Annotated in this window: 55 protein-coding genes and 1 pseudogene (1 of these 56 cut by a window edge); 15 read left to right on the forward strand and 41 right to left on the reverse strand. The window is 66.8% G+C overall.

Going from position 1 to position 56,035, the window contains the following annotated elements:
- Positions 1-547 precede the first annotated feature (547 nt).
- Positions 548-1,420 carry an SDR family oxidoreductase gene (locus tag NV1_RS34630; RefSeq protein WP_067901447.1) on the reverse strand — a complete coding sequence of 291 codons (873 nt, stop codon included), beginning with the start codon at positions 1,418-1,420 and terminating at the stop codon, positions 548-550.
- Positions 1,421-1,525: 105 nt separating this feature from the next.
- Here NV1_RS34630 and NV1_RS34635 point away from each other — a divergent pair, with 105 nt between their 5' ends.
- On the forward strand, positions 1,526-1,960 hold the full coding sequence (locus NV1_RS34635) for a MarR family winged helix-turn-helix transcriptional regulator (protein WP_067901449.1): 435 nt from the start codon (positions 1,526-1,528) through the stop codon (positions 1,958-1,960).
- 52 nt (positions 1,961-2,012) lie between these two features.
- On the opposite strand, the gene NV1_RS34640 is transcribed toward NV1_RS34635, so the two are convergent.
- The 5 genes and pseudogenes from NV1_RS34640 to NV1_RS34660 form a co-directional block, all read right to left on the reverse strand.
- Positions 2,013-2,660 (reverse strand): HD domain-containing protein, encoded by a 648-nt coding sequence (locus tag NV1_RS34640; RefSeq protein ID WP_067901450.1) that lies wholly within the window; start codon positions 2,658-2,660, stop codon positions 2,013-2,015.
- A 28-nt stretch (positions 2,661-2,688) separates the two neighbouring features.
- Positions 2,689-4,145, reverse strand: a pseudogene (locus NV1_RS34645) (catalase).
- 215 nt (positions 4,146-4,360) lie between these two features.
- Positions 4,361-4,792 (reverse strand): cupin domain-containing protein, encoded by a 432-nt coding sequence (locus tag NV1_RS34650; RefSeq protein ID WP_218027297.1) that lies wholly within the window; start codon positions 4,790-4,792, stop codon positions 4,361-4,363.
- Positions 4,793-4,904: 112 nt separating this feature from the next.
- A complete protein-coding gene (locus tag NV1_RS34655; RefSeq protein ID WP_067901453.1) occupies positions 4,905-5,498 on the reverse strand; it encodes a TetR/AcrR family transcriptional regulator in 594 nt (197 codons plus the stop codon).
- Positions 5,495-6,394, reverse strand: a complete 900-nt coding sequence (locus NV1_RS34660) for an NAD(P)-dependent oxidoreductase (protein ID WP_067901456.1) — start codon at positions 6,392-6,394, stop codon at positions 5,495-5,497. The genes NV1_RS34655 and NV1_RS34660 overlap by 4 nt, the downstream gene beginning before the upstream one ends.
- A 309-nt stretch (positions 6,395-6,703) precedes the next feature.
- On the opposite strand from NV1_RS34660, the gene NV1_RS34665 reads away from it, so the two are divergent.
- Positions 6,704-7,438, forward strand: coding sequence for an aquaporin (locus tag NV1_RS34665; RefSeq protein ID WP_245714083.1), 735 nt, complete (start codon positions 6,704-6,706; stop codon positions 7,436-7,438).
- Here the strand turns inward: NV1_RS34665 and NV1_RS34670 are convergent.
- On the reverse strand, positions 7,381-8,364 hold the full coding sequence (locus NV1_RS34670; protein ID WP_067901459.1) for a GlxA family transcriptional regulator: 984 nt from the start codon (positions 8,362-8,364) through the stop codon (positions 7,381-7,383). The genes NV1_RS34665 and NV1_RS34670 overlap by 58 nt on opposite strands.
- A gap of 202 nt (positions 8,365-8,566) precedes the next feature.
- Here NV1_RS34670 and NV1_RS34675 point away from each other — a divergent pair, with 202 nt between their 5' ends.
- Together NV1_RS34675 and NV1_RS34680 are read left to right on the forward strand one after the other, a co-directional pair.
- Positions 8,567-9,481 carry an alpha/beta fold hydrolase gene (locus tag NV1_RS34675; protein WP_067901462.1) on the forward strand — a complete coding sequence of 305 codons (915 nt, stop codon included), beginning with the start codon at positions 8,567-8,569 and terminating at the stop codon, positions 9,479-9,481.
- Between the two features lie 39 nt (positions 9,482-9,520).
- On the forward strand, positions 9,521-10,258 hold the full coding sequence (locus tag NV1_RS34680) for a MerR family transcriptional regulator (protein ID WP_067901631.1): 738 nt from the start codon (positions 9,521-9,523) through the stop codon (positions 10,256-10,258).
- A 43-nt stretch (positions 10,259-10,301) separates the two neighbouring features.
- Here NV1_RS34680 and NV1_RS34685 read toward each other — a convergent pair whose 3' ends face one another.
- Positions 10,302-11,177, reverse strand: coding sequence for a hypothetical protein (locus tag NV1_RS34685; RefSeq protein ID WP_157117558.1), 876 nt, complete (start codon positions 11,175-11,177; stop codon positions 10,302-10,304).
- A 112-nt stretch (positions 11,178-11,289) separates the two neighbouring features.
- On the opposite strand from NV1_RS34685, the gene NV1_RS34690 reads away from it, so the two are divergent.
- Positions 11,290-12,213, forward strand: a complete 924-nt coding sequence (locus NV1_RS34690; protein ID WP_067901467.1) for a sigma-70 family RNA polymerase sigma factor — start codon at positions 11,290-11,292, stop codon at positions 12,211-12,213.
- 142 nt (positions 12,214-12,355) lie between these two features.
- Here NV1_RS34690 and NV1_RS34695 read toward each other — a convergent pair whose 3' ends face one another.
- Complete coding sequence (locus tag NV1_RS34695; RefSeq protein ID WP_067901470.1) at positions 12,356-13,729, reverse strand: FAD-dependent monooxygenase; 1,374 nt, start codon at positions 13,727-13,729, stop codon at positions 12,356-12,358.
- A gap of 34 nt (positions 13,730-13,763) precedes the next feature.
- On the opposite strand from NV1_RS34695, the gene NV1_RS34700 reads away from it, so the two are divergent.
- From NV1_RS34700 to NV1_RS34715, 4 genes are all read left to right on the forward strand, one after another.
- On the forward strand, positions 13,764-14,450 hold the full coding sequence (locus tag NV1_RS34700; RefSeq protein WP_067901472.1) for a TetR/AcrR family transcriptional regulator: 687 nt from the start codon (positions 13,764-13,766) through the stop codon (positions 14,448-14,450).
- A gap of 147 nt (positions 14,451-14,597) precedes the next feature.
- Positions 14,598-15,017, forward strand: a complete 420-nt coding sequence (locus NV1_RS34705) for a hypothetical protein (protein WP_067901475.1) — start codon at positions 14,598-14,600, stop codon at positions 15,015-15,017.
- Positions 15,018-15,235: 218 nt separating this feature from the next.
- Complete coding sequence (locus NV1_RS34710) at positions 15,236-15,748, forward strand: winged helix-turn-helix domain-containing protein (protein ID WP_218027298.1); 513 nt, start codon at positions 15,236-15,238, stop codon at positions 15,746-15,748.
- Between the two features lie 22 nt (positions 15,749-15,770).
- A complete protein-coding gene (locus NV1_RS34715; RefSeq protein WP_067901482.1) occupies positions 15,771-17,216 on the forward strand; it encodes an alpha/beta hydrolase family protein in 1,446 nt (481 codons plus the stop codon).
- Positions 17,217-17,384: 168 nt separating this feature from the next.
- Here the strand turns inward: NV1_RS34715 and NV1_RS34720 are convergent, their stop codons facing one another.
- The 21 genes from NV1_RS34720 to NV1_RS34815 all read right to left on the reverse strand — a co-directional run bounded on the left by NV1_RS34720 (position 17,385) and on the right by NV1_RS34815 (position 38,159).
- Complete coding sequence (locus tag NV1_RS34720) at positions 17,385-18,557, reverse strand: phosphotransferase (protein ID WP_245714084.1); 1,173 nt, start codon at positions 18,555-18,557, stop codon at positions 17,385-17,387.
- A gap of 40 nt (positions 18,558-18,597) precedes the next feature.
- On the reverse strand, positions 18,598-19,035 hold the full coding sequence (locus NV1_RS34725; RefSeq protein ID WP_067901485.1) for a hypothetical protein: 438 nt from the start codon (positions 19,033-19,035) through the stop codon (positions 18,598-18,600).
- A gap of 48 nt (positions 19,036-19,083) precedes the next feature.
- Positions 19,084-19,797 carry a hypothetical protein gene (locus NV1_RS34730; RefSeq protein WP_067901488.1) on the reverse strand — a complete coding sequence of 238 codons (714 nt, stop codon included), beginning with the start codon at positions 19,795-19,797 and terminating at the stop codon, positions 19,084-19,086.
- A 144-nt stretch (positions 19,798-19,941) separates the two neighbouring features.
- Positions 19,942-20,739, reverse strand: a complete 798-nt coding sequence (locus tag NV1_RS34735; RefSeq protein ID WP_067901491.1) for a CbbQ/NirQ/NorQ/GpvN family protein — start codon at positions 20,737-20,739, stop codon at positions 19,942-19,944.
- Positions 20,736-22,268: a nitric oxide reductase activation protein NorD gene (locus NV1_RS34740; protein ID WP_067901637.1), complete on the reverse strand. Its 1,533-nt coding sequence runs from the start codon at positions 22,266-22,268 to the stop codon at positions 20,736-20,738. Before NV1_RS34740 ends, NV1_RS34735 begins: the two co-directional genes overlap by 4 nt.
- A 50-nt stretch (positions 22,269-22,318) precedes the next feature.
- Positions 22,319-22,456 (reverse strand): hypothetical protein, encoded by a 138-nt coding sequence (locus NV1_RS44105; protein WP_157117559.1) that lies wholly within the window; start codon positions 22,454-22,456, stop codon positions 22,319-22,321.
- Entirely contained in the window at positions 22,453-23,061 is a 609-nt protein-coding gene (locus NV1_RS34745; RefSeq protein ID WP_067901494.1) for a TetR family transcriptional regulator, read from the reverse strand. Before NV1_RS34745 ends, NV1_RS44105 begins: the two co-directional genes overlap by 4 nt.
- A gap of 287 nt (positions 23,062-23,348) precedes the next feature.
- Entirely contained in the window at positions 23,349-23,864 is a 516-nt protein-coding gene (locus tag NV1_RS34750; protein ID WP_067901497.1) for a hypothetical protein, read from the reverse strand.
- Entirely contained in the window at positions 23,861-24,598 is a 738-nt protein-coding gene (locus NV1_RS34755; RefSeq protein WP_157117560.1) for an Rv1363c family protein, read from the reverse strand. The genes NV1_RS34750 and NV1_RS34755 overlap by 4 nt, the downstream gene beginning before the upstream one ends.
- Positions 24,565-25,986 carry an MCE family protein gene (locus NV1_RS34760; RefSeq protein ID WP_067901504.1) on the reverse strand — a complete coding sequence of 474 codons (1,422 nt, stop codon included), beginning with the start codon at positions 25,984-25,986 and terminating at the stop codon, positions 24,565-24,567. Before NV1_RS34760 ends, NV1_RS34755 begins: the two co-directional genes overlap by 34 nt.
- On the reverse strand, positions 25,983-27,047 hold the full coding sequence (locus NV1_RS34765; RefSeq protein ID WP_067901507.1) for an MCE family protein: 1,065 nt from the start codon (positions 27,045-27,047) through the stop codon (positions 25,983-25,985). Before NV1_RS34765 ends, NV1_RS34760 begins: the two co-directional genes overlap by 4 nt.
- A complete protein-coding gene (locus NV1_RS34770; RefSeq protein ID WP_067901510.1) occupies positions 27,044-28,273 on the reverse strand; it encodes an MCE family protein in 1,230 nt (409 codons plus the stop codon). Before NV1_RS34770 ends, NV1_RS34765 begins: the two co-directional genes overlap by 4 nt.
- Positions 28,270-29,295: an MCE family protein gene (locus NV1_RS34775; protein WP_067901640.1), complete on the reverse strand. Its 1,026-nt coding sequence runs from the start codon at positions 29,293-29,295 to the stop codon at positions 28,270-28,272. The genes NV1_RS34770 and NV1_RS34775 overlap by 4 nt, the downstream gene beginning before the upstream one ends.
- Positions 29,292-30,311 carry an MCE family protein gene (locus tag NV1_RS34780; RefSeq protein WP_067901513.1) on the reverse strand — a complete coding sequence of 340 codons (1,020 nt, stop codon included), beginning with the start codon at positions 30,309-30,311 and terminating at the stop codon, positions 29,292-29,294. The genes NV1_RS34775 and NV1_RS34780 overlap by 4 nt, the downstream gene beginning before the upstream one ends.
- Positions 30,308-31,495 (reverse strand): MCE family protein, encoded by a 1,188-nt coding sequence (locus NV1_RS34785; protein WP_067901516.1) that lies wholly within the window; start codon positions 31,493-31,495, stop codon positions 30,308-30,310. Before NV1_RS34785 ends, NV1_RS34780 begins: the two co-directional genes overlap by 4 nt.
- Positions 31,496-31,502: 7 nt before the next feature.
- Complete coding sequence (locus NV1_RS34790; RefSeq protein ID WP_067901518.1) at positions 31,503-32,354, reverse strand: ABC transporter permease; 852 nt, start codon at positions 32,352-32,354, stop codon at positions 31,503-31,505.
- 10 nt (positions 32,355-32,364) lie between these two features.
- Positions 32,365-33,132: an MlaE family ABC transporter permease gene (locus tag NV1_RS34795; RefSeq protein ID WP_067901520.1), complete on the reverse strand. Its 768-nt coding sequence runs from the start codon at positions 33,130-33,132 to the stop codon at positions 32,365-32,367.
- A 140-nt stretch (positions 33,133-33,272) separates the two neighbouring features.
- Complete coding sequence (locus tag NV1_RS34800) at positions 33,273-34,847, reverse strand: class I adenylate-forming enzyme family protein (protein ID WP_067901522.1); 1,575 nt, start codon at positions 34,845-34,847, stop codon at positions 33,273-33,275.
- Positions 34,840-36,456 carry a class I adenylate-forming enzyme family protein gene (locus tag NV1_RS34805; protein ID WP_067901525.1) on the reverse strand — a complete coding sequence of 539 codons (1,617 nt, stop codon included), beginning with the start codon at positions 36,454-36,456 and terminating at the stop codon, positions 34,840-34,842. The genes NV1_RS34800 and NV1_RS34805 overlap by 8 nt, the downstream gene beginning before the upstream one ends.
- On the reverse strand, positions 36,456-37,280 hold the full coding sequence (locus NV1_RS34810; RefSeq protein ID WP_067901528.1) for an enoyl-CoA hydratase/isomerase family protein: 825 nt from the start codon (positions 37,278-37,280) through the stop codon (positions 36,456-36,458). The genes NV1_RS34805 and NV1_RS34810 overlap by 1 nt, the downstream gene beginning before the upstream one ends.
- Before the next feature lie 60 nt (positions 37,281-37,340).
- On the reverse strand, positions 37,341-38,159 hold the full coding sequence (locus NV1_RS34815) for an enoyl-CoA hydratase/isomerase family protein (RefSeq protein WP_084526216.1): 819 nt from the start codon (positions 38,157-38,159) through the stop codon (positions 37,341-37,343).
- 104 nt (positions 38,160-38,263) lie between these two features.
- On the opposite strand from NV1_RS34815, the gene NV1_RS34820 reads away from it, so the two are divergent.
- Positions 38,264-38,938, forward strand: a complete 675-nt coding sequence (locus tag NV1_RS34820) for a hotdog family protein (protein ID WP_067901533.1) — start codon at positions 38,264-38,266, stop codon at positions 38,936-38,938.
- Positions 38,939-38,983: 45 nt separating this feature from the next.
- On the opposite strand, the gene NV1_RS34825 is transcribed toward NV1_RS34820, so the two are convergent.
- The 4 genes from NV1_RS34825 to fabG all read right to left on the reverse strand — a co-directional run bounded on the left by NV1_RS34825 (position 38,984) and on the right by fabG (position 43,323).
- The gene (locus tag NV1_RS34825) at positions 38,984-39,862 is read right to left on the reverse strand and encodes a TetR/AcrR family transcriptional regulator (RefSeq protein WP_084526226.1); all 879 of its coding nucleotides are present in this window, start codon (positions 39,860-39,862) and stop codon (positions 38,984-38,986) included.
- Between the two features lie 209 nt (positions 39,863-40,071).
- Positions 40,072-41,262 carry an acyl-CoA dehydrogenase family protein gene (locus NV1_RS34830; RefSeq protein ID WP_067901538.1) on the reverse strand — a complete coding sequence of 397 codons (1,191 nt, stop codon included), beginning with the start codon at positions 41,260-41,262 and terminating at the stop codon, positions 40,072-40,074.
- Between the two features lie 40 nt (positions 41,263-41,302).
- Positions 41,303-42,514, reverse strand: coding sequence for an acetyl-CoA C-acetyltransferase (locus NV1_RS34835; protein ID WP_067901540.1), 1,212 nt, complete (start codon positions 42,512-42,514; stop codon positions 41,303-41,305).
- 80 nt (positions 42,515-42,594) lie between these two features.
- Complete coding sequence (fabG, locus tag NV1_RS34840; protein ID WP_067901543.1) at positions 42,595-43,323, reverse strand: 3-oxoacyl-ACP reductase FabG; 729 nt, start codon at positions 43,321-43,323, stop codon at positions 42,595-42,597.
- 280 nt (positions 43,324-43,603) lie between these two features.
- Between fabG and NV1_RS34845 the strand changes: the two genes are divergently transcribed.
- The 3 genes from NV1_RS34845 to NV1_RS34855 all read left to right on the forward strand — a co-directional run bounded on the left by NV1_RS34845 (position 43,604) and on the right by NV1_RS34855 (position 47,355).
- Entirely contained in the window at positions 43,604-44,065 is a 462-nt protein-coding gene (locus NV1_RS34845) for an NAD-binding protein (protein WP_084526218.1), read from the forward strand.
- Between the two features lie 85 nt (positions 44,066-44,150).
- Complete coding sequence (locus NV1_RS34850) at positions 44,151-45,575, forward strand: aldehyde dehydrogenase family protein (RefSeq protein WP_067901642.1); 1,425 nt, start codon at positions 44,151-44,153, stop codon at positions 45,573-45,575.
- Between the two features lie 106 nt (positions 45,576-45,681).
- Positions 45,682-47,355: an acyl-CoA synthetase gene (locus NV1_RS34855; protein ID WP_245714085.1), complete on the forward strand. Its 1,674-nt coding sequence runs from the start codon at positions 45,682-45,684 to the stop codon at positions 47,353-47,355.
- Here the strand turns inward: NV1_RS34855 and NV1_RS34860 are convergent, their stop codons facing one another.
- From NV1_RS34860 to NV1_RS34870, 3 genes are read right to left on the reverse strand one after another with little or no spacing between them, the layout of a single operon-like run.
- On the reverse strand, positions 47,356-48,540 hold the full coding sequence (locus NV1_RS34860) for an acyl-CoA dehydrogenase family protein (protein WP_067901550.1): 1,185 nt from the start codon (positions 48,538-48,540) through the stop codon (positions 47,356-47,358).
- Positions 48,537-50,057 (reverse strand): class I adenylate-forming enzyme family protein, encoded by a 1,521-nt coding sequence (locus NV1_RS34865; RefSeq protein WP_245714086.1) that lies wholly within the window; start codon positions 50,055-50,057, stop codon positions 48,537-48,539. Before NV1_RS34865 ends, NV1_RS34860 begins: the two co-directional genes overlap by 4 nt.
- Positions 50,042-50,845 carry an enoyl-CoA hydratase/isomerase family protein gene (locus tag NV1_RS34870; protein WP_067901553.1) on the reverse strand — a complete coding sequence of 268 codons (804 nt, stop codon included), beginning with the start codon at positions 50,843-50,845 and terminating at the stop codon, positions 50,042-50,044. Before NV1_RS34870 ends, NV1_RS34865 begins: the two co-directional genes overlap by 16 nt.
- A 182-nt stretch (positions 50,846-51,027) precedes the next feature.
- On the opposite strand from NV1_RS34870, the gene NV1_RS34875 reads away from it, so the two are divergent.
- Positions 51,028-51,921, forward strand: a complete 894-nt coding sequence (locus NV1_RS34875) for an enoyl-CoA hydratase/isomerase family protein (RefSeq protein WP_067901557.1) — start codon at positions 51,028-51,030, stop codon at positions 51,919-51,921.
- A 30-nt stretch (positions 51,922-51,951) separates the two neighbouring features.
- On the opposite strand, the gene NV1_RS34880 is transcribed toward NV1_RS34875, so the two are convergent.
- From NV1_RS34880 to NV1_RS34895, 4 genes are all read right to left on the reverse strand, one after another.
- A complete protein-coding gene (locus tag NV1_RS34880; protein WP_067901561.1) occupies positions 51,952-52,719 on the reverse strand; it encodes a TetR/AcrR family transcriptional regulator in 768 nt (255 codons plus the stop codon).
- Positions 52,716-53,525 (reverse strand): enoyl-CoA hydratase/isomerase family protein, encoded by an 810-nt coding sequence (locus tag NV1_RS34885; RefSeq protein ID WP_245714087.1) that lies wholly within the window; start codon positions 53,523-53,525, stop codon positions 52,716-52,718. Before NV1_RS34885 ends, NV1_RS34880 begins: the two co-directional genes overlap by 4 nt.
- Before the next feature lie 204 nt (positions 53,526-53,729).
- Entirely contained in the window at positions 53,730-54,911 is a 1,182-nt protein-coding gene (locus NV1_RS34890) for a cytochrome P450 (RefSeq protein WP_084526230.1), read from the reverse strand.
- Positions 54,912-55,070: 159 nt separating this feature from the next.
- A complete protein-coding gene (locus NV1_RS34895; RefSeq protein ID WP_067901569.1) occupies positions 55,071-55,856 on the reverse strand; it encodes a coniferyl-alcohol dehydrogenase in 786 nt (261 codons plus the stop codon).
- Positions 55,857-56,004: 148 nt separating this feature from the next.
- Between NV1_RS34895 and NV1_RS34900 the strand changes: the two genes are divergently transcribed.
- Positions 56,005-56,035, forward strand: the beginning of a protein-coding gene (locus NV1_RS34900; protein WP_067901572.1) for a cytochrome P450. Its footprint extends 1,205 nt past the window's final position; only the first 31 of its 1,236 coding nucleotides appear in the window; its start codon is at positions 56,005-56,007; the stop codon falls past the right edge of the window.

A 56,035-nucleotide genomic window follows, 5' to 3' on the forward strand; every position in this document is an offset into this window, starting at 1 on the left:
ATTAGGCGCACTGGGTCATCATCGACTGGGTCATCATCGACTCGTCTCGACCGCCCCCGCGCTGCGTGCAACGGCGCGGGGGCTTCGAGTCGGCCGGTGGCAGGATATCGAATCCCATCTGTCCTGTCGCCGTCTGCTGCACAGTAGGTCGTGCCGCCACCGGCCGCGGCGAGGAGCGATCCGCACGCCTTCCACACCGAGATCATGTATCCGATCACGCCGGAGACCGAGCGGAGCATCCACGGCTTCTGTTCCATCGCAAGGGGTTTCGTGCTCGGAAGTGGCGGTCACCGAGCTTCGGACACGATCGCACCGTGGTGTCGCCGGATGCCACCGCTGTGGACCTTCTCCCGCGGGCACTCGCCGCCGAGCCGGCCCGTTGTCGGACGCTGTCGATCGGTATCGACGCCGGTGGTCTCGGCGTGCGGCGGCTACTTCGGCTCGGCCGAACGTCCTGCGCTGCCGCCGGGAGCGCGGTCGGTGCCGCGAGATCGGTTGCGGCACTGCGAGTCCGGTACTCGGATGACAAGGCGATGCCTGGCGAGCATCATGCGTCGCGGGCGGCCCGATCCGTGCGGAATGCGTCGATGTTGCGCGTGCACCAGTCGGTGAAGGTTCGAGGTCGGCGACCGAGCAGGCGTTCGATGGTATCGGTGCGAAATCCGGTGGTGTCCTGGCGCATGAGGGTGAAGCCTTCGAGGATCGCGGCGGCCAGGGCCGGGGGTGCGCCGTTGGGGTATCGGGACGCGACGGCCTGCTCAGGGGTGGCGGCCTCGCGCACTTCGATGTCGCGGCCGATCACCGCCGCGATGACGGCGATCTGTTCGGCGATGGTGAACGTCTCGTCCCCGGTGAGGTAGTACTCCTTGCCGTCATGGCTGTCCTCGGTGAGGGCCATGGCGGCGACCGCGGCGATATCGTGCGGATCGACCGGCGCGTATCGGCCGGGACCGGTGGGGTCGTCCACAACACCGCCGGCGCGGATGGCGGGCGCCCATTCCAGGGCGTTGGTCATCAAGCCGCCCGGTCGCAGGATCGTGTAGGGGATGCCCGCGGCTTTCACGATGGTCTCGCGTTCGTGGTGCCAGCGCCCCATCCCGGGTATCGGATCGCCCATCACGTTGTAGGACGACAGCAGCACGATCCGGCCGACCCGGGCCGCCCGCGCCGCGGCGACCATGTCGCGGGTGTGGTCGATGCCGACCCCCGGAACGAGCAGAAACAGGCGATCCACACCGTCCAGCGCCGGTGCGTAGGTGCTCGGGTCGTCCAGGTCGCCGACCACGCGGTGAGCGAGCTCGGGCAAGCCGTCGGCACGTCGTGGATCGCGGACGAAGATGCGGAACTCGACGTCCTCGGCGGCAAGGGCGGGCACGAGTTCGCGACCGATGTTTCCGGTTGCTCCGGTGAGAAGTATCATCACAACTCCATTCGTTAGCCGTCTATCGAAAAAAACGATAGACGGCTAACGATATGATGGCAAGCGTACTGCCGCCGGCGGTGTCGTCCCAGCTCAGGAGGTTTGATGCCCGCGTTTCTCGACCTGCACAGCCGGACCTCGAAGCTGTTGCGTGCACTGGTGGAACGCAGCGTGCGCCCATACGGGCTCTATCCGGGTCAGGATTTGGTGCTCGGTGTGCTCTGGGACCGCGACGGCCGCACCCCCGGCGAGGTCGCTGCCGCGCTGAACGTCACCACGCCGACGATCGTGAAGATGGCCAACCGCATGACCGAGACCGGATTACTGACCCGGCGTGGTGACACCGCCGACAACCGGCTCGTCCGGCTGTGGCTCACCGACAAAGGACATGAGCTTCGCGAGCACGTCGAATCCAGCCGGACATCGCTGGAGAATCTGATCACCGCGGATCTCACCGAAACCGAACGCCGATGCCTGCTTGCCGCCCTCGAGAAGGTCCATCATTCCGCAACCAGGTTGCTGGAACAGCCGCACACCTGAACGCGAAGGCCGGTGGCTCGGAAGGCAGTGTGTCGGGCCGTCGCTCCTTCGGTCAGTCGGGCCAGGGCGAGTTCTGGATGATGTCGACGAAGTCGATGTGCTGGTGACCGGGGACGAAGTGGGTCAGGACGTCGTCGTTGACGGTGCCGAAGGCCGATTCCGGTTTGGGTGCGATGCCGTCGGTGAACGCGTGGAGAATGTCGTGTTTGAAGTGGGGGCGGGGGTGCAGCGCGGTGACCGCGAGGCGGTCGGCCTCGTCGACGTCGTGGTAACCGATGCCCAGGACGTCGTATTCGACACCCGCGGTCACCAGCGCCACCTCGGGTTCCAGATGCTCGGGGATGCCCGGGGTGGTGTGCAGGGCGATGGCTGTCCAGACCCGCCGGATGCTGTCCTCGGGGACGTCGTGGCCGCGCAGAAAACGGCGGGCCTCGTCGGCGCTGTCGACCTCGAAGCGGTGGCCGCTGTGGTGGAACCGCTCGCCCAGTCCGATGTCATGGAACATGGCGCCGACATAGAGCAGTTCGGGGTCGAAGCTCAGGTCGCGATTGCGTCCCTGCAAACTCCCGAACCAGTACACGCGACGGGAATGGTGATAGATCAGATCACTGGTGCTCTCGCGGACGAGCTCGGTGGTCTCGCGGGCGAGTCTCGTGTCCGGGATCGTGATTCCGGCAACGGAATCGGTTGTGAGAGTCATTGTTACGCCTTCGGTGTCGAAATTCGGCTCAGCTGTGGAGGTTTCGAACGCTTTTCTCGATTCGGCCGCCAACTTCCGCATCGATATTGCGCCAGTACCGGAACGCGCGAGCGAGTACGGGCTCGCTGACTCCAGCCGCGAGATGGCCGGAGACGTTGTCCACCAACCGGTTTCGTTGCGCATCGTCCATCACGCGGCGCACCAGTTCGCGGGCCGGGCCGTAGTCGTCGTCGGCGGGGTGCAGGGTGTTCGCCGCGCGTACCATCTCGCCGTCGACGTGCCAGCCGTTGTCCACCGGGCCGGTGGTGGCCGCGCTCGGTCCGCCCTTGGAATTGGGTGCGTATACCGGATCGGTGGCGTAGCGGTAACGCATCTGCCCGGCAGTGCTGTAGCTGTGCGGCGGGGTGAGTGTGGTGTTGACCGGGAGCTGGTTGTAGTTGACGCCGATGCGGGCGCGGTGCGCATCGGGATAGGCGAACATGCGCCCCAGCAGCATCTTGTCCGGGCTCGGGCCGATGCCGGGCACCATATTGCTCGGTTCGACGGCCAACTGCTCGATCTGCGAGTGGTAGTCCTGCGGGTTCCGGTCCAGAATCATTCGCCCGACCTCGTGTAGCGGGTAGTCCGCGTGCGGCCACACCTTGGTCAGATCGAAGGGGTTGAACCGGTATCCCGCTGCGTCCGCGTAGGGCATGATCTGCACCTTCAGCGTCCAAGCCGGATAGTCGCCCCGGTCGATCGCGGTCCACAGGTCCCGGGTGTGGAAATCGGAATCCGACCCGGCGAGGGCGTCCGCCTCGGCCTGGGTCAGGCATTCGATACCTTGATCACTGATGAAGTGGTACTTCACCCAGAACCGCTCACCCCTCGCGCTGACCCACATGTACGTGTGGCTGGAGTAGCCGTTCATATGTCGCCAGCTGCGCGGGATGCCACGGTCACCGAACAGCCACGCGACCTGGTGAGCCGATTCGGGCGATAGCGTCCAGAAGTCCCACTGCATGTCGTGATCGCGCAGGTTGTTGTCGGCCCGGCGCTTCTGTGACCGGATGAAGTGCTGAAACTTCATCGGGTCGCGGATGAAGAACACCGGGGTGTTGTTGCCGACCATGTCGTAGTTGCCCTCGGATGTGTAGAACTTCAACGCGAACCCGCGTGGATCACGCCACGTGTCGGGACTGCCGTGCTCCCCGGCCACGGTGGAGAATCGGGCCACCAGGCCGGTCTCCGCGCCGGGCTGGAACAGCGCAGCCTTGGTGTATCCGCTGACGTCGCCGGTGATTTCGAACCGGCCGAAGGCGCCGCCCCCTTCGCATGTGGCTGCCGTTCGGGTACGCGCTCGCGGTTGAAGTTGGCCATCTGCTCGATCACGTAGTGGTCGTGCAGCAGAATCGGGCCGTCGGGGCCGACGGTGAGCGAATGTTCGTCGGAGGCGACCGGGATACCCGCCTCGGTAGTGGTCCGGTGCGTATGCTCGGATGTCATCTCATCATCTCCTCGATCGGTGTGGATGGATACCGTGCATGCAGCTTCTCGCGCCGCTCGGCTTGCCCGCCCCGCGATCTGGGCCAGGCATCCCACAGATCGAGACCTGTTGCGCGAACCCGGCCATCCACCCGGTGAGCAGGTCCGCACATCGCAGTGAGCAGGTCTGCACACCGCACCGGAAATTCGCGCGTCCGGCGGCGTTTTCTGCTGCCCTACAGGTTGTTTCGCGCCATGAAACTCCGTGCGTCGCCGGCTTCGGGATCGACGAACACGATGTCATCGGGGCGTCGCCGGGGCACATCGACGGACAATACGACGAAGGGATGAGTGGTGATCCTCGGGAATCCGTGGATCTGCGTGCGTGCGAAGCGTAGGAACATACCCGGCCGGGCCTGGCTGTCCCTGCCGTCGAGATGGAACACCCCTTCGCCGCTGACCACGTACAGGTGCTCATCGCAATCATTGTGGTAGTGCAGCGGAAGGGTGCGGTAGATCCGGAAAATCCGGCTGCTGGCCGCGGGAAAGTCGCTGAAATAAATGTCGGTCAGCATCGACTCCGAAGATTCGGGCAGCTTGCCGATTTCGGCGAATACATCGAAGATCTGCCGAGAATTGTTCGATTGAGGTACGAAATCAGCGCTCACTGCGCCTCCTTTTTTTCCTGCCTCGCCCGGGATGGCGTTGCGCCGCCGTGGACCTCGCGCGAGGTGGCCGGTGCTCCCTGGTTCGTGCCGGAGTCGGTGCCCACGGCACCGCTCAGGAGCGGATGCCGTCCAGGACGATATCGACGATGTCCTCGACGAAGGTGCGGTCGAGTGGGGCGTGGCCGTGCATCAGGCGGTGGTAGATGGGGCCGTAGAGCAGGTCCAGGACGGTTTCGGTGTGTGTGCGGGCGGGGATTTCACCTCGGGCGATGGCTTGCTGCAGGATCAAGCGTCCGTGGTCACGGCGCTGGTCCAGGAAGCGGGCGCGGTAGGTGAGTGCGAAGTCGGGGTCGGTGCGTACCTGGACGAGCAGGCCGGCGATCACGCGCCCGTAGGGTCGTTGGGTGATCAGTTCGGTCCACGGCCACAGCAGGTTTCGCAGATCATCACGCAGTGATCCGGTATCGGGCGGCGAGGGAACCGACTCCCATTCCCGATACAGGGCGTCCATCGCGAGGGTTTCCTTACCGGGCCACCAGCGGTAGATGGTGGCCTTGCTGACCCCGGCCGCCGCAGCTACGAGGTCCATGTTCATCGCGGCGACCCCGTGGTCGAGCAGCGAATCCATCGCCGCGTCCAGGATCGCCTCGCGGGCTCTCTCGTTGCGAGGCCGGCCGCGGCGCGCGGTTGTGGGGGCATCGGTCACGGCCGGCTCCCGATGGGGTTGCCGGTCGCCGGCATTCGGCCGTGCAGGGCTGCGTACAGCCCGGCCAGGTCCCGGTTCGCGTAGCCGTGGTCCACGGCGAGGTCGACGGCGTCGCGGGCGACTGTGGCGGTGGCCATGCGCATTCCGAGACCGGCCGCGGTGTCGGCGGCGAGATGCAGGTCCTTGCGCATGGCCCGCATTTCGAACCACGCATGTTCGGGTAGGTGCAGAGCCATCGGCGCGCGTACCTGCAACGCGGGTGATCCGATGGCGCTGTCGGTCATGACCGACGCGGCCTGTGCGGGGTCGATCCCTGCCTTCTCGGCCAGCAGCAGTGCTTCACTGAAGGCGAGGATCTGACTGGCGAGGCTGACGTTGATCGCCAATTTGAGTGTCAGGGCCTGGGTTCGGGTGCCGACATAAGCGACCTGCCGGCCCAGCCGGTACAACAGCGGTTCTATCGCGCTGACCACGCCGAACGGCCCGCCCGCCATGATGACGAGGCTGCCCTCGGCGGCAGCGGGCACACTGCCGGATACCGGCGCGCTGACCATGTGAGCTCCCCGGGACTCGACCTTGTCGGCGAGTACCGAAACTGTGCCGGGCCCGACCGTGCTCATGTCGACCACGACCTGCCCCGGGCGCACTCCGGCGAGGATCCCCTCGGGGCCCTCGTGGACCGCCCGCAATGCCGCGTCATCGGACACCATGGTGAAAACGACGTCCACCGAACGGGTGACCTGGCGAGGGGTATCTCGCCAAATCATGCCGCGCGCAACGAGATCGGCGGCTTTCGCGGGTGTGCGGTTGGTGCCGCACACGGTGTTGCCATCGAGCAGACGGCGCGCGAAGCGACTCCCCATAGCTCCCAGGCCGACGAAACCTATTGTCGCCATGCGTATTCCCTTCCCATCCTGGATGCCGGCGCGATCCTGCGCGGACGTGGTGATCGCTGTGCTGTGGCCCCGGCCGGACGATTGCGGTTGCTCGGATCGGCCCCGGCACTTCTGCGCACCGTTCGGCCTCTCTGTCAATTACGGTACTGCGAGTTGTGTATATCGCCAGGAGTGATACGCGAACGTAACTATGCGGTCGTCGTTGTAACTGTGCTGCAACGCGAGCCACAGGTTGCTCTGAGTATGAGCAGGTCCGGCCCGCCTACCGTCGCTTATACGACTCTCTGAGTTTCGGAAAGGTGGGGTCCCATGCCCGATATGACGAACCTGGCCACGATCGGCGCCGACGTCCCGCGCGCGGACCCGGTACCCGATGTCGCCCGCAGACTCGCGGTCGAGGCGATCGGCACGTTCTTCCTGGTCTTCGCCGTCGGCGCCACCGCGCGCAGCGGAACAGTGCTGGCACCGCCGGCCGCCGGGGTCGTGCTGATGGTGATGGTGTTCGCGGGCGAGCGAGTATCCGGCGGCCATTACAACCCCGCGGTCACCTTCGCGGTGCTCGTGCGGGGCAGGATCCGGTCCGGCGCGGCCTGCGGCTACTGGCTCACACAGCTGATGGCCGGACTGGTCGCCGCGCTGGTCGTTCCGATGATGGTCGGCTCGCGTACGCCACATCACATCGACCCCACCGGCCGAGGGCTGGCCGACTCCCTCGCGGCGGAACTACTGTTCACCTTCGCACTGGCCTTCGTGGTGCTCAATGTCACCGCCGGTGGGTCACGTTTTCCCAACCCGTGCCAGGGCCTGGCGATCGGATCCACCGTCGCCGCGGGGGCGGTCGTCGTCGGCGGGATATCCGGTGGCGCCTTCAATCCGGCCGTCGTCCTGGGCGCCATCACGATGAACCTGTTCGCGCCCACCACGCTGCTGTACCTCCCCGCCCAGCTCGCGGGTGCGGGAGCAGCGGGTCTCACGTGCCGGTGGCTCTACCCCAGCGACAAGCCGGATCGGTCGCGCAGTGCGCTGTGGAAGCGGTGCCGATAGGCGCGTGGTGATACGCCGAAGTGTTGCAGGAACGCCCTGCGGAGTGTTTCCGAGCTGCCGAACCCGCTGTGTTGGGCAGCGACGGTCACCGATTCCCCGGCGTCGAGTAGGTCTTTGGCGGTGTTGAGCCGAATCAGCTCGACGTATTTCGCAGGGGTGGTGTCCAGTTCGTCGCGGAACATCCGGGTGAGGTGGCGAGGGCTGAGGTGGACGAGCGCGGCCAGGGCGGCGACCGAGTAGTCGCCGTCGGGTCGGGCTGCGATGGTGGCGCACAGTTCGTGCAATTGCGCGGTGCGCGGTGCGGGGGCTCGCATCGCGGGGGAGAACTGGGATTGGCCGCCCGGGCGTTGCAGGAACACCACGAGCGAGCGCGCGACCTCGCGGGCCAACTCCGGACCATGGTCACGTTCCACCAGAGCCAGCGACAGGTCTATGCCGGCGGTCACGCCCGCGCAGGTCAGGACAGGGCCGTCGGTCACATAGATCGCATCGGGCTCCACTCGGACGGACGGGTAGGCACGGGCGAGAGTGCGGGCGTACTTCCAGTGGGTGGTGACCCGGCGGCCGTCGAGCAGACCCGCGGCTGCCAGGATGAACGCGCCGGTACAGATGGAGGCCGTCTGCCGGGCGTGTCGGTGCAATGCTGTGGCCGCGGCGGTGAGCTGCGGATCGATCGGGTGGGTGGGGAGCGCGTCGCCGCCGGCCACCATCGCCACGTCCAGGTGTGCGGCGCCGGCTGCGGGCGTGTCGACGCTGATCCGCAGGCCGGTCGAGGTGGAAACGTCGCGGCCGTCGGGCGAGCACATCACCAGCCGGTAGTGCGCGCCGAATCGGTTGGCCTCCTGGAAGACCTCGCTGGGACCGGCGACGTCGAGCAACTTCACGCCGTCGAACGCGAGGATGCCGATACGCCGCTCGGTGTCCACCGATGTCTCCTCACGTCCGGATTCGCGCGATGCCCGGCGCGGATCACCGGTCGCGGGGCCCGCACCGCGCGAGATGCTGCAATCACCGTAATCGACGCCGTTGAGGCTGGAGCCGGGTAGCTGACCATCGTGGTGTTGCGCCCGAACCGGAACGGCGACGGCGCTTGACCCTGACGCTGCGTCGGGGTTGCAGCCTTGCGTCATGACGAAGAACATCGCTTCCGCAGCTCGGCCCGTTCCGCCGATCGGAGGATTTCAGGAGGTCGAGGGCCGCCGGGTTTTCGTGCATCGGCTGGGTAGTGGCGGGCCGGCCGTCGTGTTCCTGCCGGGTTCGGGCGCGGTCGGCCTGGACTATTTCGCTGTCCAGCAAGGGGTTTCGCAGTTCTGCACCGCGGTGGTGTACGACCGTGGCGGCAGCGGGTACAGCGATCCGGTTCCGCTGCCGCGCAGCGCCGCGGCGGTCGCGACCGAACTGCGCGAGTTGCTGCACACCCTGGACCTCGCCGCACCGTACGTGCTGGTCGCGCACTCCCTCGGCGGCGCCTACGCGCACCGGTTCACGCAGTTGTACCCGCACGAGGTGGCCGGGCTGGTCTGGGTGGATGGCTTTCACCGCGACTGGGCGAACTTCATGCCCGCCGCGGCGGCACCGGAGGCTGTCCAGCAGACAGCACCCGGTCCCGAGCAGATCCGGCGGATGCGCTCGGCGCTGCGCGAGATGTTCGCCGAACTGGTCGCGGACTACCCGCGGCATATGCGGCAGCCGCTGATCGAAGCCCATGCCGGCGACGACTGGCTCCGGGTCGGCGTCGCCGAGCGCGGCACTCTGCGTGCCCTCGCCGACGAATTGCGCACCGGGCCCGACATTCCCGACGTCCAGGTGGTCGCGCTCACCGCGCAGAGCATCGACCCCGGCCCACAGGTGCCGATGCCGGAGCAGACGATCCGTGCGATGCACGAGGGTATGAGCAGGATGGCCGCGGCGATGGTGAGCACGGTGTCGTTCGGGGAACATCGCATCGTGTCCGGCGTCGGACACAACCAGCTGTGCTTCACACGTCCCGACGCCGTGGTCCAGGCGATCCGCGACGTCCTCGACCGGGTGGTCCGCGCCTAGACTCGGGTGGCCACGTTTCCCGAAGACCGGAGGCACACGGTGCTCACGATCGGCCAGCTCGCGGCGACCGCGGGCGTGACTGTGCGCACCGTGCGCCACTACCACCAGGTCGGCCTCTTGCCAGAGCCCGAGCGTGACGCCTCCGGCTACCGCCGTTACACCGCGCAGGCGGCGGTGGATCTGGTCCGGATCAGGACTCTTGCCGATGCCGGAGTGCCCCTGGCCCGGATCGATGCGCTGCTGCACGCGCAACCAGCCGAATTCGCGACCGCCATTGCCGACATCGACGCCGCATTGCGGGCCAAGATCGATCAGCTCACCGAGCATCGCCGCCGCATCGCCGAATTGGCAAGCGGCGAAGAGCTTGTCCTGCCGCCGGAAATGGTCGACATTCTGAACCGGCTGCGCGGTCTCGGAGTCAGCGAGCGCACCGTACGGCTCGAGCGCGACTGGTCGATCCTGTTGCAGGCATCGGACCCGCACGCGATGCCGCAGTGGATACGGGACAAGAACGCCGGTTTCGAGGAGCCCGAGAAGATGCGCCTGTATCTCGCGTGTGATCGGTGCGTCGGCTGGGATCCGCACGATCCGCGCGTGGATCGGCTGATCGATGACCTGGAGACATGGGAAATCGAACACGAAGGCCGCAGCAGCCAGCCGGAGCAGCCGACGCCGCTGTTTTCCCTGGTACTCGGGCAATCACCGGCCTGGCATCGAATCCTCGCCACGCTCGCGCGCCGTGCCGAGCGGCGCCGAACCGCGATGACCGACAACTGACCGTCACACTCCGGACAGCAATCCGCTGTCGCGGTGTCTGTGGTCAGTTCTTCCTGGTCAGGGAGCCCGAGGTCATCATGAACGGGGTGCTGTGATCCTGTCCTGCGAGGATGGCGGTTTGGTGTCGCGCGTCGCTCGCGATCGACCAGAACGTCAGCGACGTCGCGCCGCAGAGCTGCGTGGCCGGGGAGAGCTCCGCGGTATTCCCGTGGGCCTGGAAGGTCCAATCGCAGCCGTCAGCGGTATGCGCGGTGACGGCGCTGCCCGCCGATGGTGTGAAGGTGACCGGCCCGGACAAGGGGGCGGGCGTGAACGGAAGGGGAATGAAGTAGGAATTGGTGGCGGCGTTGGTGGGGAACGGCCCGCGGTCGAAGGTCCAGGTCCCGCTGAAGCGCCGCGCGGTGTCGGTCCGGGTACTTGCGGCGGCGTTGGTGCGCCGGCCGTCGACCAGATCGAATCCGAAGGTACCGGGGCCGAGATAACTGTTGGCGTGCAGGGTTTCTCGCTCGACGTCGCCATGGACGGTGACCCGCCAGCGGTCGATGTTGTAGCCGGATCCGATCACGTGGTTGAAGCAGTACTGGGTGGCGGAGGTCAATTCCAGCGCATCCTGCACCGGCCGGAAATGCCAGGTGCAGCCCTGATCGGTGTGGCCGAGGACCTCCCTGTCGGCGCCGCGAGTGAAGGTAACGGTGCCGATCTGTGGAATGTCGGGCCGGTATCCGAACAGGTCCATGGTGGCGATGTTGGTTCTGCCGGCGCGGTCCGGCTGATCGTAATTCCATGTGCCCAGGTAGTTTTCGATGGATCCGGTCGTCTGCGCGGACGCGGTGGAATGCGCGTCGGCCGGTACCGGAGTGGTCACGAGGGTCAATGCCAGGGCCGCGGTGGCGGTGAGCCGGCTCCAACTGCGGGACATGAGGTCTCCTGGAATGATTCCGAGTGTTTCGAGCGTCGACACCATGACGAGGCGGGCGGCGAAAAAGTTACCGTGCGGGACCGGTAACTTTTCGCCCCGCCGTTTCGTCGTAATGGGTGTGGAGACTCAGGGCGACCGGTTCGCCGCGTTGTGGGATACGCATCGTGCCTACGTAGTGGACCTTGCGTTCCGAATGCTCGGTGACATCGCGGAGGCGGAAGATGTCGCGCAGGAGGCGTTCCTGCGCCTCTCACGCGCTCGCACCGGCGAACTGGACAACGTCCGCGGTTGGCTGACCGTGGTGACCGGACGCCTGTGTCTGGACATGATGAACAGCGCCCGGACCCGGCACGAGCGCCCCGGCGCCGCAGAGCTGCTGAATTCGGCGGTCTCGCCGGACCTCGACCCGGCCGACCGGGTCACGCTGGACGATCACGTTCAGTCGGCGCTGGCGATGGTACTGCAGCGACTGAATCCGCCCGAACGGGTGGCGTTCATCCTGCACGACGTGTTCGCGCTGCCCTTCGAGGAGATCGCGGCGATCCTGGGCCGTCCTGTCGGTACGTGCAGGCAGCTGGCGCGGCGGGCGCGGACGAAGATCACCCGAGCGGCGGCAGGTCCCCCGGCCGGAACGGCGGATCGCGCAGCCATCGGAGCCGACCTCGGAATCGACGCGGTCGACCGAGCCGCGGCCTCGACGCAGCGGGTCGTCCTGGACCGGTTCATCGCGGCCTGCTCCGGCGGCGGCCTCGACGCTCTGCTGACCGTGCTGGCCCCCGACGCCTGGGGTTCGGCGACCTTTGTCGGGGGGTCACTGCCGACACCGCAGGATACCCACAGCGCGACGGCCGTGGCGTCGAACCTGCTGCGCTACTTCGGATCCGGCACGACGCTGGTATCGCACCCGGCGCCCGCGACCGTGGCAGTCCTGGCATACCGCGACCGCCTGCTGTACGGCATGCTCGTGCTCACGGTGCGCGGCGACCGGGTGGCAGGCATCGAGGCGATCGTCGACCCGACGATCGCCATCGCATGAGACCGACCTACCGGCGCCCGCCTGTTCGCGCGCCGAGACGCACCGATCGCTCTCGCGGTAGTGCGGCTGCCGGCCACGTCGATCTTCGAGACACTTCCGCTGCCGGTTCGAACCGCGGCGGGCTGCGACAGCGCCGGGCGCGCTAGCGATACGAGCCGCTGACGAAGCCGTCGGGGCGGACCAGTACCGTCCCGTACGGCCAGCCATCCACGAGGTGCACCGGAACGTCGGCTTGCACGCCGGGATCGGCCGTGAGTACGCACCACTGCGATCCGACGAGATCCAGCGTGGACACCCCGTCGGTCACCCACATGTGCGGCAGGCGGGATCCCGGCGAGCCGTCGAGGTCGAGGGCGACGTCCTCGGTGGAGGGGAGCTCCGCGCCGCCGTACCGGTAGCCCATGTGCACCACCGGCGCGTTGATCGCTCCCGCCGCTTTGCGCGCCTCTGCCATGTCCTTTCCCCAGTGCAGGGAGGGATCGTCGAACCGCAGGCGCGCCTGCTCCATCGTCATGAGGGCCACCGGATGACGTTCGGTGTGATAGGTCTCCAGCAACTCGGGTCCGGCCGCACCGCGCAGTACGTGCGCGAGCTTCCAGGCCAGATTGTGCGCGTCGGCGATGCCGGCGTTCAATCCGAACGCGCCCAGTGGCGGGATCGCGTGCGCGGCGTCACCCACCAGGAAGACCCTCCCGGTGCAGAGCCGGTCGGCCACCTGGCCGCGACCCCGGAACCTCAGCACACTGCGGATCTCCACCTCGATCGACGGGTCGCCCAGCGCGGTGCGGATGAGGTCGGGAGTCGGCTCGGAGTCGGTGCGGGTGAGGAACACCCACTCGCGTTCGCCGTCGACGGTCACCAGCAGGCCGGTCGCGTCCGGATGCTCGATATTGCACATTGCGAATGGCTTGCGCGGACGCAGATCAGCAGTGAACAGGACGCTCGTGGTCTCGTGTCCGATCACACCGGGACCGGTGAGGCCGGTGCCGAGGATCTGCCGAACCCGGCTGCGCACACCGTCGGCCGCCACCAGATAACGCGCCCGCACGACACGCCCGTCGGACAGGGTCGCCGTGACGCCGCCGGAATCTTGCTCGAACGAGTCGAGCGCCACGCCGAATTCCACGTCGCCGGCCTTGGTGAACAGCACGCGGTCGAGCCGGTTCTGTGCGCAGGTGCCACGGATCCGGGCCGGTGTGTAGGTGAGCTCGGCCGCGATTCTCGTCTTCCACTCCGCGCCTTCGGTGAAGTCGGCCTCGGCGAGCGTGCGCCCCCTGATCTTCCCCGCCCGCAAATCGACCGCGGCCTCGTTGACCGCGTGATCCAGGCCGACCTCGCGCAGGATCTCCACCGACCGCGACCCGATGCCGGTGGCCCGGGGATGGGGCGACAGCTCCGGCTTCTCCTCGACGACGAGGGGCTTGACGCCGTGGTGGCGTAACAGCACCGCGAGCATCAGCCCGACCGATCCGCCGCCGGCGATCAAAATATCAGTGGGTACAGTGTGCCCGTTCATGGGCACACTGTACCCACACCGGTAAACTCTGTCCATGTCGCTTATCTGGGAGCGTGATCCGTACCGGTCGACAAGGCGGGCCCTGAGCCTGGAGCGCATCGTGGACGCGTCCGTCGCCATCGCCGACGCCGAGGGGCTCGACGCGCTGTCGATGCGCCGCGTCGCTGCCGAGCTGTCGACCGGCACAACCTCGCTCTACCGCTACGTGGACAGCCGCGACGACCTGCTCGACCTCATGGCCGATGCGGTACAGGACGACCGCGTGCCGCTGACGGGAGACTGGCGCGCCGACCTCGAGGCCTACGCCCACCACGAGCGCGAGCTGTGGTTGCGCCACCCCTGGCTCGCCCCGCTGCTGGCCACCAAACCATCGCTCGGTCCCAACTGGCTGCGCGCCCTGGAACACGCCCTCACCGCGGCCGTACCGCTGACCTCCGACATCGCCGACGCAGCCTCGGCCGTCGGACTGATCAGGGACTATGTGCGCGGCGCGGTCATGCGCGAGCTCGCCGAGAAGCAAACTCAGCGGCGAACCGGTCGGACCGAGGAACAGTGGCGCGCCGCCGTCGCCCCCTATATGCGCAAGGTCATCGAGAGCGGCGCATACCCCTTGGTTTCGCGCATGACCAAATCCGTCGACCTGAGCCCGGCGGAACAGTTCTCTTACGGCTTGCGCCGCATCCTCGCCGGGATCGCGGACTCACAGCAGACAGCAGACTGATCACCACACTGCTGAACAGGCCGACCTGAGCGGCATGATCGCGCGTTCGGTCGAGTCATCTTGCCATTGACAATCCATATCCCACTATGGAATATGGTGGAGTCGGTAGACGGTCCGCCGTCGCCCTCTCGAGCGAAAGAGCGAGCTATGCCCACGCTTCCGTGGATGACAGTCGGCACACCCACTACGCACGAGGTTCAATGCATGGCCTCGCGCCTCGAGGTCAAGTCGCTGCGCAACGCACCCGGCTTCCTGATCGCTTCACTGGCGCTGTGGTGGCAGGCCCGCCGCTCCCCGGGGGTGCTCGGTGTGGCCTTGAAGGCGGAGATGCTGGAGTGCACATTCTGGACCTGTTCGGCTTGGGACAACAAGGCGGCCATCTACGCCTACGCAGGCTCCGAGCCGCATAAGTCGACTGTCGAGCGCAAGCGAAAAGTCATGCGAGACGCGACCTTCGTGTTCTTCAACGCTCCGGTGGACGAGTTGCCCTTGTCGTGGGGCGAGATCCGCCGACGGATTGCAGCGCAACGCGATTCGGCACAATCGGGCCACGAGCCTGGGCAGTGACCAGGTCCGACGTAACACTGTCGGCGCGCGACTCGACTCGGCTGCGTGACCTCGGGGGCTGCGGAACCGAAAATGGTCAGTGGCCTGCTCGGCGGTAGTCGCGAACAAGCTCGGCGGGTCAGATTTGCAAAGAGTCTTTGCAAACTTGCTTGGCATGCGTTACGGTCTGAGTCATGGCCGGTCAGCCTCCTTCTCGGACTATCACGGACGTCGCTGTCTTGCGTTTGCTCGCGCATCCGCTGCGGCGCCGGATCGAGGAACAGTTGCGCCGTGGGCCGGTGAACGCGACCTCACTGGCGCAGGCGCTGGGCGAGAGCACCGGACTTACCAGCTACCACCTGCGTCAGTTGGCCAAATACGGTTTCATCGAAGAGGTTCCGGAACTGGCCAACGGCAAGGAACGGTGGTGGCGTGCGGTGCCCGGCGACCGCCGCTATCCGGCCTATACCGAGCAGACCGACGAGATGCGTGCGGCCACTGCGGAAATGACCCGGCACAACCTCGCCGAGTTGGTCGAACTGTACGACACCTACGAACGGGAGGCTCCCGGGCTCGGCGCGTGGGCCGATGCATTCCTGTTCTCCCGTGCCACGATTCGCGTCGACACGGCGCGGCTGCGGGAGTTCTTCGAGGAGTACATCCAGCTCGTCCAACGGTACGGTACGACCGACGACACCGGTGGCGACCGGAAAGCGGTGCTGCTGCGCCTGTTCGGGTTTCCCGAAATCTGAATCCCGAGGCGAGAGACCATCCATGTACCACACCTGTTCGCGGTCGTGCGGCCGGTTCGCCGTCGCCTGCCTGCTTCTGCTGGCCCTGTCGATCCTGCCGACCGGACGCGCCACTGCCGCAACCGCTTTCGACTGCACCGGCTTCACCTGCACCGACGTCAGCTTCACCGGCGGCGGCGGGCTCATCCTGCACGGCACCGTAATCGGCTCGACCACAACGCAAACCCGGACGCCCGGGATCGTCCTGGTGGCCGGCGCTGGTGCGGGACCGCGCACGGAATACCAGTCCGAAGCCCGCGCCTTCGCCGCGGCGGGCATCACGACGCTGGTCTACGACAAGCGCACGACCGGTTACTCGTTCGCTCATCGCGACATCGCAGTGCTCGCCGACGATGCCCTGGGCGCGGTCGAGACCCTGCGCCACACCGCGGGGGTGCGCGCGGATCAGGTCGGGCTGTGGGGATTCAGCGAGGGCGCCTGGGCCGCACCGCTCGCGGCATCCCGCAGTAGCAGCGTCGCATTCCTGGTCACGCTCGGCGCGTCCGGCTTCAGCCCGTTGCGCTCGCAAACCTGGAGCCTGGCCACGGCACTGCGTCACCGTGGAATCACCGGGTCGCTCGCCGAGACGATCGCTGGTCCCACGGCCCGTCTGCTCGGTGAGACGGGTGCGTTTCCCGAGGCGGACTTCGATCCGTTGCCCGCCCTGCGCGCCCTGCGCATTCCGGTACTGGCCATCTGGGGACAGCATGACGTGCAGGTTCCGCCCGCGGAAAGCGCTGCGGTACTGCGGAACACACTGACGGCCTCGCCCTCGGTCACCATCCGCTTCCTGCGCGGTGGCGCACATAACGGCCGCTCGACCAGCGACGGATTCGACCGTCTCGGAGCGCCGCCGTATGCGGGCGCGCCGCGTGGAGCCTTCGCCTCCGGCTATTTCGACACCATGACCGGCTGGGTGCGGCAGATAGCGGCCGGCAGCCCGCCGATCTCGTCCGCCGATGTCCCGCCACGGCAGACGATGGTCAGCGTCGATCCCGGGCGCGGCTGGTGGACCTCGGCGCGGATGCAGCTGGCTGTGCCGGCCGCCCTGATCCTCGGCTTCGCCGGTTGTCTGCGCTGGTCATTCACCGATCGCCGTTTCCGCGCCACCCGGACCACGAGCCGACTCGCACGCTCGCTGGCCTGCTCCGGTGTGTCAACGGTGTTCGCGACGGTCTTGTACGTGGTGTCGATCCTTGCCTTCGATGCGCGGACCGTCGGCCCGATCGTCGCGGCCCGGGCGCTGGCATGGCTGGGCCTGCAATTGCTCGCCCTGCTCACCACCGTGCTGCTGGCCGGCACCGCAATCGCCACGGCTCGCACCTATGCCGGCCCGCTCGTGCGGCGCCGGATCACGCTGGGCATCCTGCTGCTCTTCGGATGCCTCTGGCTCGCATGGGCAACCACTTGGGGTTTGCTCTCCGTCTGAAAGTCGCCGAACGACCATGCGCGCACTCGGTCTTCGACTGGTTGGCCTTCGCCGTTCTGCCCTTTGCCATTTCATCCCCTGGAACTGGGAGAGGATGCTCCGGCGACACTGGCCGGCAGTATGTTGCGCATTGGGGCATTCTTTCGATCACGGTGTCGTCGAAGATCTTTACCGCCTCGGTGGTCGCCGGGGCCCGATGAGTTCGTCGAGGAGTGTGAAGCTGTCGTGCGCTGTCACAGCCGCGACCGCGCGCTGGACGCCGACGCGCATCACCTCCCGGGGCTGCATGCGCTCACCCGCCTCGGCCGTGCAGACCGCCGCGAGGAAGAGTTCGGTGACCGCGGCGCGATACAGCGTCCAGGTATGGTCCGCGTCGAGATTCACGTCGGCCTCGGCGAGCCGGGTCACGTAGCGGCGCACCATATCCCGTTCGATTTCGCGAAGCAGGGCCGGTTCCACCGAGGCGGTGGCGAAGTAGGCGATATCGCGGATACCGGCCCCGGCCGCGGCGACCTGCCAGTCCAGAAATCCGGGTGTGCCGGATTCGAAGAAGAGATTGCCCAGATGTGGATCGCCGTGCAGCAGCGTCTGCGGCTGCGCCGCCCAGAACGCGTCGATATCGCCACCGCGTTCGAAGAAGACGCGGCATTGGCGCTTCATCCGCTCCGGGATGATATCGCCGGCGGGGCCGTGGATATTGCCGAGGAACCGGCGTCGGACGATGTCGCCGATGCGGATCTCTGCGGCCGTTCGCTGCGCGAGTGGGCGCAGATCGCCGGTGAAGCGGTCCGTATTCCAGAAGTGAGCGTGCAGCCCGGCCAAGGCGTCGACGACAGCTTCGGCCTCGGCGCGCGTCACCGAATCGACGACGGTGCGGAACTGGGCGGTACCGGTGAGGTCTTCGAGCAGTAGCACGCAGCGTCCGCGCAACCGGTCGGCCCGGGCGAGGTAGCAGCGGGGCACGCGCAGCGGCGGCGCGTCGCCCAGAGCCCGATAGGCGAGGATCTCGCGCGTGCCGAGCCGGAAGACGTTCATCAGAACGTGCTGTAAGTAGTTGCGCGGCACGGTTTTCAGGAACAGGTGGGTGGGTGCGCCCGGAAACGCGGAATCCACTGCGATCCGGGCTCGTCCGGCCGTCCCGGAATGCTGATCGAGGATGCGCAGCGAGGTCACCGAACCGGTGGGAAGGTCGAGCGCGGCCGCGAGCCAGCTCGCTGTCGCCTCGCCGGCCCGGAGCGGGATGCCATCCCCGGACGGCATCGTCCGGTCGGCGGCCGCTCGCACCGCCTCCTTGGCCACCGACGCGATACCGCGGGCGGTCGCCAGTACCTGCGTGTTCACGAAGCGTCCTTTCGCCGAGAGGGGCCTCACCGAGTGCCGATCAGGGGTGTGCGCCGTGTTCGGCCTGCTCGCGCGCGATGCGCTCGTCGTGGTGGCGAACCAGCTCCCGGAAGCCGATGCGGTGGTACTTCGGCTTCGGCTGTACGCCCCATTCGTCCCGTGCGGTGTTCTGGTCGGCGGCCTCCGGTTTGCCGCCGAAGGGCGGTCCGCCGATGGGGTAGGGGTAGCGGCATTCGAGACTGTCGTCGGAGTAGCGCACCTTCATCATCTCGCTGCAGATCTGCGTGAGTGAGAGCGTCGGCCAGCCGTACCAGACGGCGAGTGCGGGAATGGTGAACGCGCCCTCGACGACGAGTGCGAACAGGCAGACGAAGATGCCCCGTTTGAGCCATTTGTGCATGCCGGCGAAGGCGGGGGTGGTGCCGAGCGGAAGCTGCTCACCCGAGGGTTTCTCGGCCGCGGCAGAGGAGGTGGACATGATGGCGCTCTCCTGAAAAGTGTTGCGGAACAGTCGGATCGGATCTGCTCAGTCGGAGAAGATCTCCCGGTTCACCGTGTGCAGGTACGGGATGGCCAGGAATGGGGTGATGTAGAAGATGTCGTAGAGCCACCAGCCGAACACCGGCAGGACGGTGCCGTCGAACCGGATGTCGGCGTACATGGTCATATTGGCGATATAACCGACCCAGATGACGACCCCGAACCAGCAGGTGACGGTGAGCCATTGGTGACCCCAGCGCTTCATCTGCAGAAAACCGATGGCCGCGGCTACCCGCATCGGGAAGACCACACAGATCAGGGCGATTTCCCAGCCTTTTTCACCGGGCGCGCTGGAGCCGCCGATCCACAATTGGTTGTAGTGCCAGAAATATCCGTTGTCGACGAAATTGCCCCAGGCGGTGAAGAATACGCGTGTGATGAGTGTGTGGCTGGCGAACAGGTCCAGCACCCATCCGATGCTGTTGAGGAAGGCGTCGAGGACGACGAGGTAGCCGATCAGGGTCGCGATGATCGGCCGGACCGACAGCCCGTCGCGCTGGGCCCGGCGCTGCAGCCAGACGCCGCGCAAGAAGACCGGCAACCCGATGAATCCGAAGATGAACGTGCCCATGAGCGCGGTACCGACGGTGAGCCAGTGGTCGGCTCGCCGCTGAGCCGCACGGCTTCGTTCCTCGTGTTCGTCGTAGCCGGCAGAGGCGGCCGTCGCGGTGCGGCGCTTGGTGAATGCCGGGAGGTTCATGATCGCTCCTACCAGTCCCGAGACATGTACATGGACACCTGAATGAGAAACATCGCCAGTAGATATCCGTAGATGACGATCTGGAAGACGATCAGCGCGCGCCGCCGTTTCCGGTCCTGTTCGTTCATGACAGACCTCCTGAGGTCACGGTGTGGGAGTGGCGGGCGCGAGTAGATGCGCGGCGGCGATTTCCGCTAAACCGTCTCCGATGGCGCCGTCACTGCTCAGCGGTGCGAGTACGCAGACCCGCGCCGCCTCGAGTTCGTTCGCCCCGGCGGCGATGAGCCGCGCCGCGGCGACCAGCACCCGGGTGGACGGCGGTTCGAAGTGCAGGATCTCGTCGGCTTGCCGAATGCTGTTGGCGCAGTTGACCAGTCGCCGCGCGACGGCCGTATCGACACTCGATTCCGCGACGAGCACCTCGATTTCGCGCTCCGGCGCCGGATAATCCATCGCCACGGTGACGAAGCGCTGCCGGAAGGACGGTTTGAGTTCTTTGAGCGAGCTGCGGTAGGCCGGGTTGTAGGAGCAGACCAGCATGAACGACTCGGGTGCGGTGACGGTCTGGCCGGCGCGGTCGAGATAGAGGGTTCGGCGGTGGTCGATGAGCGAATGCAGGATGGCCAGTGAATCGTGGCGGGCCTCGACCACTTCGTCGAGATAGCAGATGGCCCCGGATTTCACGGCCCGGGTCAGCGGTCCGTCGGTCCAGACGACATCGCCGCCGGTCACCATGAATCGTCCAACCAGGTCGGAGCTGGTGAGGTCGTCGTGGCGGCTGATGGTGATCACCTCCCGCCCGAGTAGCCGGCCCATATGTTCGATGAATCGGGTCTTGCCGCAACCGGTCGGGCCGGTCAGCATGACCGGCATTCGTTGCCGGGCAGCCCATTCCACGATGCGGACCTCGCTGCCCGAGGCGTAGTACAGATCTGCTGTCATTCGGACACCAACTCTCGGTGGATGTGGGCCAGGACCGCCGGCAGTTCTTCGGCCCGCCGGATGCGGCGCGATCTGCGGGGTCCGAAGACCTCGGGGAGCGGGTCGACGCGGGTCGGTCCGATGCCGAGGTAGTACAGGCGGACACCGGCTTCTTCGGCCTCGTCGACGGCGTGGGCGACATCGGCCCACGCGTAGCGGCCCTCGTAGCCCTCGTCGGACATCAGCCCGTCGCCGATGACGATGATCAGCCTGCGTTCACCGGGCTGGTCGAGCAGTCGGCGGGTGAGGTGGCGCAGCGGCGCGCCGAGCCGGGTATAGCCGCCGGTCGTAAGGCTCGAGTCACTCGGGTCGGCGAAATGGCGGTCGTGGAAATCCCTGAGACAGCGCACCTCCACCCGGTGGCGGGTGTTTCCGGTGAATACGAAAATGCCGTGGCGTTCGCGTGCCAGGGTCAGGGCGCGCGACAGCGCGTCGGCGCATTCGAGTTCCAGCCGGAAGGTGCGGCCGCCGTGCACACTCAGCGAGGCGCTGCCGTCCAGCAGCAGTGCGGTGGTCACGTCGCGGGAGTCCGGCAGCAGTTCGCGGAAGATCCGGGGTTGGCCGGCCTGGCCGGTGCGCAGGTCGAGATAGTGGCCGACGTAGCGGTCGACATCGATATCGGAACCGTCTTCGAGTCCGGTGTGCATCGTCCGACGGGTGTGTTGTTCGAACCATCGGCGCACCGCGGGCGAAGCCGCGGTGACCGGAGTGTCCGTGGTCGGATGCCTGCGTTCGAGTACGGCGACATGATCGGGCAGGAATCGCTCGGTCCACAGATTCCACTCGGGGTACGGAATTCCCGCGCGCTGATCGGCGCGGATCTCGATGTCCTCGTTCTCGGGCCGGCTCGGCGGCGGCGGATTCGAATTGCGGTCTCCGCCGTCGCCACCGACCGGAACGGATATGAGCCGACAGGTATCGCTGCGACGGGAGGTCCACGGCATCCGGCCGTGGACCCGCCGTGCCGTGGCGGCCAGAACACCGCGCGCCGGTGCGGCCAGCGGCAGATTTCCCAGCAGCGGGTGGCCGGTCAATCTCTGTTGTGAGCGGGCGAGATACATTGCGCGGTCCAAGATCTCGCTGCCGTCGAGTTCGTGGTCGATGATCTCGAGTTGCGGCAGTATCCGGCGCAGTTCCGGCAACAGACCGGGCATGCGTTCGGCGATCCAGCCCGCGGCCACCCCGCCCTCCACGACCGACACCGCGTTGCGCTGACGTGGTGACAATTCGTGCAGCGCGTAATCGGCCACGCGGTCCTTGGACGGGGCGCATTGCAGTGCCACGCCACAGGTCAGGGTCGCTCGGTTCCAGTCGATGCCGAGCGCCGGGTAGGGGACGTGGACCACAGTGCGCCTCCGGTCGAGCCCGAATTCGCGCCGCGGGCCGGTGACCAGGCGCACGCCCTGTCTTCGCTGTCCGGAGAATGCCGCCGCGGTGACCGCGCAGCTGCGCTCCAATGCCGCGGCGTGCCGGCTTGTGTCAGCGGTCATGGCCGTCCCGGAAGATCGCTTCGCGCAGTCGGTTTCGCCCATCGGGGTGCTCAGAAGGTGCCGATATTCTTCATGACCCAGTACCAGAAGACGGTGATCGACAGCACCCCGCCCCAGGCCGCGGCGAGCCGCACTATTTCCTGCCACATGGTCTCTTCTCTCTGTCGTGCGATGATCGTCGTGCTCATCGCGGTTCGAGGCTGCGTACCGTCGTGGTGAGATAGCTGTCCAGCACGGACTCGCGCAGCTGTTCGGCATTGGTGGTCGTGGTGAGCAAGCCGTAGAGGCCGAGCAGGAAGAACACGGCGCTGTGGTACGGGTCTACCGCGATCTGGGCCTGACCGGCATCGCGCGCGCTCTCGATCATGCCGGCGACCAATCCGATGACCGGATGCTCGCGCCACTGTTCGGTCAATGGCCTTGTCGGTGAGAAGTGCACCGCCAGAAGGTCTTTGAACAGCGGTGTGCCCAGCCGTCGTTCCAGGGCGGTGACCAGCCGGACGGTCTCGGACAGGGTCGAGGCGAGGTCGCGTGGGGTCGCGAGATAGCGGGTGAGCGCGCGGGCGATCCTGGCTTCCTCGCGCTCCTCGAGCGCGAACAGCACATGTTCTTTGGTGGGGAAGTGAAAATAGAACGTACCGCGCGCCACACCCGCCGACGTGGCTATCGCACCCACGTCGGCATCTGCCATGCCGGTCGCGGCGAATTCCGCGATGGCCGCGTCGAGGACGCGCCGGCGAGTTTCCAGGCGCCGGGCCTCGCGTCCGCGGGGCCTTTCCCGAATCTCACTCATGGGTCCGCATCTCGATATGCGCCGGTGGCAGCGGTCGGCGAGGAAGTGGCGAAGTTGCGCTCGCAAACGAGCGAGAGCTGTTGTGGCAGTGGCGAATAGCGAATGAACCAGCTCGCCTGCGCATCACTACTTTGACAGATGTCACTGAATGATGTCAATAGATCCGGGCGGATCTGCGCGATGTTTCAGGAAGCTCCGAATATGGGATCGAACAGGGAAGATGTGGTAACTGGAAGATGTCCGGTAACTGTTCCAGTAGTCGGTTCCCGGTGCCGCGCCGGCCGGTGTCACAACGGAGTCATATCGCTGACGAGCCACCGATCTCCGTGCTTTTCGGCGGTGACGGTCACCCGGCTCGAGCTGGTGGTCGGGGCGGGTACGGCCGTACTGATGGTTATCTGGTCGATGTACATCAGCAACGTCACGCGGTCCGGCGCGGCGGCGAGTACGCCGGTGGCGACGATGTGCGCGCGGGTCGTGACACCCTTCTGCTTCGCCACGGGAGCGATCGTCTTGGTCACCAGGCTGCGGTAGTCGTCCTGGAACGAACCGGTGAGTCCGGTGACCGAGGTGAGCTGTTCGTCGACGTTGTCGGCGGTGTAGCTGAGCATCTTCGAGATGGTTTCGACGGCGGCGGACGGTGCTTCCCGGCGTGCCGCGGCGGTGTCGGCGGCGTGGCGGTTGTCGCGGACCAGCAGAACCGCGGCGACGGTGGCGGCCACGATCACGGCGGAGACGAGGGGAATGATGCTGAGCAGCAGTGTTTTCCGGATGCGCAGGAAACGTACGGATCGGCCGGTCACGGTACGAACTCCACATCTGTGACTTTGAGGGCGCCGCCCACGTCTTTCACCGTGACGCTGAATCGGTAGGCGCGGTGTTCCTGCTGGTGGTTCTCGCTATCGGTGACCTGTGCGTCGGCGGCGACGATCACCGTGGTGGCGCCCTCGTCGGGAACCGCGGTACCGATGTCGTCGCCGGCGGCGGCGATGCCGGCGGCGACGACCTGTCCGGTCGACAGCACGTTCGCATCGCGCACCGCCTGTAGGTAGTTCTTCGACCGATCGTGCAGTTCGTCGGCGAACGGCGGGGCGGTGACGTTGCTGAGGCGAGCGAAGTCCGCGTCGGCTTTGTCGCCGCGGATGTTGATCAGTGCGGTGACCCCTTGTCGGGCGATGTCGACGATGGCCGCCTCATGTTCGGCATTGTCGTCGGAACGCCGGTGATCGTGCCATGCGAGGGCGGCGACGGTGCCGGAGGCGACCAACGCGATCACCGCGAGTGCCGCAGCCGGTTTCCGAAGGCCATTGCGCCCGGGGCGAATACGGCGCATCGCTCGCACGGACCGGAGTCGGCGCTCCGGCGCCGCGTCCGGTTTCATCTCGACCGAGACCGAACCGGTTTCAGGGCCACGGGCATCGGAGACCGGGCTCGATCCTTCCGGGGGACCGCTGGCGCGCGTGGCTTTGCGGCGATGGCGGCGCTGGGCCGGTTCGGTCGTGGTCACGGTATCGGGGCGGTCAGCAATTGTGTCCATGCCGGGTCCTGGTTTGCTGGTCGATTCGGGTGCGAGTCGGTGTGCGGACCGATGTCGATGTGCCGGTAGGGGGTTCCGTTCGGTGTGGTGTACATGGGAGTGCCGGGCAGATAACGGGCGATCGCGGGGCCCACGGGGGCTGGACCGGTCGTCGTCAGCGGCGCGGATGCCGGGGCCGCCGGCCCGAGTTCGCCGGGGTTGTTGTTGCCGGATGGCGGTCGCACGGCGCCGCGGCACTGGTCCGGAGTCGCGGCCCGCACACCCGGATTGTTCAGGCACGGCAGGTTGCGCATGCCTCGCACCGCGTACGGCGCATTCTCGGGCACGTTGCAGTAGAGATCTTTCGGGGTATCGATCGGGCTGTCATCGGTCGGCATCCGTCGCTGGCCGGCCGGCAGATAGCCGGTGGTGCAGCCGGGCGGATCCTGGGCTTCGACGGAGAACACCACGCTGACCGCGTGATCGGCCAGGCCGCGTCTGCCGGCGGTGTTCTCGGCCGCGATGAGCGGTGGCAGCAGGACGAGTACCTGCTCGATCGCGGGGTTGTAGGTGAGTGCGACCTGGCCGAGGCTGGTCATATTCGCCAGTAGCACCGGCAGGGTCGGCGAGAGTTGCCGGAACAGTCGGTCGGCCGCGTCGGCCGCGGCGGGACCGCGTTCCAGGATATTGCGCACGGCCGGGTCCGCGTCGTGTAGTTGCCGCGTCATCTCAGCCAGATTCATTGCCCAGGAGCGAATCTCGTCGCTGCTGACCAGTTGCGTACGTAACAGCGGAGTGAGTTTCTGCACCAGGGATACCACCGCGTCTTCGTTGGCGGCGAGGCCGTCGACGAAGGTGGTGGTGGAGTCGAGCAGGGTGGACAGGTCCTGCCCTTCGCCGCCGAGTCCGCGCTGGGTTTCGTCCAGAACCTCGCGCACGGTGCCGGGCGGCAGCGCGGCAAGCATCTTGCGGGACTGATCGAGGATGGGCCCGATCCGGTCGGCGACGTTCACCTCGTCCACGGCGATGACGGATCCGTCGTGCAGGTACGGGCCGTGACCGACGGCAGGCTGCAGATCGACGTACTGTTCGCCGATCGCCGACATCGAGCGCACCCGCGCGGTCAGATCGGCGGGCACCCGCACCGAATCGATCAGAGACAGGGTTGCGGTGACTCCTGTCGGCCGCAGATCGACCGAGGCCACCCGGCCGATGGTCCGTCCGTTGCAGGTGACGTTGGCATTGTGGTAAAGCCCTCCGGCCCTAAGCAATTCGATGACGACCCGGTACCGGCCGATATCCAGTGCGGCGGGGATTCGCAGGTAGTAGACGCCGGTGAAGACCGTCGACACGATCGCGATGATCGTGAAGATGATCAGCTGGGTGCGAACCAGGGAAGAGATCTTCATCGGCCGGCCCCCGGCGGGGGTGCGGTGGGATTCGGCCCGGCCAGCGGCGTGCCGAACAGCAGACCCTTCTGCAATCGCGAGAGTGTCAGGTCGGCTTCCGCCCACAAGTTCATGTAGTCGCCGCGTACACCGTTCTGGACGGCGATCGGGGGGAACGGGAAGGTGGCGAGCTGATGGATGTTGTTCACCAGGTCGTCGCCGGCCTCGGAGATCTTCTCCAGGAGCGGCACCAGGCCGGTGAGATTCTGTTTCAGGTCGCCGTGGATCTGGTTGACCAGTGCGGTGCCGGCATTGCCGAACCGGCTCAGCGCGGACAGGGCGGTGGTGAGGTTGCCGCGCTGCCGCGCGAGGACATCGATCGCCGGCCCGATCGAGTCGAGAGCCTTGCCGATGGTGTCGTTGTCCCGGGTGGCCCGGTCGGCGAACCGGTCCAGGCCCTGCAGCGTGGTGGTGATGGCCCGGCGCTGTGAATCCAGTTCCCCCAGCAGCGTATTCATCTGATCGAGCACGTTCACCACCGAAGCCTGGTGGCCGGCAACGGCTTTGTCGGCCTCGCTGACGATCATCTGCAGATTCCCCAGGCCGCCGCCGGTGAGCACCATCGACAGGGCCGCCAAAGTCTGCTCGGTGGTGGGATATTCACCGGCGCGGTCGAGCGGGATGACGCTCCCGTCGGCGAGTGTGCCCTCGGGGGCGGTGGGCGCGTCCAGTTCGATGTGGGTCGTGCCGAGCAGGCTGGTCTGACCGATTTTCGCGGTGGTGTTGGCGGGCAGCGCCGCGTCGCGGGCGAGGGTCACGGTAACCTTCGCATGCCAGTTCTCGGTCGTGATGGCCGTGATGGAGCCGACCTCCACGTCGTGCACCAGCACCGGTGCGTTGGTGGTGATCGTCGTGACGTCGGGCATCTCGATGATCACGTGGTAGCTGCCCGGGCCGTGCCCCTTGGTACCGGGTAGCGGTAGCGAGTTCAAACCGGTCCATTGGCATCCGGATATGCTGGCGCACAAAGCGATTCCGCAGACCAGTGCGACCGGTTTGCGGTAGCGTCGCGCGGCGTTCATCTCGGCTGCCCGGGGAGCAGGAGCTGTCGCAGCTTCGGTGGGCTGTAGACGAGTTGTCCGGGGCCCGCGCCGATGCTCTGGAATGGGTTCACACCGAGCGGTGGATAGTTCATCTTCAGCGTGTTCAGTAGTGGTCCGAGGTACTGCTGGCACAGCTTGGCTCCTTCCTCGGAGGTGCCGTTCCCGGTGGCGGCGATGGCGCCGCAGACGAAGTTGATCGGATTGCCGAAGTTCGGGAATCCGGGTACGCCGGTGATCGAGCCCTGGGCGGGCTGATAGGTGTTGTAGTAGTTCGACAGTGCGGTGGGGGCGCGGTGCAGGATGGTCTCGAGTGCGTCGCGCTGCGAGACGATGGTGCCGGTCGCGTCGGCGAGTCGGTTCAGCTGTGTGGTGATGCCGTCGCGATGGGCGGTGACGAACGACTGGATGTCGCCGATCGCGGCGTCGAGGTCGGCCAACGCGTTCGACAACTCGTCGCGGTCACCCGCGAGCACCTCCGATACCGAAGCCAGCCGCCCCTGGAACACGACGATCTGCTGATCGCTGGCCGACAGCGCGGTGGTGAACGCCTCCAGGTTGCGGATGGTGCCGAACAGGTCGTCGCTGCCCGCCGACAGGGTTGCCACGGTCTGCGACAACTGCTGCATGGTGGCGCGCAATGTGTCCGCGTTGCCGTCGAGCGCGGCAGCGGCGGAGCCGAGCAGCCGCGCCCCGGACCCGGTGGGGTCCTCGGGTTTCGGCGCCAGCGCCGCGGTGACCCGGTTCAGCTGTTGTTCGACCTGATCCCACTCGACCGGTACCGCGGTGCGCTCGATCGGTATGTCGAGATGACCACCGGCGCCGGGGCCGTGGGTCCACGCCGGGGTCAGCTGCACGAATCGCGCGGCGACCAGGCTCTGCGCCATGACGACGGCCTTGACATCGGCCGGTAGCCGCAGCGACCGCGGGATCCGCATCCGGACCTTCAGGGTGGTTCCGTCGTTGTCGATGCTCGTGATGGTCCCGACCTTCACCCCGACCACGCGGACCTCGTCACCGGGATACAGTCCGTTGGTGGCGGTGAAATGCGCTGTGACGGTGGTGAACCGGGCTTGCTGGACGAAGTGGTAGCCCGTCGCGGCGACAGCGACGACGGCCAGCGCCGCCCCGACGCGGATCGTCCAGCGCCGGCGCGGGGTTGCGGGAGCGGCGCGGGTTCCGAGTGCGGAGCGGATTCGGGTGATCATTTGACCTGGGGGATCGGCAGGGGCGCGGGCGGAAGCCCGAACACCGTGTTGAACAGGGGCTGGCTGTACTGGCCGGGAACGAGATTCTGGACGTAGGCATAGAAATACGGGCCGCTGGCCACCGCGTCACCCAGGGTGCCGATATAGGTCGACAGACCCTGAATGCTCTGGGTGATGTTGTCGCGGTTCTTGTTCAGCAGTCCCAGCACCTGCCCGAGTTCGTCGAGGGCGGGTTTCAATTCGGCATTGTCCTCGCGCACCATGCCCGACACCTGCCGGGACAGCTGTTCGATGCCGGTGATGAGCCCGCCGAGTGCCTGATTGCGCACCGCGAGTTCCCCCAGGAGCGAATTGCCGTCCAGCAGTAGCTTGTTCACTTGCGGTGCCCGCTGCGCGAGGACGCCGGTCACCTTCTCGGCGCCGGACAGCAGGTCGCGTAGCGCCTGATCGCGCTGGTTCACCGTCTGCGCGAGACGCTTCATCCCGTCGAGCGCGGGACCGACTTGCGGTGCGGCGGTGGACAATACATCCGAGGCGCTGTCGAGTGTTCGGGTCAGCTGATTCAGGTCGATATCGCGGATCGTGGTCGTCGCCTCGTTGAGGATGTTCGGCAGGGTGTAACCCGAACGCGTCCGCTCGATCGGAATGGTGCTGTGCACGCGAAGCCGACCCGATCCGGACGGCGTGATCCGAATCGAACGCTTACCGAGCAGGGACGTGGTCTTGATCGCGGCGGTCGTCGTATTGCCCAGGGCCACATCGGGATCGGCGGTGAAGGTGACCCGGGCGTAGCCGGAGTCGACCTCGATCGCTGTCACCTGTCCCACCTTCACCCCCGCTGCCGAGACATCGTCGCCGACCAGAAGACCGCTCGCGTCGGCGAACAGTGCCGAATACCGCAGCGGGGGCGGGTTGAGCATCGGTATGCGGTCGAATTGCAGCGCCACCAGGCAGATCGCCGCGGTGATCACGATGCCGACGATTCCGATTCGTCCGGCGCGGTGGGCGGATATCGGTCTCATCGCTTCGGTCCGCACCTTCCGGTCGTCTGGTTGTAGAGTTCGAGCACCTTCGGTTTGCCGTCCGGTCCGTCCAGCTTGAACGACAGCCCACAGAGGTAGAAGTTGAAGAACGACCCGTAGGCGCCGGTGCGGGTCAGCTTGCGATAGTCGTCGGGCAATTCGTTCAGTGCCGCGTCCAGATCGGGAATGTGATGGACGCTGGGCGTGAGCGCCGCGTCCATCCGGGTGATCATCGCGGACAGATCCGGGCGGATATCCGACAGCAGACCGGAGAAGGTATGGGTCGCCGTGTCGAGAGTCTCGACCGCATGGCCGAGGAGAACACGATCACTCGCGAGGCCCGAGACCAGTTGCTGTAGATGGTCCAGCGTGCTGCTGAATTGGTCTCCGCGAGAGGCGATTTGGCCTAGCACGGTGTTCAGGTTGGTGATCACCCGGCCGATGACCTGGTCCCGGTCGGCCAGCGTGGATGTCACTACGCCGACGCGCTGCAGCACCTCGGCGATGGTTCCCGCGTGCCCCTGGAAGATCTGCAGCAGAGCCATCGACAGCTCGTTGACCTGCTTGGGGTCCAGCGCCTGCAACAGCGGGTGGAATCCGCCCAGCAGCGCGTCCAGATCCAGTGCGGGCGCCGTATTCGGCAGTGCGATCGTCGCCCCGGGCGGCAGGAGCGCGGTGTCGGCGCCGCGCTCCAGATCGAGATACCGGTTGCCGACCAGATCCTCGTACCGGATCGCGACGCGGGTCGACTTCGTCGGCCGGTCGCCGCTGTCGATGGAGAAGTCGACATGGGCGCGATGGTCGGCTCCGTAGCACACCGCGCTCACCGATCCGACCGGCACGCCCGCGATTCGCACCTTCGAACCGGCCTTCATGCCCGAGGCGTCGGTGAAGATCGCATGGTAGGTGCGCGCGTTTCCGGAGTGGACCTGGGTGAAGACCAGGAACATAGCAGCGTTGACCAGTGCCATGACGATGACGAAGACACCGAGTTTCACCGCCGTCGTTCGCTTCATCGGTTACCTCCCAGACCGAACAGGTAACCGATCAGATCCGGCCGGCGCAGTCCGATGCCCTGGCGCGAGGGAGCGAACGGATTCACGCCGGTGTCGGTGACCACGTAAGGGACGGGTTCGACCGGATCGGTGTAGGGCAGGCCGAGGCAATGTGGTCCGCCCGTCGCGTCGACCCTGGGCAGATCGTCGGGGTACTGGTACGGCGCTACGCCCGGAGTGAGTCCGGCGAGCATCTTGACCCCTGGCTGTCCCGCGTAGGCGTCCGGATTCGTCTTGTTACTGGCGGTGATTCCCTGGAACAGGCAGGGGATCTCCGGGGAGTACTCGGCCAGCAGCGAGCTGGTCGGCGCCAGCATGCGTAGCACGCTTGTGAGCTGAGAACCGTTGTGGCCCAACAGGTCCGATCCGGTATTTGCCACCGTGGTGGCGCTCGACAAGGACTTCGCCAACTGCTGCTGTTTGTCGGTGATCGTGTTGCCGGTGGTGGTCAGTGCGGACAGGGTGCGCATCAATTCGGGGCTGATGTCGCCGTAGAGCGTGCTCGTCGGCGCCGCGGTTCGCAGCAGTTCGCCGATTCCGGGGTCGGCCGCGTTCAGCTCTGCGAGCATCTCGGAAGCGTGATCGATAGCCGCGCCGAGACGTTCGCCGCGGCCCCGCAGCGCGGTCGCCAATGCGCCCAGGGTGGCTTCGAGCTGAGTGGGGTTCACCGCCCGCATCAGATCGGTGAGTTGTTCGAAGACCGTATTGATTTCGACCGTCACATGGGAGATATCGATCGTCGCGTCCGGCGCCAGACGTGGGGTGTTCGCGCTCGCCGCGGCGGCGGACATCGTGGCGGGGGCGCTGAGGCTGAGGTACTTCGCGCCGAAGACCGTGCTGGAGGTGATCTGGGCGTCCACATCGGCCGGAATCGAGGCCAACGACGAGCGATGCAGGCGCAGCGTCAGGCGGGCCTGATCATTGTGGTAGTCGATGCGGGTGACCTCACCGACCTGGACACCGGTCATCGAGACCCGGGCGCCGCGATCCATCACCAGTCCGGCGCGATCGGCGATCACCGTCACCTGCACCCAGTCCTCGAAGCGCTGCTGATAACTTCCCAGTACTGCCCACGCGATCCCGGCGGCCACCAGAATCAGTGCCAGCACAACGAGTTTCAGCTTCGCCCAGTGCAACAGACGCATGGTGTCCCTATCCGGAAAGGTGGAAGTTGCCGCTGCCGCCGTACAGCGCGAGCGATACCAGCAGAACCACCAGCACGACCATGATCAGCGACATCCGCACCGCCCGGCCGACCGCCGCGCCGACCCCGGCCGGACCCCCGGCCGCGGTGAAGCCGTAGTGGGTGTGCACCAGCATCACCACCAGCGCGATGAGCATCGCCTGCACGAACGACCACAGCACATCCATCGGATCGAGGAAGGTGGCGAAATAGTGGTCGTAGAGTCCGGACGACTGGCCGAAAAGCACTACGGTGGTGAACTTTCCGGCGAGGAAGGACGCGGCCAGCGCCAGCGAGTACAGCGGCACGATCGTGATCATGCCGGCCGCGACGCGCGTGCTCACGACGTACGGGACCGGCCGGATCGCCATGGATTCGAGCGCGTCGATCTCCTCCGCGATACGCATCGCGCCGATCTGCGCGGTGGCGCCCGCGCCGAGGGTCGCCGACAGGGCGATGCCGGCGATGACCGGTGCGGCGATGCGGACGTTGATGAACGCCGACAAGAACCCCGACAGCGCCTCGATACCGATATTTCCCAGCGAGCTGAAGCCCTGGATGGCGATGGTGCTGCCGGTGGCCATCGTCATGAATCCGACGATGGCCGCGGTGCCGCCGATCACCGCCAAAGCGCCGCTGCCCATGCTGATTTCGGCGACGAGACGCACGGTTTCGCGTGGGTGTCCGATGACCGCACCGGGAATTCGCACAATAGTGTTGCCGTAGAAGACGAGCCGGGCACCGAGCGCGTCGACAGCGCTGTCCCAACGCGACAGCTGTCGGCGAGTTCGGACGAATTTGCCGGTCTCCGTGGTGTACATCAGGCGGTTCTCACTTCCCTGATATTCGGATACCGACAGCGGTTACCACGGTGTTGATGACGAACAGTGCGATGAACGCGTACACGACGGTCTCGTTGACCGCCTGCCCGACGCTTTTGGCGCCCCCGGATACCGACAGCCCGCGGTAGCAGGCCACCAGCCCCGCGATCATGCCGAACAGCATCGCCTTGACCGCCGAGATGGCCAATTCGGTTGCGCCGGTGAGCAATGTGATTCCGGAGGCGAAGGCGCCCGGGTTGACCCCCTGCAACTGCACCGAGAAGATGAAGCCGCCGGTGATGCCGATGGCGCACACCAGACCGTTGAGCAGGACCGCTACCAGCGTGGACGCCACGACGCGCGGGATCACCAGGCGCTGGATGGGGTCGATGCCGAGCACCTCCATGGCCGCGATCTCCTCGCGGATCACCCGGGAGCCCAGGTCCGCGCACATGGCTGTCGCGCCGGCGCCCGCGACGATCAGCACGGTCACCATCGGACCCACCTGGGTGACGGTGCCGAATGCGGCGCCCGCGCCGCTCATCGTGGCCGCGCCGATCTCACGCAGCAGAATATTGAGGGTGAAGCTCACCAGGACGGTGAACGGCACGGCGACCAGGACGGTCGGCAGCAGCGAGACACGTGCCAGCATCCAGCCCTGTTCGACGAATTCGCTGATCCGGAAACGGGTTGTCACGACACCCTTGCCGACATCGGCCACCATCGCGAAGAACTGACCGACCTCCCGGACAGGGGCGTTCAGCTGTTCCACTTTCATCGATCCTCCAGCGGACTGCTCGGATGTTGCGGATCATGCCGGGCCGAGTCGGCCGAATGGCTAACTATTGCTATTACAGTGTGATTGACGATACAGCAGCGAGGCGCGGCGGCGAGGGAAAATTCCGGGGAAATCGCCGTTCACCGAGCGGCGGCTGCCAAGAGGTCGCGAAGGCCGCCGATATCGACTTTTCCGGTGCTGCCGCGGGGTATCGCGTCGTCGGAGTCCAGTAGCAGCCACGCGGTGGGGATCTTGAAGGAACTGAGTATTTCGCGCGCCGCACCACGCAGTCCGTCCGCGGTCATCGTCGCGGTATCGCACACCACCGCCGCAGCGATCCGAATTCCCTGGGGCGCGGGGATATCCGTGACGAAGGCACCGGCAACCCCGGGGATGCCGCGAAGTGCGGCCTCCACCTCGCCGGGGTATACCGTGGCTCCGCTGATCTTGACCATGTCGTCGGACCTGCCGTGATAGAACAGGAAACCGTCCTCGTCGACATGTCCGAGGTCACCGGTGGTGTAGCAGCCGTCCGTGGTGAACAGCTCCTCGCGGCCACGTCGGTACATGCCGCGCAGGACATGGGGCCCGCGCAGCTGGATCACGCCCACGCTGCCCGGTGGAACCGGTTGGCCGTCTTCGGGATTCGCGATGCGGACCGTCATCCCACCGAACGGGCGCCCGCAGCTTCCCCAGGCCGATCGCGGCATATCGGTATCGGCGGGGTAGCCGCAGTAGGGGCCGAACGATTCGGTCATCCCGAACAGGTTGGCGCGTGCGCCGGGCGGGGGCCGCTGGTCCGCCGGCAGTACCGCGTCCAGGCTTCCGGCCTGTAGCGGTGGTATCTCGATGCCGAGTTCCCCGGCCCGGCGCGCCAGCGCGCGGGCCTGGTCCGGCCAGCCGCGGAACAGGGTGACGCGGTGCTCGCGCAACAGCGCCAGGGTGCTCTCCGGGGTCGGAATGTCCTCGGTCACGAGGGTTGCCCCCGCCAGCAGCGCCGAGAGCACACCGCCGCCGAATCCGCCGACCCAGAAGAACGGCATCGGCAGGTACAACCGGGTGGTGGTATCGATGCATCGGGTCGCCAGCCCCGAACGCACGGCGCCGAAGGCGCTTCCGTGTGAATGGATCACGCCTTTGGGCAGGCCGCGGCTGCCCGAGGTGAACATGATGGCCAGCGGATCGGCCGGGGTGACGGTCGCGGTCAGGGCGTCCACCACGGCAGCCGCCCGCGGATCGGCGGTCGCGGCGAGCAGTGCCGCGGTGAGGTGGACGCCGCGCAGGGCGGGCAGCGCCGGATCCGGCGGCGCCGGCACGCTCGTGGGCGTCAGTTCCAGTTCGCCGAGGTAGCGCCTGCCGCGGAATTCCTCGACCGCGATGAGATACTGCACCGCGGCAACCCGCAACTGGGTGCGCAGCTCAGGTGGGCGCAGCAGGGTACTGAGCGGCACCAGGACCGCGCCGAGGCGCGTCACGGCCACCGCAAGCTGGACCCATTCGGTCCCGTTCTGCATGAGCAGTCCGACCCGGCTGCCCTTGCCGATACCGACGTCTATCAGTGTGGCGGCCAAATCCGTTGTCGTCGAGTTCAATTCGGCATATGTGAGGCGTGAGTCCGGGGCCACCACCATCATCGCGTCCGGTGTCGCGGCCGCGCGCCCCCGGATCAGGCTGTCCATGGTCGGCGCGATCGCCGCCGCGGCGATGTCAGTCATCGAATACCCGCTTCAGCTCTCGTAGGTCGACCTTCCCGCTGGACAGCAATGGAATATCCGCGGCGGCGACCGCGGCGAACCGGCCGGGAATTTTGTAGGCCGACAGCTGGTTTCGCAGTTTCTCCCGCAGCATCGCCTCGTCGAATGCGCCGGGATCATCGACGGTGACCACCGCGGCGACCTGTTGCCCGCGGATGGGGTGCGGGAGGCCGAAGACATGGGCGGGGCACCCGGTGATGCCGGTGATCGCCTTCTCGACCTCGGCCGGGGCGACATTCGCGCCCGCGGTCTTGATCATGGCGCCGCTGCGGCCGAGGAAGTAAACGAATCCGTCGGCGTCGGCACGTGCCAGATCGCCGGTGTGGAACCACCCTTCGGCGTCGAAGCACTCCTCGCGGCTGCGCTTGTAATAGCCCTGCATGAGGTAGGGACCGCGGAAGCGGAGTTCGCCGACTTCGCCGACGGCCACGGACGCGCCGGTGTCCAGGTCGACGATCTCGGTGTCGAAGCCGGGTGCGGGCCGGCCGAACGAGCCGCGCCGGTGCTCGGGTTGATCGGACTCGTCACCGTCGATCAGGACGACGCTGCCGGTCTCGGTCATGCCGAGCATGTTGTGCCGCAGCTCCGGATCGGGCGGGCGCAGTCCGGCGGGCATGATCGGGTAGAGATTGCCCCTTCGCATCGAGGACAGGTCACGCTCGGCGAAGCTGGGATGATGCGCGAGATTGGCGATGCCGGCCGCGAACCCGTTGGTGACAGTGGGCTTTTCGGATTCCAGCAGGTCGAGTGTCGCGCTCGCGTCGGTCGAGTTGCTGCATACCAGCGTCGCGCCCGCGACGAGGGTGGCCAGCAGTCCGAAGGCGAATCCGCCGATCCAGAAGAACGGCGAATTGCAGAACAGCACATCGGATTCGGTAAGTCCGCGGATCCGATTGAGGTTGCGCTGATGCTCGAGCAGCGCCGCCTGGGTGTGTACGACACCTTTGGGGGCGCTGGTCGATCCCGAGGTGTAGACGATGGCCATCGGATCGCACCCGTCGACATCGTCTTCGGCTGCCGCGAGCACCGCGTCGTCGATGTGGTGCGCCGCCCGCCGCATGGTCTCGGCATCGAGGGGGCCCGGTCCGCCGTCGACGGCGACGTGACGCAACTGCGGCACCGTGCGGCAGAACAGTCGGCCCGATGAGTCCCGCTCACCTCCGGCGAGCACCTCGGTCAGCCGCTGCACATAGTCGTGGGAGCGGTAGCCGGCGGTGGCCAAAAGGATGCGAGTATCGCTGTGCACCAACTGTTCGCGCAGTTCGCGGGCGGTGGAGAAGGTGGAGAAGGGGACGACGACAGCCCCGATGCGGGCCGCGGCGAGGGCGCCGACGGCGAAGCCGGTGCCGTTGGGGTACAGCAGGCCGATATGGGTTCCCTTTCCCGCGCCGAGTGCGAGCAAACCGCGGGCCAACTCGGCCGAACGACGTTGTGCCGCAGCATAGGTCAAGCGCTCGGTATCGCAGATCAACAGTGGGCGGGTCGGCTCCGCGGCGGCCCGGGCGCGCAACAGCGGTGCCAGGGTGGTGGTGCCGGCGGCGGGCGGTGTATCGGTGTCGTGAATGCTCATCAGCGGATCCAGGGTTCGGGCCGGGCGTGATGGTAGTCTGCATCGGCCGCCAATTCGGCCTTGCCCACAGGGTTTCCGAGTCGGGTGTAGATCAGGCCCTGATCGAGTGCGGCCCGGTACGGCTTGTCCAGCGACTCCCAGATCGCCTTCACGGTGCCCTGCGTGGCGGCCGCGGGTTTGGCGGCGATCGCCGCGGCGATACGATGCGCGCGCTGCCACAACTGCCCGGGTGCGACGATTTCCGACACCAGGCCGATGCGCAGGGCGGTCTCGGCGCATACCCGTTCGTCGTTGCCCATCAAGGCGATGCGCAGAGTTTCGCCGAGGCCGATCCGCCGACGCAGGCCGATCGGTTCCAGCGCCGACACCAGTCCGGTGGAGACGTGCGAGTCGAAGAACGTGGCGTCCGACGAGCAGATCACCACGTCGGCCTCGTTGACGAAGTAGAAGCCGCCCGCGGTGCACATGCCCTGCACCGCGCACACCACCGGCTTCCACATCTTCTGCCATTTCGGGCTGAGCGCTTCACCCGGATCCTCGTGGTGCCACACGCTATCGGGCTGACCGTAGGACTTCTTGATATCCAGTCCAGCGCTGAAGGCCCGGCTTCCGGCCGCGCGCAGCACGACAGCATTGACCGAGTCTTCCGATTTCACCAGGTGCCAGGCTCGAATCATCTCCTCGCACATGGTCCGGTCGAAGGCGTTGAGCCGTTCGGGCCGATTCAGCGTGATGGTCGCTACCCGATCATCCGGCTCGACCTCGAGCCGGATGGTCTCGAACGCTGGGCCGGTGATATCGCCGCGGTGTGCTGCACTGCTCATGGGCGTGGCCTGTTTTTCGGCGACATGTGATTCCTCGTGACTCGATCGCTCCGGAAATACTCAGCGCCCTTGGAAGTCCGGCGTGCGCCGCTCCTGGAACGCGGTCAGCCCTTCTTTGAAATCCGTGGTACGGCAGGACAATTCGAGGTCGTACAGTTCCTGGTGCAACGACTGGCCGAGGGTGGCGTGCTGACCGTAGGCCAATGCCTGCTTGGCCAGTCCGAGCGCGACCGTGGGGCCCGCGGCGAGCTGGGCCAGCAAGGCGGCGACGGTCTCGTGCAGATCGCCGGCGGGTACGCAGCGGTCGATCAGGCCCCACTCCGCCGCATCGGCGGCGCTGACCTTCTCGCCGAGCAGCAGCATGCGCTTGGCCCGGGTGAGTCCGATCAGGCGGGGCAACAGCCAGGTGGAACCCGAATCCGGACTGAAGCCCCGGGTGACGAAGGGCTCCCAGAACACGGCGTCGTCGGCGGCCACGGTGAAGTCGGCCGCCAGCGCCAGGTTGCAGCCCAGGCCGGCCGCCCAGCCGCGCACTCCGCACACCACGGGAAGCTGAATGGTGTGCAGCAGCTCGATCACCCGGTGCGCGGTGTGCGGAATGCGCCGGACCAGGTCGCCGGTGCGCGGCCGGGGCCGGTCCGCGTTGTTGCTCGCTACCCAATCCACACCGGAGCAGAAGTCGGCGCCGCTGCCGCCCAGGTGCACGGCGCGCAACTCCGGGTCGCCGGCCGCGTCGGTCAGGGTTGCCACGAGAGTGTCGATCATCCGGGGGCTGAGCGAATTCCTCGTCGCGGGACGATCGATGAGCAGGTGCAGGACCGCGCCTTCCCGGCGCACGGAAACCGCGCCGGCGGAGGATGCTCCGGTGTCACGACTCACTGTTCCATCCGTATCTCGCAGAGGATACTGTCATGTATACGGTATAGGATACCGTAGTGTCATGCGAAAGGCGGTGAACAGTCGCCGGAGAGGAAAGAGGGCCCATGCCGGAGTTTCCGGGGTCCGACCGAGGCGCCGGGCGCGCCCGGTTCGGCGCGCAGCCATTGGCACAAACCCGCGCGGCGGCAGCCGCGTTACGCCGGCTCACCGGATTGATGCTGGCGCAGGAGAATCCGCACACCGCGGTCGACGAATTTCTCGCGATGGCGCCGCGATGGGAAAGCGCGCTATCGGCTACGGCGCCGTCGGACACCACGCCACGCGTCGGCGACGATGCGAATCGGAGTCAGCGGATATATCTCGATCACGCCTTCGATGTCGGCGGCTACAACCCCTGTTTCCCCGAGTATCGATTCGACCGGATAGATCCGGTGCGAGCCGGCGGGCGGGTGAGCTTCCCAGTGCCCTTCGAAGGTCCGCCCGGGCTGGTACACGGTGGATTCCTCGGCGTGTTCTTCGATTGCGTCGTCCAGCAACACAATTGCGCCGTCGGTCGTGCGGGTAAAACGCGGTCGCTGACGGTGACCTATCGTCGCCCCGCACCGCTGTCGACCGAGCTGCTGTTCGACATCGAGCGATCGGCCGGGGACCGGTCCATCGCCTCGACTGCCCGCCTGCTGCTCGGGGATACCGTGCTGTGTACGGGTGTGGTGGAGGCGGTCGCCGCCGCGCCCGACACGCTGGCGGGCGCGCGTTACGGGGAGCGCGGGCCGACCTAGGACGAGGTGGGCGGATCGCATCCGCCCGCCCGCGCACTGCGATACCTATTGCGCCGCAGGCTTGGTCGACCGACGCGTAGCTGGTGATTTCCGCGCGGCAGTCTTCCCGGCGGTCACGGTTTTCTTCGTCGCCGCGGTTTTCTTGGCGGGCGCCTTCGGGGTAGGGCTTTGGGTCGCTGTCCGCTTCGCCGGCGCGGTCGCCCGCTTCGTTCGTCCGCTCGCTCCGGCGGCGATCAGCCGATCGGCGCTTTCCAGGATGCGGTCGAGACCGTATTCGAAGTTGCGGTCGTCGGGCGCTCCGTTGTGCAGCCCCTTGGCGCTCGCCTCCGCCAGCAGTGGGGTTGTGTCCGGAGAGATGGTGAGGCGCTCGTAGTACGCGTTGGCGCCCGACTCCGATTCCTTGTTCTTGTCGTAGAGCCGTTGCAGCACAACGGTTCCGTGCACATGCAACTGGACAGCGGAGTAGGTGTCCACGGCCTCGACGAGCGTGAGGCCGGCCTCGATCAGGTTGGCGATCACCCGCTCGGTCTGCCGCGCGCCCAACTGCGCCGCCTCGGGGCTCAGCGCCGACCGGATCAGGATGAGGTCGCAGAGAATCGGATTGCGCAGGAAGGTCTCCCGCATGGTGCGCGCGTGTCGGCGCAATGATTCACGCCAGTCGCTGGCCTCCACGAACGGCGTGACGAAAGTGGCGTACTGGTGCAGCGCACGGTCGGTCATCGCATTGAGCAGGTCGTCCTTCTTGCGGAAGTACCAGTAGATACTGGTCACGCCGACACCGAGATGTTTGCCCAGCATCGGCATGCTCAGGTTGTCCAGCGATACCTCTTCGGCGAGTTCGAAGGCGCCGTCGATGATGTCCTCCGGATTGAGTGACCCGCGCTCACGCCGCGGCCGTTTCTCTGCGGCTGCCCGCTTCGCCATGATCGCGACCACCTCCGTGAAATCCGTTGTCTTCGAGTCCGTGAACCCGCCGCCAGATGCGGCGGAATGCCCATGGTACCGGTAACCGTAAATCTTACTGCCGGGCCTTCGATCGGCGCGTCGCGGGTGCGGCGCGGCGTGCGGTGAAGCACCTTTTCGTAGTATTTACAGTACGGTGTTCCGTCATACCCTCTCGGTCGCCGCCCGGATCACACGCGGTAGTCGCGCAGTACACCCTTGCTGATGATCCGCTTCTGGATTTCGCTGGTTCCCTCGCCGATCAGCATGAACGGCGCTTCCCGCATCAGCCGTTCGATCTCGTACTCGGTCGAATAGCCGTAGCCGCCGTGGATGCGGAAGCTGGCCTGCGTGATCTCGTTGCAGAATTCGCTGGCCAGATATTTGGCCATCCCGGCCGCGACATCGTTGCGCTCACCCGAGTCCTTGAGCCGGGCGGCGTTGACCATCATCAGATGGGCGGCCTCGACCTTGGTCGCCATTTCCGCCAGCGAGAATCCGATCGCCTGATGGTCGACGATGGGTTTGCCGAACGTCGAACGCTGCTGCGCGTAACGAGCGCCCAACTCGAAGGCGCGCAGGCCGATTCCGCAGGCGCGCGCGGCCACATTGACCCGGCCCACCTCGACCCCGTCCATCATCTGCTTGAAGCCTCGACCCGGCTGTCCGCCGAGTACGGTATCGGCCGGCGCCACGTAGTCGTCGAGGAGCAGTTCGGTGGTGTCGATGCCCTTGTAGCCCATTTTGTGGATCTTGCCGGGGATGGTCAGACCGGGGGCGACGGTGCCGAGTCCGGTGGGCTTTTCGATCAGGAAGGTGGTGAGATTCTCGTGCGGGCGTTCGCGGCCTTCGTCGGTCCGGACCAGTACGGCGACGAGATTGGCCGTCGAACCGTTGGTGAGCCACATCTTGCGACCGTTGATCCGGTAGTCGCCGGCGTCGTCGCGCACCGCCTTGGTCTTGATGGCCGCCACATCGGACCCCAGTTCCGGTTCCGACATCGAGAACGCGCCGCGCACCTCGCCGGTCGCCATGCGCGGCAAGAACTTTCGCCGCTGTTCGGCGGTGCCGTGGTGGGTGAGCAGATAGGCCACGATGAAATGTGTGTTGATCACGCCCGATACGCTCATCCAGCCGCGGGCGAGTTCCTCCACGCACAGCGCGTAGGTGAGCAGGGATTCGCCGAGCCCGCCGAATTCCTCCGGGATGGTCAGGCCGAACAACCCCATCTCGGCCATCCGGTCCACGATCTCCTGCGGGTATGAGTCGGTCCGCTCCAGCTCGGGAGCATTCGGGATGATCTGTCTGTCCACGAAAGTTCGCACGGCAGAGAGGATTTCGGTCTGCGCGTCGGTCAGGCCGTGGGTTCGGGCGAGTTTCACGTGTGTGTCCGTTCCGTCGTCGTGCGTCCCGATGGGCCGCTCATATCGTTCGTTCGAAGATCGCGGCGAGGCCCTGGCCGCCGCCGATGCACATGGTCTCGAGCCCGTAACGCACGTCCCGTCGGTGCATTTCGCGGGCCAGTGTGGCGAGCATCCGCACACCGGTCGTGCCGACCGGGTGGCCCAGCGAGATGCCCGAGCCGTGCACATTGGTGCGTTCGAGGTCCTGTTCGCCGAATTTCCATTCGCGCAGCACCGCGAGCGCCTGTGCGGCGAAGGCCTCGTTGAGTTCGATCAGGCCCATATCGGCGAGGGTGAGTCCGGCGTGCCGCAGTGCGGCCTCGGTCGCCGGTACCGGGCCGATGCCCATCACCTCGGGGCCCACCCCGGCCACCGCCCACGATTTGAGCGTGACCAGCGGGGCGAGGCCCAGTTGCTCGGCCTTTTCCCGGGTGGTGACCAGGCACATCGCGGCCGCGTCGTTCTGGCCGCTGGAGTTGCCCGCGGTCACTGTCGATTCCGGATCGATCCGCGCGCGAACGGGTTTCAGCTTGGCCAGGGATTCCACCGTGGTGTCCGCGCGCGGGTGTTCGTCGGTGTCGACGAGCTCCGGTTCGCCGCGCGCCGGCACGGCGGTGGCGATGATCTGTTCGGCGCTGGCGCCGGTGCGCGCGGCCTCGACCGCCCGCTGATGCGACAGTACGGCGAGCCGATCCTGCTCCTCGCGGGTGATCTCGTAGGTGCGCCGCAGATTCTCGGCGGTTTCCAGCATGCCGCCGGGCACCGGATAGTGTTGCCCCCCAGCGGTTTCCCGGCCGCGGGCGAGACCGTCGTGTACCCGTACCCCGCCCCGCGCCCCACCCCAGCGCATATCCAGGGAGTAGAACGCGACATTGCTCATACTCTCGGCGCCGCCGGCGACGACCACATCGTTGGCCCCGCTGGTGACCTGCAACACGGCCTGGATCACCGCTTGGAGACCGGAACCACAACGTCGGTCGATCTGCATTCCGCCGACGGTGGTCGGCAGTCCGGCATCCAGCGCGATGACCCGGCCGATGGCGGGGGCTTCGCTGTTGGGATAGCAGTGGCCGAGGATCACATCCTCGACGATGCCGGGATCGATACCGGTGCGATCGAGCAACCCACGCAGCGCGGTGACGCCGAGTTCCACCGCGGACAGCGAGCGGAACATGCCCCCGTAGCGCCCGATGGGGGTGCGGACGGGTTCGCAGATGACTGCCTCACGCATGGATCATTCTCCTGGATAAAGGTATGCACCGGCCGATCAGGTATGGGTGACGGACTTTCCGGTGTGCGGTATCCACTCGCTCACATGAACCGTCCGCCGGTCACTTCCAGCGTCGTGCCGGTCAGATAGGACGAGAGCTCCGAGGCCAGGAACAGCGCGACATTCGCGACCTCCGCGGGCTCACCCGCGCGTGCCATCGGAATTTCGGCCATTTTCTGCTCCCATACCTTCTCCGGCATGGCCGTGGTCATGGGGGTGCGGATCAGGCCGGGCTGAATCGCGTTGACTCGCACGCCATATCGCGCCACTTCCTTGGCCGCGGCCTTGGTCAGCCCGACGATTCCGGCTTTGGCCGCGGAGTAGTTGGTTTGACCTGCCATACCGACCTTGCCCGACAACGACGAGATGTTGACGATACTTCCGCGTCCATGCTCCCGCATGATCGCCGCCGCCAACCGGGTTCCATGCCAGGTGCCCTTGAGATGGACGGCGATCACCTGATCGAATTCGTCCTCGGTCATCTTCCGCATGGTGGCGTCGCGGGTGATGCCGGCGTTGTTGACCATGATGTCGATGGGGCCGAACTCCGTGCGTGCGGTGTCCAGGAGCGCCTCGACATCGGCGGCGCGGGTGACGTCGCAGGGCACCGCACGGACACGGTCCTTTCCCAACTTGTCCTGCACCTCACCGGGATTCAGATCGCCGACGACGACCCGGGCGCCTTCGCGCAGGAACGTCTCGGCGATGGCGAAGCCGATGCCCTGTGCGCCTCCGGTGACGGCCGCGACGCGACCTTCGAGCAGCGACATGGTGAAACCCCTTCCGGGATCGGACTGTCGGTACTGGGTGGTCCGTCAGTACTGGGTGGAACCGAGATCGACCGCGATCGCGGCGGCGGTAGCGTGGTGGAACGCACTTTATGGACCGCGAGGCCGATCCCGCAAGGCCCCGTGCGGGGCTGTGTCCAGTTCTGGAATTCTTCGGCACAGATACGGCTGTTGATGTTACAGTTTGCCTTACTGGATGTATCACTGCCACGCCTTCGCCGGAGTGTTGTGCCGCCGGGGCGAAGGCTGCTGAGGAGTGCGGATGTCGCAGGTCGTCGGGTTTTCAGGCGCTGGGCAGATGGGGGAGCCGATGGTTTTCCGGCTGCTGCGCGCGGGACATACGGTGCGGGCGGTGCGCCCGGTACTGGAGTCCTACGCCGGTACGATCGTGGCGACCGGCCCCCTGGGCAGTGCGCTGAGTGTGAAACTGGTGAACAACGCGTTGTTCGCCGCGAATGCGCAATTGGTCGCCGCGGCCGCCGATATCGGTCGGCGCCTGGGAATCGAGTCGCGGGATCTGCTGTCGGCGCTGCTGGCATGCAGTGGTCGAAGCTACGCCGCCGAGTCGATCCGGCGTACCGGCGGGCTGGATAGATTCCAGCAGTTGGCCGCGCCGTTCCTGCGCAAGGATGTGGCGGCCTGCCTCGCGGCGACGGCCGATGCCGGCCTGGAGCTGGGGCAGCTGGGCTCGGTGATCCACGACGGCCCGCTCGAACTCGGCTGAACACCGGAAGGCGGCACGGATGAACAGCGAGACCATCGGGCGAGCCGACGATGCCACGGTATCGGGCGGCACCGACGCCGCGGCGCTGCTGCACCTGCAGCGACGGGCCCACTTCGAGGAGGGCCCGCCCTCGGCCGCGGTACGGCGCAACCGCATCGATCGCCTGCTGGCCATGGTGCTGGACAACCTCGACGAATACGTCGACGCCCTGGTTCGTGATTTCGGCACCCGGTCACGAACCGGCGTCCTGTTCGCCGAAGTCCTGGGCATGCTGACCACGATCGAGCACACCCGTTCCCATATCGACCGATGGATGCGTCCGCGAAATCCGAAACCCCTTGCGCGCCTGTACGGTATACGCGCCCAGGTGCAACCGACCCCGCTGGGTGTGGTGGGCATCATCGGGCCGTGGAACTTTCCGCTGCAATTGATCGTGGCCCCCGCCGCGGCGGCCTTCGCCGCCGGTAACCGGGTCATGATCAAGATGTCGGAGATCACCGCGCACACCGCGGAGCTCACGCACACGCTCGCGCCCAGCTACTTCGACCCGGCCGAACTCGCGGTGGTCACCGGCGGACCGGATATCGCCGCCGCGTTCTCCGCATTGCCGTTCGACCACCTGTTCTTCACCGGCTCCACCCGGGTCGGCCGACTGGTCCAGCGCGCGGCGGCGGCCAATCTGGTGCCGGTGACCCTCGAACTCGGTGGGAAGAACCCGGTGGTCGTGGCGCCGGATGCCGACCTGGGCCGGGCCGCGGCGCGGATCGCGCGGGCCCGTCTGGTCAATGGCGGGCAGGTCTGTGTGAGCCCGGACTGCGTCTTCGTCCCGCACGAGCGGGTCGACGCCTTCGTGGCGGCGGCGCGCGCGGCCTTCCGCGACTTGGTCCCCGATATCGCGGGCAACGACGACTACACGGCCTGTGTCGATCAGGTCAACTACGACCGCGTCATCGGCCTCGTCGACGATGCGCGGGCACGTGGCGCGTGTGTCGAGGAGGTCGTTCCGTTCGGCGAGAAGCCGCCGGATCCCAGCCTGCGCAAGATCGCCCCGACCATCGTTCGCGACGTCACCGACGAGATGGCCATCGCCACCGAGGAGGTCTTCGGCCCGGTCCTGGTGGTACGCCCGTATTCGACGCCGGGTGAGGTCGCGACCGCGCTCAATGCCGGTCCGGCACCTCTGGTCGCGTACTGGTACGGGCCCGACGGCGCGGAATTCCGCGAATTCGTGCGCCGTACCCGCAGCGGCGGCGTCTCCCGAAACGACTTCGCGCTGAACATGTTTCCCGAGGACGCGCCGTTCGGGGGCGTGGGCGAGAGCGGAATGGGCGCCTATCGGGGCAAGGCTGGTTTCGACACCTTCACCCACTACCGCACCGTGGTCGGTACCGATCTGCCGTTCGTCGTCACCGCGTTGGCCGCCCCGCCGTTCGGTGGCGGGCTGCGGCGTGGCATCGATATGGCGCTGCGCCTGGCCTGCCGGCGCACTCATCGCCGCTTGAATCCATGAGTGGCCGCCGAACGCACGGACCGGCCGATGCTCGGCGCGTGCAGAAGTATTCGCAGTCGACGACTTTCGCTCGCGTTCGCGCGGCGGACAACCGAAGGAGCCTCCGTTGTCTCAGTCCGTGACCGATGCCCAGACCTCGGCATCAACCCTGACGATCGTGGCGGCGGCCGATGCCGCGGCGGCGGCGCTGCCGGACCGGGACCTGGTGGTTCGCGGGGACCGGCGCTTCACCTATGCGCAGATCGCCGAGCGGTCCAAGCGGTTGGCGACCTATCTGCACAGCCGCGGATTGGGTTGTCACATCGAGCGTTCCGAGCTCGCCGGTCACGAGGTGGGCCAGGATCTGCTCGGCGTCCTTGCCTACAACGGCAACGAGTACATCGAGGCCACGATCGGCGCGTTCCGGGCGCGGGTGGCGCCGTTCAACGTGAACTACCGGTACGTCGGCGCCGAACTGCGGCATCTGCTCACCGACGCCGGCGCCACCGCGCTCGTCTATCACGCCGCCTTCGCGCCCATACTCGCGCAGGTACTTCCGGAACTTCCGCAGTTGCGGGTGCTGATCCAGATCGCCGACGATTCGGGTAACGAATTGCTCGACGGCGCAATCGATTACGAGACCGCGATCACGCGGACCGAACCGCGATCGCTGCCGGAGCCGAGCCCCGACGATCTGTACGTGCTGTACACCGGCGGGACGACCGGTATGCCGAAGGGCGTGCTGTGGCGACAGTACGACATCTATATGGCCGGCTGCGGTGGCCGCAACAACGAAACCGGCGCGGTGGTCGAATCCGCCGCCGAGGTGGGTGCGCGGGCGGCGGCGAATCCGGGGGTGAATCTGCTGATTCTCCCGCCCCTGATGCACGGCGCGGCGCAATGGGCGTTCCTGACCGCCATGACCACGGGGCAGACCATCGTCTTTCCGTCGGTGGTCGACCGCTTGGACGCCGAGGACGTGGTACGCACCATCGAGCGCGAGCGCGCCGGGGTGGTGATCGTGGTCGGCGATGCGGTGGCGCGTCCGCTACTGGCCGAGGTGGAGGCGAGCAAGCCGGATCTGTCCTGCATGGTTGCTTTGGCCAGCGGCGGCGCCGTGCTGAGTCCGGCGCTGAAACAGCGCTGGATCCAAGCCGTTCCGGGCCTCGTGGTGTTCGATGCCGTGGGCGCGTCGGAGACCGGTGCTCAGATGCACCATGTGTCGGCGGCGGGCTTCGTCTCCTCCGGCACCTTCGCCGCCGGCGTCGACACCTGTGTGGTCGCCGAGGATCTCGGTGCGGTACTGGAACCCGGCCACGACGGCATCGGCTGGCTGGCGCAGAAACGTTTCACGCCGCTGGGATACAAAGGGGATGCGGCCAAGACCGCCAAGACCTTTCCGGCCATCGGCGGGGTCCGCTTCGTACTGCCGGGGGACCGGGCACGGCATCTGGCGAACGGCGCCATCGAACTGCTCGGCCGCGACGCGGTGACGGTCAACTCCGGCGGGGAGAAGATCTTCGTGGAGGAGGTCGAGGTGGCGATCTCCTCGCATCCGGGCGTCGCCGATGTCGTGGTGGTCGGCCGGCCGAGCGAGCGGTGGGGGCAGGAGGTGGTGGCGATCGTGGCACCGGCCGCGGGCGCCGAACCGACCGCCGAAGAGCTGATCGTACATGCCGCGCAGTCGCTTTCACGCTACAAGCTGCCCAAGGCGGTGCTGTTCCGGCCGGAGATCGTGCGCAGTCCGGTAGGTAAGGCGGACTACCGGTGGGCGCGTGATCAGGCGGTTGCCGCGAACTGACTACCGGCCCGTGCGGGCGTTGCCGATCAGCCGGGCGCCGATGATGAGGCGCTGAATCTCACTGGTGCCCTCGTAGAGTCGCAGCAGCCGGACATCGCGATAGATCCGCTCGACGGGCACCCCGCGCATATAGCCGGTGCCGCCGTGGATCTGCACCGCGGAATCGGCCACGCGACCGACCATTTCGGTGCAGTACAGCTTCGCTGCCGAGGGGGCGATGCGACGGTCCGCACCGGTGACCCACGCCCGCGCGGCGTCGCGCACGAGTGCCCGTCCGGCCATGACACCGGTCTGCATGTCGGCCAGATGCGCCTGTACCAGCTGGAATTCACCGATCGGTGTGCCGCCCTGGGTGGCGGTCGCCGCATAGGCCACCGACTCGTCGAGTGCCCGCTGCGCGGTACCGACCGACAGTGCGGCGATATGTACCCGGCCGCGGGCCAGCGAGGTCATCGCGGCCCGATAGCCGATATCCTCACGACCGCCCACCAGTGCCTCGGGGCCGACCCGAACGTCGGAGAACCGGACCTCGGCCGTCCACGCTCCCTCCTGTCCCATTGTGCGATCCTCGGGACCCACCTGCACACCCGGTGCGTCGGCCGGTACCAGGAATACCGAGATACCGGGACCGGCGTTGTCGGCCGGGCGGGTCCGGGCGAACACCACGAACAGATTCGCCACCGGCGCGTTGGTGATGAATCGCTTCTCCCCGTTGATGATCCAGTCCTCGCCCGAGCGTCGGGCAGCGGTGCGCAGGGATGCCGGGTTCGATCCGGCGCCGGATTCGGTGAGCGCGAACGAGGCCACGACCTCGCCGGAGGCGATGCGCTCGAGCCAGGTCGCCTGCTGTTCGCCGGTGCCGAAGCCGACCAAGACCTGACCGGCGATCCCGTTGTTGGTGCCGAACAACGATCGCAGCGCGAGCGTGGTGTATCCGAGTTCCATCGCCAATTCCACATCCTGGGCCAGATTCAGCCCCAGACCGCCCCATTTCTGTGGGATGGCGTAGCCGAACAACCCCATCGCCTTGGCCTGTTCGACGATCTCGGCCGGCACGCGGTCGTCCTCGGCGATCCGCTGCTCCCGCTTCATCACCACCGATCGGACGAAATCCCTTGTCTGGTCGAGAATTACGCGGAAGTCATCCGGGGTGATGACGTCGGCTCCGGTGGACGTGCTCGTCATGGGCAATGCCTCCTCGCGGCCGGTACCGCGCTGCCGAAGTGCGCCCGCACCGCTGCCAGATCCGCCTTGCCCGACGGGGTGCGCGGGATGACCGCGACGACGGCGATCTCGGCGGGAATCTCATAGGGGGCCAATCGGTCTCGGAGATAACCGAGCAGCGCCGCGGCGTCGACGGCCGAGCCGTCCGCCGGTTCGACCATCGCGACCGGAACCTCGCCGAGGCGCGGATCGGGCCGGGCGACGACAGCGGCGCCCAGCACGGCCGGATGGCTTTCCAGCGCGGTGCGCACATCGTCGGGCATGATCTTGAAACCGCCGCGGATGATGGCCTGGTCCGCGCGGCCGAGGATCCACAGGAATCCGTCCGCGTCGATGCGGGCCAGATCGGTGGTGCGCATCCAGTTCGCGGACGGGCCGAATTGACCGGGTGCGACCTCGAGCAGTCCGGGCCGGCCCGCCGGCAACTCCGCGCCGTCCTCGTCGACCACGCGCAGCCGTGCTCCGCCGGTGGCGCGTCCGACGCTGCCGCGTTTGTCCCGCCAGTATCGCTGGTGGTCGGCGAGGGTCCATCCGGCCACACCGCCGCCGAATTCGGTTGCGGCATAGGAGGTCAGCACCGGGATTCCGAATTTCTCGTAGAACGCGTCGGCGTCCTCGGCGGACAGTGGTGCGGTGCCCGAGGTGACCACCCGGATGCTGGACAGGTCGTCGCGGGTGAGCTCCGAATGCAGGACGGTGCGTACCGCGGCCGGGACCAGGGATACGGCCCCGGGGCGATGGCTGCGCACGGCACGAGCCCACTGTTCGAGCCGGAAACGCGGCAGCAGGACGAACGGGCGGGCCTCGGCGATGCACTGCAGAATCCGGAATACGCCGCCGATGTGCACCAGTGGTGCGTTCACGATGGCGATTCCCGTCCGTGGGTGTGTCGGGGCGGGCGCGTTCTCGGGATCGGGCCCGATGACGCTGCGCGCCAACATGTCGTAGGTGATGTCGACGCGTTTGGGCGGTCCGGTGGTGCCGCTGGTGAGCATGCGGACCGCCACATCGGACGGCGTCGTGCCGGTTCGGGCGCGGGGTACGGGCGTCGTGTGTAGCCGGGGTTCGGCGACCGTACCCTCGATCACCAAGGTTGCCGTACCCGGGGCCGCGGTGACCAGTTCGGCCAGGTCGTCGGAGGCGCCGATGATCAGCGGTAGCCGCAGCGCGGCGATATCGGCACGAGTGCGCTCATCGCCGCGCGAAGGATTGATCACCACGACGGTCCCGCCTCCCAGCAGCACCCCGAGCAGGGCCGCGACATGTTCGGGTCGGTTGCGCAGCAGGATGCCGACTTCGCGACGGCCCAGCGGATACGCGGTGACGAACGCGCGGATCCGACGGGCGAGAACGCCGAGTTCGCGTCGGCTGACCCACTGCTGCTCGTATTCGATCGCGGGGGCATCCGGTCGCAGCGCCAGGGTGTCGGCTATCCGGCGGCTGAGTGCATGGGTGGTGCGGCTCATCGGCACTGCCATTGCGGTGTCCTCTTCTCCACGAAGGCCTTCGGGCCCTCGAGCGCGTCCTCGGTGCGGGTCACCCGCTCGCGGAACGATTCGGCGAGCATCTCCGCCTCGTGCAGCGGCACGTTCAGGCCCTTGACGATCGCCAGCCGGGTGCCGCGAACGGCAAGGGGCGCATTGGAATTGACGATGCCGGCGATCTCGTGCGCACGTTCCAGCAGTCGCTCGTGCGCGACGATCTCGGTGATCATTCCCAGTTCGTACGCTCGCTGGGCGTCCATCCGCTCGTGTTTGCCCAGCAATGCCATCCGCAGCGCGACGGTTCGCGGCAGCACCCGGGACAGTCGCACGGCCTCGCGCCCGGCCACGAGACCGATGCTGACGTGGGGGTCGAAGAATTGCGCACGCTCGGAGGCGATGACGATATCTCCGGTCGTGACCCAGTCCAGTCCAGCGCCACAACACAATCCGTTGATCGCGGCCAGAACCGGTTTGGTCATGGTCCGGAACGGCGGGGTGCCCTCCTGCGGCGCCTCCCACTGTTCATAGCTGGACAGATACGGCCGTTCGTTGATCACCTTGCCGTCACCGGGGATGGCCTTGACATCGGCGCCGGTGCAGAAGGCACGGCCGGTGCCGGTTACGACGACGGTCCAGATCTTGTCGTCGTTCCCGCTCTCGGCATAGGCGGCCCGGAGTTCGGTGATCATGTGCGGGCTCAGCGCGTTGAGTGCGTCCGGGCGGTTGAGGGTGATTGTGGCCGTATGCCCGTCGACGCGGTATTCGATGGTGTCGAACGGCATGGAGATTCCTTCACAGGCTGGCCGGGCAATGGGTGCGGCGGCGTCCGCACCGCCGCGAGCGTGGTCACGATATCGTTGTGTACGCCGATACTGTTACATATACAGTAGATAATACCGTCAGCTCCCGGCAATGGTGCGAACCGCCCACCAGGCCGTGTGATGAACCAGGAAGAGGCAACCCGATGAGCAGTTCCAGTACCGCCGGCGGGCGCGTTCTCTACGAGGTGGATCCCGACCGCCGGATCGCCACCCTCACGCTGAACAACCCCGCCCGGCGCAACTCCTACGACGCGGCCATGCGTGACGGCCTCGCCCGCTACCTGGACGAGGTCGCCGAGGACGACGACATCGTCGTGGTCCTGCTGCGCGGCGCCGAGGGCGTATTCAGTACCGGAGCGGATATGAACAACGCGTACGGCTGGTACGGGGAACGCGCTGACAGCGACAAGCCGGAGCGGGGCCGGCCCAGCCAGCGCCGCCGCCTCACCGTCGATCGCAAATCCTTCGGCTTCTACCACAACTTCATGGGCTTTCCCAAGGTCACCGTTGGTGAGATCAGTGGCTACGCCCTGGGCGGCGGCTTCGAAATGGCGCTGATGACAGATATTTCGGTGATCGCCCGCGACACCCGGGTCGGAATGCCCGCGGTCCGCTTCCTCGGACCCGCGCTGGGCAGTCTGCACATGTTCTTCCACCGGCTCGGTCCGGTCCTGGCCCGCCGGCTGTTGCTCACCGGCGACATCGTCGAGGTGAGCGCGATCGAGCGGCTCGGCATCTTCACCGAGGTCTGCGATCCGGCCGCGGTGGGTGCGCGCGCCCGGTACTGGGCGGAGAAGGCGGCGAAGATGCCCGCCGACGGCGTGGTGATCGCCAAGGAGGCGTTCCGGTTGGTGGAGCAGAGTCAGGCCTATCAGGGTGAAGAAGTGGCCAGCTATCTTTTCCACGCCTTCGGCACCAATCTGCAGTTCTCTCCGGGGGAGTTCAACTTCGTGAAGACCCGTGCCGAGCACGGCACCAACGAGGCGTTCCGGTTGCGTGACGAGCACTTCCATGTCCCGGAGCCGGATCCGCGGTAGCGGGCCGGATACGGTGCGGCAGCCGTTGCTTCAGGTGGCTGCCGCACCGTTGGCTCGGGGCGGGACGCCGGTTTCACTGCGGTTCGCCTGGTTGCGTTCGATCAAACGGCCGGTGTGGTCGAGGATGCACCGCAACCCATATTCGAAGTTGTGTTCGTCAGGTGCTCCCGAGCGCAGCCCTTCGGCCATCGCCTCGGCGAGCAGCGGGGTGGTTTCGCCCTCGATCAGGATGCTGTCGTAATAGGCGCGGTGAGCGCCGCCGGACTCCCGGTTCTTGTCGTAGAGCCGTTGCAGCACAACCGATCCGCTGATGTGGAGATTGATCGCGGAATAGGTGTGGAGGGCTTCTTCGACCGAGAGTCCGGCATCGACCAGACTGGCCACCGTCCGCTCGACCTGATCGGCGCCGACCCGGACCGCGTGCTGGCTCAGTGCCGAGCGCACCAGTATCAGATCGCACAGGATCGGATTGTCCAGGAATATGCGTCGCATGGTGCGGGCGTGGTTGATCAGGCTCTCCCGCCAATTCGAGGCTTGCACATAGGGAAACGGGATGGCGTAGACGTAGAGCCGCAGCGCGCGATCGGTCATCGCGTTGAGCAGGTCGTCCTTCTTGCGGAAGTACCAGTAGATACTGGTGACGCCCACATTCAGATGCCGGCCGAGCAGCGGCATGCTGAGCCCGTCGATGGAGACCTCCTGTGCCAGCTCGAACGCGCCGCCGATGATGTCCTCGGGGTTGAGCAAGCCGCGCTCTCGGCGCGGGCGTTTCTGTCCCGCAACGCGTTTGGCCGTCATGGCCGACCTCCCGCACCCCAGGCCCCGGTGAAGACCGGATCACGTTTCTCCGCGAATGCCGCGAACGCCTCGATGACATCCGCGCCCGACAGGTTGATCGTCTGCGCGCGCAACTCGTCGGCGAGTGCGTCCCGCAGGGTGCGGTCGGCGCCGTTGTTCACCAGCGCTTTGGTCTGTGCCAGTGCCAGCGGCGGTCCGGCGGCGAGCCGGGCGGCGATACCGTCGACGAACGAATCGATCGACTCCTCGGGCTGGACCCAGGTAACCAGACCGAGCGACTGTGCCTCGTCCGACTGGAGCGTCTCGGCCAGCAGGGTCAGGCGCTTGGCCTGTTGCAGGCCGACGAGTTTGGGCAGCAGCCAGCTGCCGCCGCAATCGGGGGACAGGGCCCGTTTGGTGAAGATCTGGCAGAAGCGGGCATCGGGAGTGGCGACCACCAGGTCGCAGCCGAGGGCGATATTCCAGCCCGCGCCGGCCGCCACGCCGCGCACCTTCGCGAGGGTGGGCACCGGTAGGTCGTGCAGTTGCTGGATCACGTCGTTGATGGCGCGGATCATCCGGCTCGGATCCGAAAACCCCTGCGCCCCAGCGGCATCGGAGATATCCGCGCCGGAACAGAAGTTTCCGGCTGCTCCGGTGACGACCACCGCGCGGACGTCGTCACCTCGCGCGACCGCATGCAGGGCCCTGCCCAGCTCATCCCACAGCTGTGTGTTGATCGCATTCTTCAGCGCCGGGCGGTTCAGCGTCAGCGTCAGTACGCCTTCGGATCGGTGGTGCAACAGGGTTTCCGCTCGATCTGTCACTGTGTCGTCCTTTCATGTCCGGAATCGCCCGCGGAGGGGCCTATGGTGCGCGCTTCGCGCGGGTCGCCGATCTCGAGAGCGTCGAATCCCGCGGCGAGCGGGACGCTTTCGGTGTGGCCACCGATGGCCCAACGGCGTCCGAGGCGGTTGGAATCCCGAGACGACAGGTGGCGGGAGCAGACCCGGCGCCGGTCCGGCCGACGGTCAGGAGATGACATCGAAGCTGACCCGCAGGGTGTTGGGCGAGCGGAAGGGCTGACCGAAGATGTGCGGATCGCCATCGGACTGCAGGGTGAAGTCGGTGAGCCGGTCGAACAGGCATTCCATCGCGACGCGGGTTTCCATCCGGGCCAGATGCAGTCCCAGGCAGGTGTGCGCACCCGCGGTGAAGCTGATGTGCGGGATATGGGTGCGGAAGATGTCGAATTCCTCCGGCCGCTCCCAGCGGTTCTCGTCGCGATTGGCCGAACCCAGGCACAGGTCCAGGACCGCGCCTGCGGGAATGGCGGTGTCCGCCAGGTGCGTATCTTCGGTGACGTAGCGCTGGACCAAGGTCAGCGGCGTCTCGTAGCGCAGCCCCTCCTCGATCGCCTGCGGCAGCAGATCGCGGTTCCGCTGCACGGCCCGGAACTGCTCGGGGTGGCTCAGCAGCAGGTAGAGCAGGTTTCCGGAGGATCGGTAGGTGGTTTCCAGGCCGGCCGGCAGCAGCAGGCGCAGGAAGGAATAGATGGCCTCGTCGGTCAGCTTCTCGCCGTCGATCTCAGCCGTGACCAGGTCGTTGATGATGTCGTCGGTCGGATTGCCGCGCCGCAGTTCGATCTGCCCGGTGAAATATTCCTTCAGTTCGTTCGATGCCCGCAGCGCCCGCGGCACCTTGTCGGCGTAGCTGATGATCGCCACCGCCGCTTGGCGGAAGAACGGCAGATCCTCCTCCGGCAGGCCGAGCAGGGCCGCGATGACCCGGGTCGGAAATTCGAAGGTGAACTCCTCGACCAGGTCGGCACTGCCGCGCTCGGCGAATTCGTCGATCAGCGCATCGCAGACCGGCCGCACGATCTCCGGTTCCCAGCGCAACAAGGACTGGGGCCGGAAGGCGGTGGACACGAGCCCACGGTGTGCGCGGTGCCGGGCGCCGTCCATGGCCAGCAGGGTCGGGCCCATGAACGTCCCGATGGTGGAGTCGTAGAGCTTCGAACTGAACACCCGGTTGTTGCGCAGGGCGGCACTGACTGCCGAATAGGAAACCGCGGCATAGGAATCGGAGGGACGCAGATTTTCCGGGGTCTTGGAGTAGTCCATGACCGTCCCGTGGAACACGGCTCCCGCACGCCGCTTGGCGGCAAAGTACGGATAGGGGTCGCGTAGGTCCAGGGTGTCGCCCGCCATCGCTGATTGGTCCTGAACCGGGATGTCCACAGCTCACCTCGATGTTGTCGTTCGCGCAAATCCGGCGGAATTAGTTACTGTAATACCTACAGTATATGTCGCTGGCAGGCGAATCCTGGTTGTCCGTACCGCTTTCGGGTGGCGGGTAGGCCGCCCTCGCTACAGCTGAATGGGCGGGCCGGCGACCAGGGGAGCGACGAATCCGCCGTCGACATGGAGGTCCTGGCCGTTGATCCAACGGGCCTGCGGCGATCCCAAGAAGGCGATGACGGGCACGATGTCGTCGACGGTGGCGTGCCGTCCGACCGTGGCCGCCACCGTATCCAGCACGTCCTTGCCCATGGAGGCCTCGAAGTCGGCCAGGATCGGGGTCTCGGTGGGGCCCGGGCTCACCGTGTTCACCCGGATGCCGAACTTCCGCCAAGCCGTCGGCGCGAGCCGTTTCGCGAAGATGATCGCGGCCTGTTTCGAGGTGCTGTACACCGGATAGTCCGGATCCTGGCTCGCCTGCCAGCGCTCCACCTCGTCCGGGTCGGTCGTCGCGAGCAGGTCCGACAGCGCCGCCACGCGCTCCTGCCAGCCGAGTGCCGCTACCGAGGCCACGGTCACGATCGCCCCGCCGTGGCGCAATCGCGGCAGCATGCCCTCGACCATGAGGCGCATGCCGAGGTAGTTCACCTTCAGGACATCGGCGGCCGGCGCGGTGCCCGGGATGCCGGCGATGTGGGCCAGCAGATCCCAGCCCGGTTCGATGCGCTCCAGCAGGGCGGCGACGGCCGAGGGGGCGCGCAGATCGCATTGCTCGTGCCGCGCTGCCGGAGTGTCGTTGGGGCGCAGATCGATGGCGAGCACGTGATCACCGTTGTGGTGGAAGTGCGCGGCCGTCGCGGCGCCGATGCCCGAGCCCGCGCCGACCACGACGATCCTGCGTTGATCGGATCCCATGAATACCACCGTTCCGTCGTCGCGGTCAGTTATAGAATGCTTGACAGTAAGGGTCACTATAAAGCACTCTAGTGGCCGCGACAACGGACCGCTGCGCGTGCGTAACGGGCTGGTGAACATGAAGACCCGCAGATCGAAAGAGTCGCTCATGAGCATGCCGATCGTCGACGACGCCGCGA

This window comes from Nocardia vaccinii NBRC 15922 (genome assembly GCF_001613305.1).
Lineage (GTDB): Bacteria > Actinomycetota > Actinomycetes > Mycobacteriales > Mycobacteriaceae > Nocardia > Nocardia vaccinii.

Excerpts from the sequence above, each read along its gene's own strand:
- NV1_RS34630 (WP_067901447.1), bottom strand. The coding sequence starts at position 1,420 with ATGATACTTCTCACCGGAGCAACCGGAAACATCGGTCGCGAACTCGTG.
- NV1_RS34635 (WP_067901449.1), top strand. The coding sequence starts at position 1,526 with ATGCCCGCGTTTCTCGACCTGCACAGCCGGACCTCGAAGCTGTTGCGT.
- NV1_RS34640 (WP_067901450.1), bottom strand. The coding sequence starts at position 2,660 with ATGACTCTCACAACCGATTCCGTTGCCGGAATCACGATCCCGGACACG.
- NV1_RS34660 (WP_067901456.1), bottom strand. The coding sequence starts at position 6,394 with ATGGCGACAATAGGTTTCGTCGGCCTGGGAGCTATGGGGAGTCGCTTC.
- NV1_RS34665 (WP_245714083.1), top strand. The coding sequence starts at position 6,704 with ATGCCCGATATGACGAACCTGGCCACGATCGGCGCCGACGTCCCGCGC.
- NV1_RS34675 (WP_067901462.1), top strand. The coding sequence starts at position 8,567 with ATGACGAAGAACATCGCTTCCGCAGCTCGGCCCGTTCCGCCGATCGGA.
- NV1_RS34685 (WP_157117558.1), bottom strand. The coding sequence starts at position 11,177 with ATGTCCCGCAGTTGGAGCCGGCTCACCGCCACCGCGGCCCTGGCATTG.
- NV1_RS34690 (WP_067901467.1), top strand. The coding sequence starts at position 11,290 with ATGGGTGTGGAGACTCAGGGCGACCGGTTCGCCGCGTTGTGGGATACG.
- NV1_RS34695 (WP_067901470.1), bottom strand. The coding sequence starts at position 13,729 with ATGAACGGGCACACTGTACCCACTGATATTTTGATCGCCGGCGGCGGA.
- NV1_RS34700 (WP_067901472.1), top strand. The coding sequence starts at position 13,764 with ATGTCGCTTATCTGGGAGCGTGATCCGTACCGGTCGACAAGGCGGGCC.
- NV1_RS34705 (WP_067901475.1), top strand. The coding sequence starts at position 14,598 with ATGCCCACGCTTCCGTGGATGACAGTCGGCACACCCACTACGCACGAG.
- NV1_RS34715 (WP_067901482.1), top strand. The coding sequence starts at position 15,771 with ATGTACCACACCTGTTCGCGGTCGTGCGGCCGGTTCGCCGTCGCCTGC.
- NV1_RS34725 (WP_067901485.1), bottom strand. The coding sequence starts at position 19,035 with ATGTCCACCTCCTCTGCCGCGGCCGAGAAACCCTCGGGTGAGCAGCTT.
- NV1_RS34730 (WP_067901488.1), bottom strand. The coding sequence starts at position 19,797 with ATGAACCTCCCGGCATTCACCAAGCGCCGCACCGCGACGGCCGCCTCT.
- NV1_RS34735 (WP_067901491.1), bottom strand. The coding sequence starts at position 20,739 with ATGACAGCAGATCTGTACTACGCCTCGGGCAGCGAGGTCCGCATCGTG.
- NV1_RS34740 (WP_067901637.1), bottom strand. The coding sequence starts at position 22,268 with ATGACCGCTGACACAAGCCGGCACGCCGCGGCATTGGAGCGCAGCTGC.
- NV1_RS44105 (WP_157117559.1), bottom strand. The coding sequence starts at position 22,456 with ATGAGCACGACGATCATCGCACGACAGAGAGAAGAGACCATGTGGCAG.
- NV1_RS34745 (WP_067901494.1), bottom strand. The coding sequence starts at position 23,061 with ATGAGTGAGATTCGGGAAAGGCCCCGCGGACGCGAGGCCCGGCGCCTG.
- NV1_RS34755 (WP_157117560.1), bottom strand. The coding sequence starts at position 24,598 with ATGGACACAATTGCTGACCGCCCCGATACCGTGACCACGACCGAACCG.
- NV1_RS34760 (WP_067901504.1), bottom strand. The coding sequence starts at position 25,986 with ATGAAGATCTCTTCCCTGGTTCGCACCCAGCTGATCATCTTCACGATC.
- NV1_RS34765 (WP_067901507.1), bottom strand. The coding sequence starts at position 27,047 with ATGAACGCCGCGCGACGCTACCGCAAACCGGTCGCACTGGTCTGCGGA.
- NV1_RS34770 (WP_067901510.1), bottom strand. The coding sequence starts at position 28,273 with ATGATCACCCGAATCCGCTCCGCACTCGGAACCCGCGCCGCTCCCGCA.
- NV1_RS34775 (WP_067901640.1), bottom strand. The coding sequence starts at position 29,295 with ATGAGACCGATATCCGCCCACCGCGCCGGACGAATCGGAATCGTCGGC.
- NV1_RS34780 (WP_067901513.1), bottom strand. The coding sequence starts at position 30,311 with ATGAAGCGAACGACGGCGGTGAAACTCGGTGTCTTCGTCATCGTCATG.
- NV1_RS34785 (WP_067901516.1), bottom strand. The coding sequence starts at position 31,495 with ATGCGTCTGTTGCACTGGGCGAAGCTGAAACTCGTTGTGCTGGCACTG.
- NV1_RS34790 (WP_067901518.1), bottom strand. The coding sequence starts at position 32,354 with ATGTACACCACGGAGACCGGCAAATTCGTCCGAACTCGCCGACAGCTG.
- NV1_RS34795 (WP_067901520.1), bottom strand. The coding sequence starts at position 33,132 with ATGAAAGTGGAACAGCTGAACGCCCCTGTCCGGGAGGTCGGTCAGTTC.
- NV1_RS34800 (WP_067901522.1), bottom strand. The coding sequence starts at position 34,847 with ATGACTGACATCGCCGCGGCGGCGATCGCGCCGACCATGGACAGCCTG.
- NV1_RS34805 (WP_067901525.1), bottom strand. The coding sequence starts at position 36,456 with ATGAGCATTCACGACACCGATACACCGCCCGCCGCCGGCACCACCACC.
- NV1_RS34810 (WP_067901528.1), bottom strand. The coding sequence starts at position 37,280 with ATGAGCAGTGCAGCACACCGCGGCGATATCACCGGCCCAGCGTTCGAG.
- NV1_RS34820 (WP_067901533.1), top strand. The coding sequence starts at position 38,264 with ATGCCGGAGTTTCCGGGGTCCGACCGAGGCGCCGGGCGCGCCCGGTTC.
- NV1_RS34825 (WP_084526226.1), bottom strand. The coding sequence starts at position 39,862 with ATGGCGAAGCGGGCAGCCGCAGAGAAACGGCCGCGGCGTGAGCGCGGG.
- NV1_RS34835 (WP_067901540.1), bottom strand. The coding sequence starts at position 42,514 with ATGCGTGAGGCAGTCATCTGCGAACCCGTCCGCACCCCCATCGGGCGC.
- fabG (WP_067901543.1), bottom strand. The coding sequence starts at position 43,323 with ATGTCGCTGCTCGAAGGTCGCGTCGCGGCCGTCACCGGAGGCGCACAG.
- NV1_RS34845 (WP_084526218.1), top strand. The coding sequence starts at position 43,604 with ATGTCGCAGGTCGTCGGGTTTTCAGGCGCTGGGCAGATGGGGGAGCCG.
- NV1_RS34860 (WP_067901550.1), bottom strand. The coding sequence starts at position 48,540 with ATGACGAGCACGTCCACCGGAGCCGACGTCATCACCCCGGATGACTTC.
- NV1_RS34865 (WP_245714086.1), bottom strand. The coding sequence starts at position 50,057 with ATGGCAGTGCCGATGAGCCGCACCACCCATGCACTCAGCCGCCGGATA.
- NV1_RS34870 (WP_067901553.1), bottom strand. The coding sequence starts at position 50,845 with ATGCCGTTCGACACCATCGAATACCGCGTCGACGGGCATACGGCCACA.
- NV1_RS34875 (WP_067901557.1), top strand. The coding sequence starts at position 51,028 with ATGAGCAGTTCCAGTACCGCCGGCGGGCGCGTTCTCTACGAGGTGGAT.
- NV1_RS34880 (WP_067901561.1), bottom strand. The coding sequence starts at position 52,719 with ATGACGGCCAAACGCGTTGCGGGACAGAAACGCCCGCGCCGAGAGCGC.
- NV1_RS34890 (WP_084526230.1), bottom strand. The coding sequence starts at position 54,911 with ATGGCGGGCGACACCCTGGACCTACGCGACCCCTATCCGTACTTTGCC.
- NV1_RS34895 (WP_067901569.1), bottom strand. The coding sequence starts at position 55,856 with ATGGGATCCGATCAACGCAGGATCGTCGTGGTCGGCGCGGGCTCGGGC.